51 protein-coding genes, 1 other RNA gene and 1 pseudogene (1 of these 53 cut by a window edge) are annotated in these 56,614 nt (G+C 67.4%); 24 read left to right on the top strand and 29 right to left on the bottom strand.

The features are described from left to right. On the top strand, positions 1-641 hold the 3' portion of the coding sequence (locus LGM56_RS09705; RefSeq protein ID WP_089494110.1) for a helix-turn-helix transcriptional regulator. Its footprint begins 46 nt before the window's first position; only the last 641 of its 687 coding nucleotides appear in the window; the start codon falls outside the window, past its left edge; it ends in the stop codon at positions 639-641. A gap of 78 nt (positions 642-719) precedes the next feature. On the opposite strand, the gene LGM56_RS09700 is transcribed toward LGM56_RS09705, so the two are convergent. Beyond that, positions 720-1,643 carry a carbon-nitrogen hydrolase family protein gene (locus LGM56_RS09700; protein WP_174946276.1) on the bottom strand — a complete coding sequence of 308 codons (924 nt, stop codon included), beginning with the start codon at positions 1,641-1,643 and terminating at the stop codon, positions 720-722. Between the two features lie 80 nt (positions 1,644-1,723). Between LGM56_RS09700 and LGM56_RS09695 the strand changes: the two genes are divergently transcribed. Continuing rightward, positions 1,724-2,644, top strand: coding sequence for a LysR family transcriptional regulator (locus tag LGM56_RS09695; protein WP_226204361.1), 921 nt, complete (start codon positions 1,724-1,726; stop codon positions 2,642-2,644). Here LGM56_RS09695 and LGM56_RS09690 read toward each other — a convergent pair. Further along, positions 2,635-2,790 (bottom strand): annotated as a pseudogene (locus LGM56_RS09690) (NAD(P)(+) transhydrogenase (Re/Si-specific) subunit beta); the annotation flags it as partial. The gene LGM56_RS09695 and the pseudogene LGM56_RS09690 sit on opposite strands and share 10 nt — an antisense overlap. Positions 2,791-2,896: 106 nt before the next feature. Here LGM56_RS09690 and LGM56_RS09685 point away from each other — a divergent pair. Next, positions 2,897-3,406: an NUDIX hydrolase gene (locus tag LGM56_RS09685; RefSeq protein ID WP_226204359.1), complete on the top strand. Its 510-nt coding sequence runs from the start codon at positions 2,897-2,899 to the stop codon at positions 3,404-3,406. Beyond that, positions 3,403-4,551, top strand: coding sequence for a tRNA 2-thiouridine(34) synthase MnmA (gene mnmA, locus LGM56_RS09680; protein WP_089494107.1), 1,149 nt, complete (start codon positions 3,403-3,405; stop codon positions 4,549-4,551). Before LGM56_RS09685 ends, mnmA begins: the two co-directional genes overlap by 4 nt. A 62-nt stretch (positions 4,552-4,613) precedes the next feature. On the opposite strand, the gene LGM56_RS09675 is transcribed toward mnmA, so the two are convergent. Next, entirely contained in the window at positions 4,614-4,988 is a 375-nt protein-coding gene (locus tag LGM56_RS09675) for a winged helix-turn-helix transcriptional regulator (protein WP_226204347.1), read from the bottom strand. Positions 4,989-5,062: 74 nt separating this feature from the next. Here LGM56_RS09675 and LGM56_RS09670 point away from each other — a divergent pair, with 74 nt between their 5' ends. Further along, positions 5,063-5,833 carry an NAD(P)H-dependent oxidoreductase gene (locus LGM56_RS09670; protein WP_089494106.1) on the top strand — a complete coding sequence of 257 codons (771 nt, stop codon included), beginning with the start codon at positions 5,063-5,065 and terminating at the stop codon, positions 5,831-5,833. A 190-nt stretch (positions 5,834-6,023) separates the two neighbouring features. Continuing rightward, positions 6,024-7,643: an FMN-binding glutamate synthase family protein gene (locus tag LGM56_RS09665; protein WP_089494105.1), complete on the top strand. Its 1,620-nt coding sequence runs from the start codon at positions 6,024-6,026 to the stop codon at positions 7,641-7,643. A 112-nt stretch (positions 7,644-7,755) separates the two neighbouring features. Here the strand turns inward: LGM56_RS09665 and LGM56_RS09660 are convergent, their stop codons facing one another. After that, a complete protein-coding gene (locus tag LGM56_RS09660) occupies positions 7,756-8,370 on the bottom strand; it encodes a glutathione S-transferase family protein (protein ID WP_089455593.1) in 615 nt (204 codons plus the stop codon). A gap of 184 nt (positions 8,371-8,554) precedes the next feature. On the opposite strand from LGM56_RS09660, the gene LGM56_RS09655 reads away from it, so the two are divergent. From LGM56_RS09655 to LGM56_RS09610, 10 genes are all read left to right on the top strand, one after another. After that, the gene (locus LGM56_RS09655) at positions 8,555-9,940 is read left to right on the top strand and encodes an aminopeptidase P N-terminal domain-containing protein (RefSeq protein ID WP_226204345.1); all 1,386 of its coding nucleotides are present in this window, start codon (positions 8,555-8,557) and stop codon (positions 9,938-9,940) included. A 40-nt stretch (positions 9,941-9,980) separates the two neighbouring features. Beyond that, the gene (locus tag LGM56_RS09650) at positions 9,981-11,168 is read left to right on the top strand and encodes a UbiH/UbiF/VisC/COQ6 family ubiquinone biosynthesis hydroxylase (RefSeq protein WP_226204343.1); all 1,188 of its coding nucleotides are present in this window, start codon (positions 9,981-9,983) and stop codon (positions 11,166-11,168) included. A gap of 124 nt (positions 11,169-11,292) precedes the next feature. Beyond that, a complete protein-coding gene (gene dusB, locus LGM56_RS09645; RefSeq protein ID WP_006497523.1) occupies positions 11,293-12,360 on the top strand; it encodes a tRNA dihydrouridine synthase DusB in 1,068 nt (355 codons plus the stop codon). Then, positions 12,357-12,590 carry a Fis family transcriptional regulator gene (locus LGM56_RS09640; RefSeq protein WP_006476892.1) on the top strand — a complete coding sequence of 78 codons (234 nt, stop codon included), beginning with the start codon at positions 12,357-12,359 and terminating at the stop codon, positions 12,588-12,590. Before dusB ends, LGM56_RS09640 begins: the two co-directional genes overlap by 4 nt. A 44-nt stretch (positions 12,591-12,634) precedes the next feature. Then, positions 12,635-14,200 (top strand): bifunctional phosphoribosylaminoimidazolecarboxamide formyltransferase/IMP cyclohydrolase, encoded by a 1,566-nt coding sequence (gene purH, locus LGM56_RS09635; protein ID WP_089460424.1) that lies wholly within the window; start codon positions 12,635-12,637, stop codon positions 14,198-14,200. 151 nt (positions 14,201-14,351) lie between these two features. After that, positions 14,352-14,894 carry a crossover junction endodeoxyribonuclease RuvC gene (ruvC, locus tag LGM56_RS09630; protein ID WP_039361444.1) on the top strand — a complete coding sequence of 181 codons (543 nt, stop codon included), beginning with the start codon at positions 14,352-14,354 and terminating at the stop codon, positions 14,892-14,894. 192 nt (positions 14,895-15,086) lie between these two features. After that, a complete protein-coding gene (ruvA, locus tag LGM56_RS09625; protein WP_014898064.1) occupies positions 15,087-15,668 on the top strand; it encodes a Holliday junction branch migration protein RuvA in 582 nt (193 codons plus the stop codon). Positions 15,669-15,787: 119 nt separating this feature from the next. Further along, positions 15,788-16,858: a Holliday junction branch migration DNA helicase RuvB gene (gene ruvB, locus LGM56_RS09620; protein ID WP_089494102.1), complete on the top strand. Its 1,071-nt coding sequence runs from the start codon at positions 15,788-15,790 to the stop codon at positions 16,856-16,858. Between the two features lie 23 nt (positions 16,859-16,881). Further along, complete coding sequence (locus tag LGM56_RS09615) at positions 16,882-17,835, top strand: oxygenase MpaB family protein (protein ID WP_089494101.1); 954 nt, start codon at positions 16,882-16,884, stop codon at positions 17,833-17,835. Positions 17,836-17,986: 151 nt separating this feature from the next. Then, positions 17,987-19,114 carry a ParB/Srx family N-terminal domain-containing protein gene (locus LGM56_RS09610; RefSeq protein WP_226204755.1) on the top strand — a complete coding sequence of 376 codons (1,128 nt, stop codon included), beginning with the start codon at positions 17,987-17,989 and terminating at the stop codon, positions 19,112-19,114. Between the two features lie 59 nt (positions 19,115-19,173). Here LGM56_RS09610 and LGM56_RS09605 read toward each other — a convergent pair whose 3' ends face one another. From LGM56_RS09605 to tyrS, 3 genes are read right to left on the bottom strand one after another with little or no spacing between them, the layout of a single operon-like run. After that, a complete protein-coding gene (locus LGM56_RS09605) occupies positions 19,174-19,836 on the bottom strand; it encodes a histidine phosphatase family protein (RefSeq protein WP_089494100.1) in 663 nt (220 codons plus the stop codon). 23 nt (positions 19,837-19,859) lie between these two features. Then, the gene (gene dtd / locus LGM56_RS09600; protein WP_089494099.1) at positions 19,860-20,318 is read right to left on the bottom strand and encodes a D-aminoacyl-tRNA deacylase; all 459 of its coding nucleotides are present in this window, start codon (positions 20,316-20,318) and stop codon (positions 19,860-19,862) included. Further along, a complete protein-coding gene (gene tyrS / locus LGM56_RS09595; RefSeq protein WP_089439239.1) occupies positions 20,315-21,556 on the bottom strand; it encodes a tyrosine--tRNA ligase in 1,242 nt (413 codons plus the stop codon). The genes dtd and tyrS overlap by 4 nt, the downstream gene beginning before the upstream one ends. Positions 21,557-21,698: 142 nt before the next feature. Here tyrS and LGM56_RS09590 point away from each other — a divergent pair, with 142 nt between their 5' ends. Beyond that, positions 21,699-22,847, top strand: a complete 1,149-nt coding sequence (locus tag LGM56_RS09590; protein ID WP_226204341.1) for an anhydro-N-acetylmuramic acid kinase — start codon at positions 21,699-21,701, stop codon at positions 22,845-22,847. 113 nt (positions 22,848-22,960) lie between these two features. Here LGM56_RS09590 and erpA read toward each other — a convergent pair whose 3' ends face one another. From erpA to rplM, 4 genes are read right to left on the bottom strand one after another with little or no spacing between them, the layout of a single operon-like run. Further along, positions 22,961-23,332, bottom strand: a complete 372-nt coding sequence (gene erpA / locus LGM56_RS09585; protein ID WP_011350956.1) for an iron-sulfur cluster insertion protein ErpA — start codon at positions 23,330-23,332, stop codon at positions 22,961-22,963. A 20-nt stretch (positions 23,333-23,352) separates the two neighbouring features. Further along, positions 23,353-23,541, bottom strand: coding sequence for a hypothetical protein (locus LGM56_RS09580; RefSeq protein WP_226204339.1), 189 nt, complete (start codon positions 23,539-23,541; stop codon positions 23,353-23,355). 9 nt (positions 23,542-23,550) lie between these two features. Continuing rightward, the gene (gene rpsI / locus LGM56_RS09575) at positions 23,551-23,943 is read right to left on the bottom strand and encodes a 30S ribosomal protein S9 (protein WP_011883283.1); all 393 of its coding nucleotides are present in this window, start codon (positions 23,941-23,943) and stop codon (positions 23,551-23,553) included. Positions 23,944-23,954: 11 nt separating this feature from the next. Further along, entirely contained in the window at positions 23,955-24,383 is a 429-nt protein-coding gene (gene rplM / locus LGM56_RS09570; protein WP_009687896.1) for a 50S ribosomal protein L13, read from the bottom strand. A 311-nt stretch (positions 24,384-24,694) separates the two neighbouring features. On the opposite strand from rplM, the gene LGM56_RS09565 reads away from it, so the two are divergent. Both LGM56_RS09565 and LGM56_RS09560 read left to right on the top strand, forming a co-directional pair. Continuing rightward, positions 24,695-25,003 (top strand): DUF1090 family protein, encoded by a 309-nt coding sequence (locus LGM56_RS09565; protein WP_089494097.1) that lies wholly within the window; start codon positions 24,695-24,697, stop codon positions 25,001-25,003. A gap of 419 nt (positions 25,004-25,422) precedes the next feature. Next, positions 25,423-25,887 (top strand): OsmC family protein, encoded by a 465-nt coding sequence (locus tag LGM56_RS09560; RefSeq protein WP_172625585.1) that lies wholly within the window; start codon positions 25,423-25,425, stop codon positions 25,885-25,887. 70 nt (positions 25,888-25,957) lie between these two features. On the opposite strand, the gene rnpB is transcribed toward LGM56_RS09560, so the two are convergent. Further along, positions 25,958-26,369: RNase P RNA component class A (rnpB, locus tag LGM56_RS09555), an RNA gene on the bottom strand. 68 nt (positions 26,370-26,437) lie between these two features. Next, on the bottom strand, positions 26,438-27,502 hold the full coding sequence (pyrC, locus tag LGM56_RS09550; RefSeq protein ID WP_011350953.1) for a dihydroorotase: 1,065 nt from the start codon (positions 27,500-27,502) through the stop codon (positions 26,438-26,440). 205 nt (positions 27,503-27,707) lie between these two features. On the opposite strand from pyrC, the gene LGM56_RS09545 reads away from it, so the two are divergent. Both LGM56_RS09545 and LGM56_RS09540 read left to right on the top strand, forming a co-directional pair. Beyond that, positions 27,708-28,619: a class II glutamine amidotransferase gene (locus LGM56_RS09545; protein ID WP_089494096.1), complete on the top strand. Its 912-nt coding sequence runs from the start codon at positions 27,708-27,710 to the stop codon at positions 28,617-28,619. 636 nt (positions 28,620-29,255) lie between these two features. After that, on the top strand, positions 29,256-34,514 hold the full coding sequence (locus tag LGM56_RS09540; RefSeq protein WP_226204337.1) for an autotransporter outer membrane beta-barrel domain-containing protein: 5,259 nt from the start codon (positions 29,256-29,258) through the stop codon (positions 34,512-34,514). Positions 34,515-34,614: 100 nt separating this feature from the next. Here LGM56_RS09540 and LGM56_RS09535 read toward each other — a convergent pair whose 3' ends face one another. The 6 genes from LGM56_RS09535 to LGM56_RS09510 all read right to left on the bottom strand — a co-directional run bounded on the left by LGM56_RS09535 (position 34,615) and on the right by LGM56_RS09510 (position 40,489). Continuing rightward, a complete protein-coding gene (locus LGM56_RS09535) occupies positions 34,615-35,340 on the bottom strand; it encodes an amino acid ABC transporter ATP-binding protein (RefSeq protein ID WP_011350949.1) in 726 nt (241 codons plus the stop codon). After that, on the bottom strand, positions 35,337-36,014 hold the full coding sequence (gene gltK / locus LGM56_RS09530; RefSeq protein WP_089439233.1) for a glutamate/aspartate ABC transporter permease GltK: 678 nt from the start codon (positions 36,012-36,014) through the stop codon (positions 35,337-35,339). The genes LGM56_RS09535 and gltK overlap by 4 nt, the downstream gene beginning before the upstream one ends. Next, positions 36,014-36,754 carry an amino acid ABC transporter permease gene (locus LGM56_RS09525; protein ID WP_089494094.1) on the bottom strand — a complete coding sequence of 247 codons (741 nt, stop codon included), beginning with the start codon at positions 36,752-36,754 and terminating at the stop codon, positions 36,014-36,016. Before LGM56_RS09525 ends, gltK begins: the two co-directional genes overlap by 1 nt. Positions 36,755-36,838: 84 nt before the next feature. After that, complete coding sequence (locus LGM56_RS09520; RefSeq protein ID WP_179243611.1) at positions 36,839-37,732, bottom strand: glutamate/aspartate ABC transporter substrate-binding protein; 894 nt, start codon at positions 37,730-37,732, stop codon at positions 36,839-36,841. 252 nt (positions 37,733-37,984) lie between these two features. Next, positions 37,985-39,271, bottom strand: coding sequence for a Glu/Leu/Phe/Val family dehydrogenase (locus LGM56_RS09515; RefSeq protein WP_011350945.1), 1,287 nt, complete (start codon positions 39,269-39,271; stop codon positions 37,985-37,987). A 264-nt stretch (positions 39,272-39,535) separates the two neighbouring features. After that, the gene (locus tag LGM56_RS09510; protein ID WP_226204335.1) at positions 39,536-40,489 is read right to left on the bottom strand and encodes a LysR substrate-binding domain-containing protein; all 954 of its coding nucleotides are present in this window, start codon (positions 40,487-40,489) and stop codon (positions 39,536-39,538) included. A 231-nt stretch (positions 40,490-40,720) separates the two neighbouring features. Between LGM56_RS09510 and purB the strand changes: the two genes are divergently transcribed. Then, complete coding sequence (purB, locus tag LGM56_RS09505) at positions 40,721-42,109, top strand: adenylosuccinate lyase (RefSeq protein ID WP_089439230.1); 1,389 nt, start codon at positions 40,721-40,723, stop codon at positions 42,107-42,109. Between the two features lie 76 nt (positions 42,110-42,185). On the opposite strand, the gene LGM56_RS09500 is transcribed toward purB, so the two are convergent. Next, positions 42,186-43,607: an NAD(P)/FAD-dependent oxidoreductase gene (locus LGM56_RS09500; protein ID WP_226204333.1), complete on the bottom strand. Its 1,422-nt coding sequence runs from the start codon at positions 43,605-43,607 to the stop codon at positions 42,186-42,188. Between the two features lie 284 nt (positions 43,608-43,891). On the opposite strand from LGM56_RS09500, the gene LGM56_RS09495 reads away from it, so the two are divergent. Further along, positions 43,892-44,539, top strand: a complete 648-nt coding sequence (locus tag LGM56_RS09495; RefSeq protein ID WP_089424490.1) for a TetR/AcrR family transcriptional regulator — start codon at positions 43,892-43,894, stop codon at positions 44,537-44,539. 77 nt (positions 44,540-44,616) lie between these two features. Here the strand turns inward: LGM56_RS09495 and LGM56_RS09490 are convergent, their stop codons facing one another. The 4 genes from LGM56_RS09490 to edd form a co-directional block, all read right to left on the bottom strand. Next, entirely contained in the window at positions 44,617-45,120 is a 504-nt protein-coding gene (locus tag LGM56_RS09490) for a gluconokinase (protein ID WP_047851621.1), read from the bottom strand. A 13-nt stretch (positions 45,121-45,133) separates the two neighbouring features. Next, positions 45,134-46,495 carry a GntP family permease gene (locus LGM56_RS09485; protein WP_089472146.1) on the bottom strand — a complete coding sequence of 454 codons (1,362 nt, stop codon included), beginning with the start codon at positions 46,493-46,495 and terminating at the stop codon, positions 45,134-45,136. A 219-nt stretch (positions 46,496-46,714) separates the two neighbouring features. Next, complete coding sequence (eda, locus tag LGM56_RS09480) at positions 46,715-47,341, bottom strand: bifunctional 4-hydroxy-2-oxoglutarate aldolase/2-dehydro-3-deoxy-phosphogluconate aldolase (RefSeq protein ID WP_226204331.1); 627 nt, start codon at positions 47,339-47,341, stop codon at positions 46,715-46,717. A 19-nt stretch (positions 47,342-47,360) separates the two neighbouring features. Then, complete coding sequence (edd, locus tag LGM56_RS09475; RefSeq protein ID WP_175238200.1) at positions 47,361-49,217, bottom strand: phosphogluconate dehydratase; 1,857 nt, start codon at positions 49,215-49,217, stop codon at positions 47,361-47,363. Between the two features lie 282 nt (positions 49,218-49,499). On the opposite strand from edd, the gene LGM56_RS09470 reads away from it, so the two are divergent. Further along, entirely contained in the window at positions 49,500-50,348 is an 849-nt protein-coding gene (locus LGM56_RS09470) for a MurR/RpiR family transcriptional regulator (RefSeq protein ID WP_039361495.1), read from the top strand. A 105-nt stretch (positions 50,349-50,453) separates the two neighbouring features. On the opposite strand, the gene LGM56_RS09465 is transcribed toward LGM56_RS09470, so the two are convergent. From LGM56_RS09465 to leuS, 5 genes are all read right to left on the bottom strand, one after another. Beyond that, complete coding sequence (locus tag LGM56_RS09465; protein ID WP_011350935.1) at positions 50,454-50,876, bottom strand: CopD family protein; 423 nt, start codon at positions 50,874-50,876, stop codon at positions 50,454-50,456. Between the two features lie 19 nt (positions 50,877-50,895). Continuing rightward, positions 50,896-52,167, bottom strand: a complete 1,272-nt coding sequence (locus LGM56_RS09460; RefSeq protein ID WP_089472143.1) for a glutamate-5-semialdehyde dehydrogenase — start codon at positions 52,165-52,167, stop codon at positions 50,896-50,898. A gap of 138 nt (positions 52,168-52,305) precedes the next feature. Further along, on the bottom strand, positions 52,306-53,400 hold the full coding sequence (gene holA / locus LGM56_RS09455) for a DNA polymerase III subunit delta (RefSeq protein ID WP_175238201.1): 1,095 nt from the start codon (positions 53,398-53,400) through the stop codon (positions 52,306-52,308). 18 nt (positions 53,401-53,418) lie between these two features. Then, the gene (lptE, locus tag LGM56_RS09450; RefSeq protein ID WP_089494091.1) at positions 53,419-53,973 is read right to left on the bottom strand and encodes an LPS assembly lipoprotein LptE; all 555 of its coding nucleotides are present in this window, start codon (positions 53,971-53,973) and stop codon (positions 53,419-53,421) included. A gap of 38 nt (positions 53,974-54,011) precedes the next feature. Next, positions 54,012-56,606 (bottom strand): leucine--tRNA ligase, encoded by a 2,595-nt coding sequence (gene leuS, locus LGM56_RS09445; RefSeq protein WP_089494090.1) that lies wholly within the window; start codon positions 56,604-56,606, stop codon positions 54,012-54,014. Positions 56,607-56,614: the final 8 nt, after the last annotated feature.

The raw sequence follows: 56,614 nt of genomic DNA, 5'->3' as shown, positions 1-56,614 counted from the left end.
GCGGCCGTCGTCTCACGACCGCGCAGCAACTGGCCGACTGGCTGTCGGTGTCGCCGCGCACCGTCTATCGCGACGTGCGCGACCTGCAACTGTCAGGGGTGCCGATCGAAGGCGAAGCCGGCATTGGCTACCGGCTGAACCGCAACGCCAGCCTGCCGCCGCTCACGTTCACGGCCGAGGAGCTGGCGGCGCTCGCCACCGGCGCACGCATGCTCGAAACCTGGGGCGGTGCGCGCTTCGCGAGCGGCGCGCGCTCGGCGCTCGCGAAGATCGCGTCGGCGATGCCGGCCGACAAGCGCACGGCGCTCGACCGCCTGCCGGTGTTCGCGCCGTCGTTCCACATCGACGAGACGTTTTGCGCGAAAGTCGACGCGATCCACCAGGCCATCGACACGCGCCACGTCGTCAGCTTCGACTACCGCGACCGGCTCGGCGCGCATTCGCAACGCCGCGTGTGGCCGCTCGGGCTCGTCTACTGGGGCGGGCGCTGGACGATCGGCGCGTGGTGCGAGCTGCGCGACGATTTCCGCACCTTCGACATCGCGCGGATGGGCGACATCACCGTGCACGAGCAGTTTCCGGACATGGAAGGGCGGCGGATCGCCGACTACATGCGGATCGCGGAAGCGCCGATGCGCTGACGCGGCACGACGGCGGGTGCGATGCGCGCCGCCGCCGTTCATCTTCCGGGCCACCGTGCAGCGCCCGGCCGCCCCGCCCTACCCGCCGAACACCACCGTCCGCTTCGGCCGCTCGTCGACGTGCAGCGAGAACACGTCGGGCCGCGCGTAATGCCCGACCACGTCGAAGTCGTAGCGCGCCCGCACGAGTTCGTCGGTATCGATGCGCGCGGTCACGAGCCCGGCTTCGCCGATCAGCGGCTCCGTCAGCAGGTCGCCGAGCGGCCCGACGATCACGCTGCCGCCGCGAATCAGCGGCCGCTCCGGATCCCAGCCCGGCACGTCGATGCCGAGCGCGCGCGGCGAAGGCTGCACCTGGCACGCGCTGACGACGAAACAGCGCCCTTCGTGCGCGATGTGCCGCATCGAGCTCTGCCAGACGTCGCGCTCGTCGACGGTCGGCGCGCACCAGATCTGCACGCCCTTCGCGTACATCGCGCAACGCAGCAGCGGCATGTGGTTCTCCCAGCAGATCGCGGCGCCCGCGCGGCCCGCGGCCGTGTCGACGACGGGCAGCGTCGAGCCGTCGCCCTGCCCCCAGATCAGCCGCTCGGTGCCGGTCGGCATCAGCTTGCGGTGCTTCGCGACGAGCCCGTCGCGCGGATCGAAGAACAGCACCGTGCAGTACAGCGTGCTGCCGCCGCGCTCGATCACGCCGACCACGAGGCTCGCGCCCGTGCGCTGCGACAGCGCGGCCAGCTCGTCGGTTTCCGGCCCCGGCACGTCGATCGCCTGCGCGGCGTAGCGCGCATACGCGTCGCGGCCTTCGGGCAGCCGGTAGCCGAGCCGCGTGCCGAAAATCTCGCCTTTCGGATAGCCGCCGAGCACGGCCTCGGGCAGCACGACGAGCGACGCGCCGCTGTCGCGGATCGCGGTTTCGTAGCCGAGGATCGTGTCGAGCGTGGCGCGCGTGCCGGCGGGCGATGCGCCGATCTGCAGCGCGGCGATGACTGACGTGGACATGAGGGCGTCTCCGGTGAATGAGGTAACGCCATCTTTATCGATATGATGTCATCGATCAAATCGATAGAACGATAAGTGTCATGAATGCAGATGATATCGCCAGCCTCGACCTGAACCTGCTGAAGGTGTTCGAGGCGCTGTACGAGGAAGGCGGCGCGAGCCGCGCGGCGTTGCGGCTCGGCCTCACGCAGTCGGCGGTGAGCGCGGCGCTCGCGCGGCTGCGCGGGATCTATGCCGATCCGCTGTTCGTGCGCACCGGCCGCGGACTCGCGCCGACGCCGCGCGCGGACGAACTGAAGCCGATCCTGTCCGACGCGCTCGACCGTTGCCGCGAAAGCCTCGCGATCGCGGCCGACGGCGGCGACCGCATCGGCCGCACGATCTCGATCGGGCTGTCGGACGACTTCGAGATCGCGCTCGGCCGCGCGCTGATCGACGCCGTCGCACGGGAAGCCGCCGGCATCCGGCTGATCTTCCGGCAGACGCACAGCGGCATCGCCGGCGACGCGCTGCTGCGACACGGCGTCGACCTTGCGATCACGTCGGGCGGCTTCTCGGCGAACGGGCTCAGCCGGCGCGCGATCGCGACGGGCGGCTATGCGTGCCTGATCGATCCGGCCGCCCGTGAGCGGCCACCGCGCACGCTGACGCTCGCCGATTTCCTGCGGCGCGACCACCTGCTCGTATCGTCGGGCGGCGTGATCGGGATCGTCGACGAGGCGCTGGCCACGCTCGGCCACAAGCGGCGCGTCGCGGCGTCGACCACGCATTTCGCCGCGTTGCCGTACCTGCTCGCCGGTTCCGACGCCGTCGCGACGATTCCCGCGCACGCGGCGCGCGCGATCGCGCAATCCACCCCGCTGCGCGCGCTCGCCTGCCCGGTCGACTTGCCGCACTACCCAGTCGAAATCGGCTGGCGCACGAGCACGCAGCGCGACCCGGCGATCGTGCGCGTACGCGACACGATCGCCGCGTGCGTCGCCCATCTCGTCGCGCCATGATCGCCGCCGAAGCCGCCGAGGATCACGTTGTAGAGCGAGCGGTGCATCGCGTGGCACACGATGGACGACAGGATCGCGCCCGACGAACCGACGACGGGGCCTGCGATGATCGGCGTCGCGTTGTTCAGCGAGAGGCCGATGCCGGCCCGTCCGGTGTCGTCGCGTATCGGCAACCCAGACGAATTGAAAGGGTCTGATTCGTTTAGCGCAGCGACCGGCAGCGTTCGGGCGCAACCGGTAAAATGCCGAACCATGAAACCCGAAATCTGGACCCCGCATGTGACGGTCGCCGCGCTCGTCGAGCACGCCGGCCGCTTTCTCATGATCGAGGAAGAAACCTCGTCGGGCCTGCGCATCAACCAGCCGGCAGGCCATCTCGAAGCCGGCGAAACGCTGGCCGACGCCGTGATCCGAGAAACGCTCGAGGAAACCGCGCACCCGTTCACGCCCGACGCGCTCGTCGGCGTCTACCTCGCGCACTACGACCGTCCCGGCACCGCCGGCGCAACCTACCTGCGCTTCACGTTCTGCGGCGCGGCCAGCGAGCCGATCGCGGGCCACGCGCTCGACGACGGCATCGTCCGCACGCTGTGGATGACCGCCGACGAACTGCGCGCGTGCGGCGAGCGCCATCGCTCGCCCGCGGTGATGCGCTGCGTCGACGATTACCTCGCCGGGCGGCGCATTCCGCTCGATTTCGTGCACACGCATTCGGTCGCGCCGCGCCCCGAAGCATTCGAACGTCAGGTGGTCAACAAATGAGCAAGCGCCGTGTAGTGGTGGGCATGTCGGGCGGCGTCGATTCGTCGGTGACCGCGTGGCTGCTGAAGGAACAGGGTTACGACGTGGTCGGCCTGTTCATGAAGAACTGGGAAGACGACGACGACGGCGAATACTGCTCGACGCGCCAGGACTGGATCGACGTCGTGTCGGTGGCCGACCTGATCGGCATCGACGTGGAAGCCGTCAACTTCGCGGCCGAATACAAGGATCGCGTGTTCGCCGAGTTCCTGCGCGAATACTCGGCCGGCCGCACGCCGAATCCCGACGTGCTGTGCAACGCCGAGATCAAGTTCAAGGCGTTCCTCGATCACGCGATGTCGCTCGACGCGGAAATGATCGCGACCGGCCACTATGCGCGCGTGCGCGAGCGTGACGGGCGTTTCGAACTGCTGAAGGCCTTCGATCATACGAAAGACCAGTCGTACTTCCTGCACCGGCTGAACCAGGCGCAGCTGTCGAAGACGATGTTCCCGCTCGGCGAGATCCCGAAGACGAAGGTGCGCGAGATCGCCGCGCAGATCGGGCTGCCGAACGCGAAGAAGAAGGATTCGACCGGCATCTGCTTCATCGGCGAACGGCCGTTCCGCGATTTCCTGAACCGCTATCTGCCGACCAAACCGGGCCCGATGAAGACGCCGGACGGCAAGGTCGTCGGCGAGCATATCGGCCTCGCGTTCTACACGTTCGGCCAGCGCAAGGGCATCGGCCTCGGCGGCAGCAAGACCGGCAACGGCGATCCGTGGTTCGTCGCCGCGAAGGACATCGCGTCGAACACGCTGTACGTCGTGCAGGGCCACGATCATCCGTGGCTGCTGGCGCGCGAGCTGGTCGCGGGCAACGTGAGCTGGGTCGCCGGCGAACCGCCGGCCGAAGGTTTCGCGTGCGGTGCGAAGACGCGCTACCGGCAGGCCGACGCGGCGTGCGCATTCGGTGCCGCCACGCCCGGCCCGGCTGGCGAGGCGCGCTTCTCGCTTGCGTTCGACGACGCGCAGTGGGCCGTCACGCCCGGCCAGTCGGCCGTGCTGTACGACGGCGAGATCTGCCTCGGCGGCGGGATCATCGAATCCGCGCTGTCCGGCAACACGCAGGCGAACGAAGCACCGGCCCTCGCACTCGCCCGCTGACGCGCTGCCGCGCTGCCGCCGGCGCCGCGCAAGCGGGGGCCGACCGGACGCGGCCGCGCCGTTCACCGCATGTTCCGCACCGACGCGTCGTAGCGCTCGCGCGCCGCGTCCAGCTCGGGAAAATGGCGCTCGGCCCAGCGGTCGAGCGCCACGAGCGTCTCCACGAGCGACCCCGCCACCGCCGTCAACCGGTACTCGACGTGTGCGCGCCGCGCGGCCACCGCGATGCGTTCGATCAGCCCGTTGCGCTCCAGCTCGCGCAGCGTCTGCGTCAACACCTTCTGGGAAATGCCGCCGATACGCCGCAGCAGTTCGCCGTTACGCAGCGGCCGCTCCGCCAGCGCGGGCAGGATCAGCAGCGACCACTTGCCGGCGACCAGCGCGAGCGCATCGCGCGCCGAGCAGTCCGCCGCGTAGACGTCGCCGGGAAATGCCATGGTTACCTCCGGGTGCGTGATTGCGCGGCCCCACCGCCGCCGGCCATCATCGTCGCACACTCCCGGAGCCCGCCATGCATGCGCTGATCGTCGTTGCCCATCCCGAACCGCAGTCGTTCAACGCCACCCTCGCCGGCGCGGCGGCCGACGCCTGGCGCGCCGGCGGCCACGCCGCGACGGTCGCGAACCTGTACGCAGACGCGTTCGACCCGTGCGAAGCGCCGCACCATTACGCAGACCGGCTCGACACCGCCCGCTTCGACACGCAGCGCGAGCAGCGCCATCACTGGGAACGCGGCACGCTCGCGCCCGAGATCGCGCATCACGTCGGCCTGCTGAAGCAAGCCGATGCGCTGATCCTGCAGTTCCCGCTGTGGTGGTTCGGCGCGCCCGCGATCCTGAAGGGCTGGATGGATCGCGTATTCGTCTACGGCGGCCTTTACAGCAGCCGGCAGCGCCACGATCGCGGCGTGCTGCAAGGGCGGCGCGCGTTGCTGAGCGTCACGACCGGCTCGTCGGCCACCGCCTGCGCGCCCGATGGCCGTGAAGGCGATACCCGCCTGCTGCTGTGGCCGATCATGTACGCGCTGCGCTACGTCGGCTTCGACGTGCTCGAACCGCACCTGATCCACGACGTCCGCGGCGGCCTGGCGGCCGATGCCGCGCAGCGGCAGGACGCGCGCCTCGCACGCTGCCTCGCCGACTACCGCGCGCGGCTGCGCGACTGGCCCGCGTGGCCGCGCGTGCCGTTCAACCGCGACGAGGACTTCGACGACGACGCCAGGCTAAAGCCCGGCACCCCGGCGTACAGCCCGTTCATCCGCCCGGCCGAGGCCGGCCGGTAGCCGCCGGCTCGGCAACGCGAGCTTCACGACACCCGTAGTAGACTCTCGACCATCGTGGGCACCGGCGGCGGCGGGTACGGCACGGGCAGCATGCCCGCCGGGCCTGCGCGATGCCTCGGGCGCCGACCTGCCGGCCGCCGCGCGATCCAGGCGACGTGACGGCCATCCAGACAATTACGATGGAGTCCCCATGTTTTCCCGACGCTATATCGCGATGTGGTGCGCGGTCCTGCTGTTCGTGGCCGTCGCGGCGCTCGCCGCCCGGCACACGATCGCGTGGCTGTGGCTCGTGATCCCGGCCGCGCTCGTCGCACTCGGCCTGTACGACCTGAAGCAGGACCGCCACGCGATCCTGCGCAACTACCCGCTCTGGGGCCACTTCCGCTTCCTGTTCGAATTCATCAGACCTGAAATCCGCCAGTATTTCGTCGAGGACGACACCGACGAGAAGCCGTTCTCGCGCGCGCAGCGCAGCCTCGTCTACCAGCGCGCGAAGAACGTCGCCGACAACCGCCCGTACGGCACCGAGCTCAACGTGAAGGCCGTCGCGCACGAATGGATCAGCCACTCGCTCGCGCCGACGAAGCTGCCGAACCACGATTTCCGCATCCGCGTCGGCGCGAACCGCGCGCAACCGTACGACATTTCGATCTTCAACATCTCGGCGATGAGCTTCGGCTCGCTGTCCGCGAACGCGATCCGCTCGCTGAACCTCGGCGCGAAGAAAGGCGGATTCGCGCACGACACCGGCGAAGGCTCGCTGTCGAAGTACCACCGCGAAAACGGCGGCGACATCATCTGGGAAATCGCGTCCGGCTACTTCGGCTGCCGTAACGACGACGGCACCTTCAACCCCGACAAGTTCGCGAAGCAGGCCGCCGATCCGCAGGTCAAGATGATCGAGGTGAAGCTGTCGCAGGGCGCGAAGCCCGGCCACGGCGGCGTGCTGCCGGCCGCGAAGATCACGCCGGAAATCGCCGAGACGCGCGGCGTGCCGATGGGCAAGGACTGCATCTCGCCCGCGACGCATTCGGAGTTCTCGACGCCGCGCGGGCTGCTCGAATTCGTCGAACGGCTGCGCACGCTGTCGGGCGGCAAGCCGACCGGCTTCAAGCTGTGCATCGGCCATCCGTGGGAATTCTTCGGGATCGCGAAGGCGATGCTTGAAACCGGCATCGTGCCGGACTTCATCGTCGTCGACGGCGCGGAAGGCGGCACGGGCGCGGCGCCGCTCGAATTCACCGACCACGTCGGCGTACCGCTGCAGGAAGGGCTGCTGCTCGTGCACAACACGCTCGTCGGGATCGGCGTGCGCGATCGCGTGAAGCTCGGCGCGAGCGGCAAGATCATCACCGCGTTCGACATCGCGCGTACGCTCGCGATCGGCGCGGACTGGGTGAACTCGGCGCGCGGCTTCATGTTCGCGGTCGGCTGTATCCAGGCGCAGCACTGCCACACCGATCGCTGCCCGACCGGCGTCGCGACCCAGGACCCGGTGCGCCAGCGCGCGCTCGTCGTGCCCGACAAGGCCGAGCGCGTGTACAACTTCCACCGCAACACGCTGCATGCGTTGCAGGAACTCGTGCAGGCGGCCGGCCTCGCGCACCCGTCCGAGCTGCGCGCGCATCACATCGTGCAGCGGGTCGCGCCGCATGAAGTGCGGCTGATGTCGCAGTTGCTGAAGTACCTGAAGCCCGGCGCGCTGCTCGACGGCAACACCTGCGGCTTTACGCTGTACGACAAGTGGTGGCCGATTGCGCGCAGCGATTCGTTCACGCTCGGCGAAGCCGTGTACGCGTCGATCGAATGACGCGGGCCACCGCCCCCGCCGCGGGGCGGCGCGGCAAAAAGAAAAGCGCCCCGCGGGGCGCTTTTCTTTTGTCTGCCGAATGCGTGAAACGCGTGAATGCGTCGCGTGCGGCTCAGTTCTGCGGCAGCGTGTCGGCGAACGACGGCCGCTGCAGCAGCTTCGCGAAGTGCTTGTCGAGGTTCGGGTGGCGATCGCGCCAGTTGAGCTCGGGCATCCGGAAGTCGAGATAGCCGAGCGCGCAGCCGAGTGCGATGTCGGCGAGCGTGTAATGATTACCGACGCACCACGTCTTGCCGCCGAGGCCCTGCGACATCGCGACGAGGCCGTCGTCGATCTTGCGTTGCTGGCGCGCGATCCAGCTCGCGCTGCGCTGCGCCTCGTCACGCATCGTATGTTCGACGCGAATCGTCACCGCCGCGTCGATCACGCCGTCGCCCAGCGCTTCCCAGCACCGCACCTCGAGGCGCTCGCGGCCCGACGGCGGAATCAGCTTGCCGACCGGCGAAAGCGTATCGACGTATTCGCAGATCACGCGGGAATCGAACACCGCGGCACCATCCTCCATCACGAGGCACGGGACCTTGCCGAGCGGATTCGAGGCATGAATATCCGTCTCCGGCGCCCACACGTTCTCGAGCTCCAGCTTGTAGTCGATCTTCTTTTCAGCCAGCACGATCCGCGCCTTGCGGACGTACGGGCTGCTGAGCGAACCGATTAATTTCATCATCTGCCTTTTTAAGGGAACCGCCGAGAGTATACGTTGTCGCCGATCATAACCGGCCAGCGTCGCGCGACAGAAAATCGCCCGGACGGCCTGTGGATGGTTTGCAACAACCGCCGCGCGGGCCTTCCAGGGCGGCTTCCCGCCCCCTCTCTCACGCACGGCGTCCCGCGGCGCTACAATCGCACGAATGAACGCGCCCCTCGATACCGCCATCGCCGTCGACGTCTACCGCCAGCGCCGTGAACGCGTGCTTGCCGCACTGCGTGCCGCCGGCGGCGGCGTCGCCATCGTCCCCACCGCGCCCGAAGTGCCGCGCAATCGCGATACGGACTATCCGTACCGGTTCGACAGCTACTTCCACTACCTGACGGGCTTCAGCGAGCCGGATGCCGTGCTCGTGCTGAACGCGGCCGCGCCGCACGGCGGGCCGGAGTCGATCCTGTTCTGCCGCGCCAAGAACGCCGACCGCGAGATCTGGGAAGGCTTCCATTACGGGCCCGAAGCCGCGCGCGATGCGTTCGGCTTCGACGCGGCGTTCGCGGTCGACGTGATCGATACCGAGATGCCGCGCCTGCTCGCCGACGCGGGCACCGTGCACTACCGGTTCGGCGCATCGGCCGACTTCGAGCGCCGGCTCGCGGGCTGGCTCGACGCGGTGCGCGCGCTGGCGCGCACGGGCGTCGCTGCACCGGACGCGCTGCTCGACCTCACGCCGCTGCTCGACGACATGCGGCTCGTGAAGGACGAGCACGAGCTCGCGATCATGATGCGCGCCGCGCACATCTCCGCCCTTGCGCACCGCCGCGCGATGCAGGCGTGCCGCCCCGGTATCCGCGAATACGAACTCGAAGCCGAATTGTTGTATGTGTTCCGCAAGCACGGCGCGCAGTCGCCCGCGTACGGCTCAATCGTCGCGGCCGGCGCGAACGCGTGCGTGCTGCACTACCCGGCCGGCAACGCGGCCGCGCAAGATGGCGACCTGATCCTGATCGACGCCGCGTGCGAACTCGACGGCTACGCGTCGGACATCACGCGCACGTTCCCGGCCAACGGGCGCTTCTCGCCCGCGCAGCGCACGCTGTACGACATCGTGCTCGCCGCGCAGCAGGCCGCGATCGACGCGACGCGCGCCGGCGTGCCGTTCGAGGCGCCGCACGACGCCGCCGTGCGCGTGCTCGCGCAGGGGCTGCTCGACACCGGTATCCTCCCGAAAACGCGCTTCTCGAACCTCGACGACGTGATCGCCGAGCGCGCCTACGCACGCTTCTACATGCATCGCACCGGCCACTGGATCGGCATGGACGTGCACGATTGCGGCGACTACCGCGAGCGGCTCGCCGAGCGTGACGGCAACGGCGCGCTGCCGTGGCGCACGCTGAAAGCCGGCATGACGCTGACGATCGAGCCCGGCCTGTACGTGCGCGCCGCCGACGACGTGCCGCCCGAGTACTGGAACATCGGCATCCGCATCGAGGACGACGCGATCGTGCGCGAGCACGGCTGCGAGCTGATCACGCGCGGCGTGCCCGTCGCGGCGGACGAGATCGAAGCGCTGATGCGCGCGGGCGCATGACCGGCTGCCGCCGACCGTTACCTCCGTTTCACGAATCAAGATGACGACCGCCTCCTCCCCGGCCACGCCGGACTACGATCTCGCCATCGTCGGCGCGGGCCCCGTCGGGCTCGCGCTCGCCGGCTGGCTCGCGCGCCGCAGCGCCACGCAGCACGCATCGATCGCACTGATCGATGCACGCGAACCGGCCGCCAGCGCGAACGATCCTCGCGCGATCGCCGTGTCGCACGGCAGCCGCGTGCTGCTCGATACGCTCGCGTGGCCCGCCGACGCGACGCCGATTGAACATATCCACGTGTCGCAGCGCGGCCATTTCGGCCGCACGCTGATCGACCGCGACGAGCACGACGTCGCCGCGCTCGGCTACGTCGTACGCTACGGCTCGCTCGTGCAGGCGCTCGCGGGCGCCGTGCGCGGCACGCGCGTCGACTGGCTCACGTCGACCACCGCGCGCGCGCCGCAGCAGGATGCCGACGGCGTCACGCTGACGCTCGACGGCCCGCAGGGCGAGCGCACGCTGCGCGCACGCGTCGTCATCAATGCCGAAGGCGGGCTGTTCCACGAACAGCAGGCCGACGCCGGCAAACATCGTCGCGACTACGGGCAGACCGCGATCGTCGGCACGGTCACGGTATCGGCGCCGCGCCCGAACGTCGCGTGGGAACGCTTCACGCACGAAGGCCCGCTCGCGCTGCTGCCGCTCGGCGGGCCGCGCCAGGCCGAGTACGCGCTCGTCTGGTGCTGCACGCCCGACGAAGCGGCGCGGCGCGCCGCGCTGCCCGACGATGCGTTCCTGCGCGAGCTCGGCAGCGCATTCGGCGAACGCATGGGCGACTTCGTCGCGATCGCGGGCCGCGCCTCGTTCCCGCTCGGCCTGACCGCCGCGCAAACGCTCGTCAACGGCCGCGTCGCGATCGTCGGCAATGCCGCGCAGACCCTGCACCCCGTCGCGGGCCAGGGGCTCAATCTCGGGCTGCGCGATGCGCATACGCTCGTCGATACGCTGTCCGCGCAAGGCTTCGAGGCCACCGCGCTCGCCACCTTCAACGCGCGCCGCGCACTCGACCGGCGCTTCACGATCGGCGCGACCGACACGCTGGCGCGCCTGTTCACGATCGACTCGGGCCCGCTCCCGCTGCTGCGCGGTGCGGCGCTCACCGCGCTCGAGTTCGTACCGCCGCTCAAGAAGGTGATCGCGCGACAGATGATGTTCGGCCAGCGCAACTGACCCGCGGCGCGCACAGTCGCGCCGCTCAAACCGGGTCAAATCGGCGGGGCATGGGAATACGGTAAAATGCGCGTTTCCGTCTGCCCTTTCCCTGCCCGCGCCCGCCGCGGGCGGTGCCATTGCGATGCCCGTTATCGGCCCTCACGTATTGCGTAACAACCTGTTCGTCGCCCCGATGGCCGGCGTGACGGATCGTCCGTTCCGCCAGCTCTGCAAGCGGCTGGGAGCCGGTTACGCCGTGTCCGAGATGGTCGCGTCCAACGCGCAGCTGTGGAAAAGCGCGAAGACGATGCGGCGCGCGAACCACGAAGGCGAGGTGGAACCGATTGCGGTCCAGATCGCCGGCGCCGATCCGGCGATGATGGCCGAAGCGGCCCGCTACAACGTCGACAACGGCGCGCAGATCATCGACATCAACATGGGCTGCCCGGCGAAGAAGGTCTGCAACGTCGCGGCCGGCTCCGCGCTGCTACAGAACGAGCCGCTCGTGCAGCGCATCGTCGAGGCCGTCGTCGCGGCGGTCGGCACGGGGCCCGATGCGGTGCCCGTCACGCTGAAGATCCGCACCGGCTGGGATCGCGAGCACAAGAACGCGATCACGGTTGCGCGCCTGGCCGAAGCGGCCGGCATCTCGATGCTCACCGTGCACGGCCGCACGCGCGCCGACCTGTACCGCGGCGACGCCGAATACGACACCATCGCCGCCGTAAAGGCGGCGGTGCGGATTCCGGTGGTCGCGAACGGCGACATCACGTCGCCCGCGAAGGCGAAGGCCGTGCTCGACGCCACCGGCGCCGACGCGCTGATGATCGGTCGTGCCGCGCAAGGTCGGCCGTGGCTGTTCCGCGAAATCGATCATTTCCTGCAAACCGGCGAGCTGCTGCCCCCGCCGCGGATCGACGAGATCCAGCACGTGATGAACGAACACCTGGAAGACCACTACGCTTTCTATGGTGAATTCACGGGAGTCCGTACTGCGCGCAAGCACATCGGCTGGTACACTCGCGGCCTTTCCGGTGCCAACGGGTTCCGGCACAGGATGAACACGCTCGATTCCACCCGCGAGCAGCTCGCCGCCGTCAATGCCTTCTTCGAGGCGCAAAAGGCGCTGTCGGACCACCTCGTCTACGTCGATGACGAAGAGGAAAACGGCCAGGGCGAGTCGGACGACCATAACCAGTTAGCAGCATGAGCAAGCACAACATCGAACAATGTGTCCGCGAGAGCCTGGACGTGTATTTCCGGGATCTAGACGGCTCCAATCCGCACGACGTCTATGAAATGGTGATGTCCTGCGTCGAAAAGCCGATGCTCGAGGTCGTGCTCGTACAGGCCGGCGGCAACCAGTCGCTCGCCGCGGAGTACCTCGGCATCAATCGCAATACGCTGCGCAAGAAGCTGCAGCAGCACGGCCTGCTGTAGGCAGCCGTCCCGTCCCCGTTTCCCTGGCTATTGGTGGTTCCATCATGATCAAGCAAGCGCTCATTTCCGTTTCCGACAAGACCGGCATCGTCGACTTCGCGAAGTCGCTGTCCGACCTCGGCGTCAAGCTGCTGTCGACGGGCGGCACCGCGAAACTCCTCGCCGACGCCGGCCTGCCCGTGACCGAAGTGGCCGATTACACGGGCTTCCCGGAAATGCTCGATGGGCGCGTGAAGACGCTCCACCCGAAGGTGCACGGCGGCATCCTCGCCCGCCGCGACCTGCCCGAGCACATGCAGGCGCTGGAACAGCACGGCATCCCGACGATCGACCTGCTCGTCGTGAACCTGTACCCGTTCGTCGCGACGATCGCGAAGGACGACTGCACGCTCGCCGACGCGATCGAGAACATCGACATCGGCGGCCCGACGATGCTGCGCTCGGCCGCGAAGAACCACCGCGACGTGACGGTCGTCGTCGATCCGGCCGACTACGCGGTCGTGCTCGATGAAATGAAGGCGAACGGCAATGCGGTCGGCTACGCGACCAACTTCCGCCTCGCGACGAAGGTGTTCGCGCACACCGCGCAATACGACGGCGCGATCACGAACTACCTGACGAGCCTGACCGACGAGCTGAAGCACGCGTCGCGCAACGCGTACCCGGCCACGCTGAACCTGGCGTTCGACAAGGTGCAGGACCTGCGCTACGGCGAGAACCCGCACCAGAGCGCCGCGTTCTACCGCGACCTCGCGACGCCGGCCGGCGCGCTGGCGAACTACCGCCAGCTGCAGGGCAAGGAACTGTCGTACAACAACATCGCCGATTCCGACGCAGCGTGGGAATGCGTGAAGACGTTCGACGCACCGGCCTGCGTGATCATCAAGCACGCGAACCCGTGCGGCGTCGCAGTCGGCAACGATTCGGCCGACGCATACGCGAAGGCATTCCAGACCGACCCGACGTCGGCATTCGGCGGCATCATCGCGTTCAACCGCGAAGTCGACGAAGCGGCTGCCCAGGCCGTCGCGAAGCAGTTCGTCGAAGTGCTGATCGCCCCGTCGTTCTCCGACGCCGCGAAGCAGGTGTTCGCCGCGAAGCAGAACGTGCGCCTGCTCGAGATCGCGCTCGGCGACGGCCATAACGCATTCGACCTGAAACGCGTGGGCGGCGGCCTGCTCGTGCAGTCGCTCGATTCGCGCAACGTGCAACCGAGCGAGCTGCGTGTCGTCACGAAGCGCCAGCCCACCGCTAAGGAAATGGACGACCTGCTGTTCGCATGGCGCGTCGCGAAGTACGTGAAGTCGAACGCGATCGTGTTCTGCGGCAACGGCATGACGCTCGGCGTCGGCGCAGGCCAGATGAGCCGTGTCGATTCCGCGCGCATCGCGAGCATCAAGGCGCAGAACGCCGGCCTGACGCTGGCCGGCTCGGCAGTCGCATCGGATGCGTTCTTCCCGTTCCGCGACGGCCTCGACGTCGTCGTGGCAGCCGGCGCGACCTGCGTGATCCAGCCGGGCGGCTCGATGCGCGACGACGAAGTGATCGCGGCGGCCGACGAGCACGGCATCGCGATGGTCCTGACGGGCGTGCGCCACTTCCGTCACTGATCGCATGCGGCCCGCGCGGCCGCAGCACGACGACCCGGCGGCATCGCACCCGCCGGGTTTTTTATTGCACGGCGCCCTCGCGCACGACCGGGCGACCGGCTTGCCGCACCAATCGTTGTAGTATCGCTGCATCACGCCACTCTCCTCACTCATGCGAATTCTCGGCATCGACCCCGGCCTGCGCGTCACCGGCTTCGGCGTCATCGACGTCAGCGGCCACCGGCTCGCCTATGTCACGAGCGGCGTGATCCGCACCCCGACGGCCGACCTGGCCACCCGGCTCGGCACGATCTTCCAGGGCGTCTCGACCATCGTGCGCGAGCACGCCCCCGACCAGGCCGCGATCGAGAAGGTGTTCGTCAACGTGAACCCGCAGTCGACGCTGCTGCTCGGCCAGGCGCGCGGCGCCGCGATCTGCGGCCTCGTCGCGGGCGGCCTGCCCGTCGCCGAATACACGGCGCTGCAGCTCAAGCAGGCCGTGGTCGGCTACGGCCGCGCGACCAAGACGCAGATGCAGGAAATGGTCACGCGGCTGCTCAACCTCTCCGGCCAACCGGGCTCCGACGCGGCCGACGCGCTCGGCATGGCGATCTGCCACGCGCACGGCGGCGATACGCTCAGCACGCTCGGCGGCCTCGCGCCGGCACTCGCGAAGAAAGGGCTGCGCGTGCGGCGCGGGCGGCTGGTCGGCTGACGGCGGCGCGCATCGCGGCCCGGCACGTCGGCTCGACTGCGTTGGCCACCTTGGCTGCGCTGACCACCTTGATCGCTTTACCCGCGCCCGACGCGCCCGCGACACGCGCCGCCCCGGCCTGATGGCCGATCCCGTCGGCATCGCGCCGCACGTGCGCTACACTCGCGCTTTCTTCCTCGCATCAAGCCATCCATGATCGGTCGCATCGCCGGCATCCTGCTCGAAAAGAACCCGCCCCACCTGCTCGTCGACTGCAACGGCGTCGGCTACGAGATCGACGTGCCGATGAGCACCTTCTACAACCTGCCGCAAACGGGCGAGCGCGTCGTGCTGCTCACGCAGCAGATCGTCCGCGAGGACGCGCACCTGCTGTACGGCTTCCTGACGCCGCAGGAGCGCACGACCTTCCGCGAGCTGCTGAAGATCACCGGCATCGGCGCGCGCATGGCGCTCGCCGTGCTGTCCGGCATGAGCGTGCAGGAGCTCGCGCAGGCCGTGACGATGCAGGACGCCGCGCGCCTCACGCGCCTGCCCGGCATCGGCAAGAAGACGGCCGAACGCCTGCTGCTCGAACTGAAGGGCAAGCTCGGCGCCGATCTCGGCGCGCTCGCCGGCGCCGCGTCGCCGTCCGACCACGCGACCGACATCCTCAACGCGCTGCTCGCGCTCGGCTATTCCGAAAAGGAAGGGCTTGCCGCGATCAAGAACGTGCCGGCCGGCACCGGCGTATCCGAAGGCATCAAGCTCGCGTTGAAGGCGCTGTCGAAGGTCTAACGCCCGCGTGACGCGCTGCCGAGCGGTGCGTTGAAGCCAGTGTCGCGCAGCCGCGCGACGCTCGCCAGTCGGCCGTTCGGCCAGGTGGGCGGGACTGCGGCGCGCGGTACAATGGCCGCATGATTGAAACCGACAAACTCGCCACCGAGCAGCGGATCATCGCCGCCACGCCCGCCTCGTCGCACGAGGAGGTGTTCGAACGTGCGCTGCGGCCGCGCCAGCTCGACGACTACGTCGGCCAGGAAAAGGTGCGCGGCCAGCTCGAGATCTTCATCGAAGCCGCCAAGCGCCGCTCCGAGCCGCTCGACCACGTGCTGCTGTTCGGGCCGCCGGGCCTCGGCAAGACGACGCTCGCGCACATCATCGCGCGGGAGATGGGCGTGAACCTGCGCCAGACGTCGGGCCCCGTGCTCGAGCGCGCGGGCGATCTCGCCGCGCTGCTGACGAACCTCGAAGCGAACGACGTGCTGTTCATCGACGAGATCCACCGGCTGTCGCCGGTCGTCGAGGAAATCCTGTATCCGGCACTCGAGGATTACCAGATCGACATCATGATCGGCGAAGGCCCGGCCGCGCGCAGCGTGAAGCTCGACCTGCAGCCGTTCACGCTGGTCGGCGCCACCACCCGCGCCGGGATGCTGACCAACCCGCTGCGCGATCGTTTCGGGATCGTCGCACGCCTCGAGTTCTACGATGCCGATCAACTGTCGCGCATCGTGCGGCGTTCGGCATCGCTGCTGAACGCGCAGATCGATCCGAACGGCGCGCTCGAAATCGCGAAGCGTTCGCGCGGCACGCCGCGGATCGCGAACCGGCTCCTGCGCCGCGTGCGTGACTTCGCGGAAGTGAAGGCCGACGGCCAGATCACCGCGGCCGTCGCCGATGCCGCGCTCGCGATGCTCGACGTCGATCCGGTCGGCTTCGACCTGATGGACCGCAAGCTGCTCGAGGCGATCCTGTACAAGTTCGACGGCGGCCCGGTCGGCATCGACAACCTCGCGGCGGCGATCGGCGAAGAGCGCGACACGATCGAGGACGTACTCGAGCCGTACCTGATCCAGCAGGGCTTCCTGCAGCGCACGCCGCGCGGGCGCGTCGCGACGCTGCTCACGTATCGCCACTTCGGGCTTTCCGTGCCCGACACCGGCCGCACCGAACGCGGCGAGTGGGATATCCCCGACGGGAAGTAACCCGTCGCCCGAGCCGCCCCACCATGACGACGCCACCCAGCTCCCGCCCCGCCGCACCCGCACCGGGCCCGCGCTGGGCCGAGCCGATCCGCAAGCGGCTCGTGGCCGGCGTCACGCACCTGACCGTGGGCGGCGGCGGCCCGTCACTCGACCTCTCTTCACCGCCGGGAGACCCGGGGCTGTTCGGTCCCGAGGCCGTCTGCTGGCGCGTGCATGCCGACTTCACGTCGATGATGACGGGCGGCATCGCGGCGCTGCTGCTGCAGGCGCTCCACCCGCTCGCGCTCGCAGGCGTCTGGGATCACTCGTCGTTCCGCACCGACATCCTCGGCCGCTTGCGACGCACCGCCACGTTCATCACCGGTACGACGTTCGGCAGTCGCGCGGACGCCCTCGCGCTGATCGAGCGCGTGAAATCGATCCACGCGCACATCTCGGGCACCGCGCCGGACGGCCGCCCATACCGCGCCGACGATCCGGCGTTGCTGACCTGGGTGCATGTCGCGGAAGTGTCGAGTTTCCTCGCCGCGCACCTGCGCTATGTGAATCCCGCGCTGCCGGGCGCGTTGCAGGACCGCTACTACGCCGAAACGGCCTTGGTCGCCGAGCTGCTCGGCGCACACGAGGTGCCCCGTTCGCGTGCCGAGGTGGCCGCCTATCTCGCGCGCATGCAGCCCGAGCTCGAGGCCGGGCCGCGCACGTTCGACGTGATGTCCATCCTGCTGAACGTGCCGGTCGCGAAGCCCGCGCTGCGGCCGGCCGCGTCGCTGGTGATGCATGCAGGCATCGACCTGCTGCCGCCGTGGGCGCAACGCATGCTCGGCGTGTCGGCGTTCGCGCCGCTGCGCCGTGCGCTGGTCCGGCCGGGTATCCGGGTCGTCGCGCCCGTGCTGCGCTGGGCGCTCGTGAACGGCGCATCAAAACGTGCGCGCCGCCGCGCCACAGCGACACCGCCCGACGGCACCCCGCCTGCCTGACGATTCGCTTCTTCTTATCATTTCAATTTACTGTCAAATATCTGTGACAAGCTGACGGGCTTGCACCCGCGCACGGTCGCACGTGCCGTACGTCCCGCTTGCCGTGACCCGCGCGGTGTCCCGCCCACCCGACCGACACCCGATGCCCGCGATGCCACGCCTGCCGATCCGATTCGCCCTTGCCGCCAGCCTGTCCACCGTCTTCGCCCTCACCGCCTGCGGAGGCGACGATGTCACCGCCGTCGCGCGTTCGGACGCGCAAACGCCGTCCGTCGGCACCCCGACCACGCCTGCCCCGACGCCGCCCGCCACCGTCACGCCGCAACCGGGCAAGTGGAAGGCCGCGCGCGCGAGCGACCTGATCGACGTGACGCTGGGCGACCTCCATCCGACGCAAGGTGCGATCGGCTACGACCAGATCTATTACAAGCTCGGCCGCTACGAACTGCAGCCCGACAAGAAATTCGACGACTTCTGCGCGGACGAAGGCCTCGGCGGCGTCGCGTCGAGCGGCTACACGGCCAAGTCGGTGCTGCGCGAACCCGCGAGCTACACATGCACGACGACCGACGCGAACGCCCGCGACCGCTCGGTGCTGAACCCGGTCGTGATCGGCCCGAACGGCGATGCGCTGTACCTGACCGACGGCCACCACGGCCTGTCGGCCTACTACGAGACGCCCGACGGTGGCCCGGCGCTGCACGTGCACGTCGTCGTCAAGGACAACCTCAGCGACTACTCGGGCGACGCGTTCTGGCAGCAGATGCAGAGCCGCGGCTATCTGCGCCTCAAGAACGGAGAAGGCAAGGCGATCACGACCGCGCAACTGCCGACCGGGCTCGGCCTGAAACTCGGGATGACGAACGACCGCTACCGCTCGCTCGTCTATTTCACGCGCGACATCGGCTACAGCAAGCCCGCACAAGCCACCGACTATCTCGAGTTCTACTGGGCCGACTGGCTGCGCGCGCAACCGGGCACGTTCGCGCTCGCCGGCTATGACCTGACGCGCGCCGGCACAACCGACCCGGATCCGGCAAAGGCCGACACCGGCTATCTGAACGCGGTCTGGAATGCGTCGACGCGCATGGTCGCGGCCACGGACCCGGTGATCGACGGCAAGACGGGCGCCGACCTCGGGCGCGCGGACACGATCAACGGCGGGAAGAAATACAACAAGGGGGAATTCGACAAGCTGCGCCAGCCGATCACGGCGGACAAGCCCGGCAAGATCGCGTACGCGCTCGACTACAAGACGCGCCACGCGCTGCCGCAGTAAGCAGCCGGCACCACGCAGGAAGGAAGTCCCGGCCGGCGATGCCGGGCGGGCCTGGTGGCTCAGAGCACCTTGCGGTACCCGTCGTCGTCGCTCGTGGCGTCCAGGTGCGACACGTCGGCCCACTGCACGACCTGCGCGCGGCCATCGACGTAATCGACGACGTTGATGCTCGTGTTGAGCAGCTGATAATTGCGCGGCGCCGACAGCTCGATGCCGTTCGCGAAACGATAGACGCAGTCGAGCACGCCGCCATGCGCGACGCACGCGATCCGGCCCCCCGGATGCTCGGCGACGATCGGTTCGAGCGCATGCAGCACGCGGTGGTAGAACTCGCGCTGCGACTCGCCGCCCTCCGGCGCGAAGCCGGGGTCGCGCGTCTGCCAGGCCGCGTACGCGTCGGGGAACAGCGTCTCGATCTCGGCGCTGTCGTGCCCCTGAAACTGGCCGTACGAGCGTTCGCGCAGCCCTTCCCGCAGCCGCGGCGCAAGCCCGAGCGCGTCGGCGAACGGCTGCGCGGTCTGCCGCGCACGCATCAGGTCGCTCGAATAGATCGCGTCGAGCCGTGCACCGTCACGCGCGTCGCGCGCGAGCCGTGCGGCCAGCTTTTGTGCCTGCTCGAGGCCCGTTTCGGCCAGCGGGATGTCGATATGACCCTGGATGCGCTTGATGCGATTCCAGGCCGTCTCGCCATGGCGGATGAAAAGAATCTGCGTGGTGGCCATCGCGGCGCGTCTCCGGGGAAGAATCAGGGCCGCACTTGCAGCCAGAAGGTCACGGGGCCGTCGTTGACGAGCGACACCTGCATGTCGGCGCCGAACTCGCCCGTCTCGACGACCGGATGGCGCACCCGCGCGGCCGCCACGAAATAGTTGAACAGCCGCGCGCCTTCGTCGGGCGGCGCGGCCGGCGTGAAGCTCGGACGCAGCCCGCTGTTGGTATCGGCCGCCAGCGTGAACTGCGACACGAGCAGCAGGCCGCCCGCACGGCCCTCACCGTCGATATTCGACACCGGCAGGTTCATCTTGCCGGCGGCGTCGCTGAACACGCGGTAGCCGAGCATCTTCGCGAGCAGCTTGTCGGCCGCTGCGTCGGTGTCGCCGCGCTCCGCGCAGACCAGCGCGAGCAGGCCCGCGCCGATTTCGCCCGTCGTGCGATCGCCGACGCGCACGTCGGCGCGCTTCACACGCTGGATCAGCGCGATCATGCGGTCAGCGTGACGCGTGCGAAGCGGCGCTTGCCGACCTGCACGACGAACTCGCCGGCTTCGACCTTCAGGCCCTTGTCCGACACGGTCGCGCCATCGATCTTCACGCCGCCCTGCTCGATGTTGCGCAGCGCCTCGCTCGTCGACGGCACGAGGCCGGCCTGCTTCAGCAGCTGGCCGATCGCGAGCGGCGCGCCCGCGAGCGTGACCGACGGAATGTCGTCCGGCACGCCGCCCTTCGCGCGGTGGTTGAAGTCCTCGAGCGCACGCTCGGCGTCGGCCTGCGAGTGGAAGCGCGCGACGATTTCCTGCGCGAGCAGCACCTTGAAGTCGCGCGGGTTGCGGCCGCCTTCGATCTCGCGCTTGAAGCCGTCGATCTCGTCCATCGGACGGAACGACAGCAGCTCGAAGTAACGCCACATCAGCGTGTCCGAGATGCTCATCAGCTTGCCGAACATGTCGTTCGGCTGCTCGCTGATGCCGACGTAGTTGCCCTTCGACTTCGACATCTTCTCGACGCCGTCGAGGCCTTCGAGCAGCGGCATCGTGAGAATGCACTGCTGTTCCTGGCCATACTGCTTCTGCAGTTCGCGGCCGACCAGCAGGTTGAATTTCTGGTCGGTGCCGCCGAGCTCGAGGTCGGCGTTCAGCGCGACCGAGTCGTAGCCCTGCATCAACGGGTACAGGAATTCGTGGATCGAGATCGGCACGCCGCCCTGGAAGCGCTTCGTGAAATCCTCGCGCTCGAGGATCCGCGCGACCGTGTAGCGCGACGCGAGCTTGATCATCCCGTCCGCGCCGAGCGGCATCGACCATTCGCTGTTGTAGCGGATTTCGGTCTTGTCGCGGTCGAGCACGAGCGCGGCCTGCTCGAAGTAGGTCTTCGCGTTCGACTCGATCTGTTCGCGCGTGAGCGGCGGGCGCGTCGCGTTGCGGCCCGACGGATCGCCGATCAGCGACGTGAAATCGCCGATCAGGAAGATGACCGTGTGGCCGAGGTCCTGCAGCTGGCGCATCTTGTTCAGCACGACCGTATGGCCGATGTGGATGTCGGGCGCGGTCGGGTCGAGGCCGAGCTTGATGCGAAGCGGCGTGCCCGTCGCCGCGCTGCGTGCGAGCTTCTGCGCGAACTCTTCCTCGACCAGCAGCTCGTCGACGCCGCGCTTCGTGACGGCGAGCGCATGCCGGACTTCGTCGGTGATCGGGAAAACAGGCTTGGAACTGGGTTCGGTGCTCATCGGTGCCAGGAAGAATGTCGCAAAAACAGGGATTTTCCCATAACTTGCGCGCCCATCGCTTAACGGCACGTCACGTTGCGCGGATAATCGGGCGCAAGGCGCGCGGCACCGGCCCGCGCCGCACGATCCAGGAGAACCCAACGTGCCGCAACGACAGCCGCAACATGCCCATCCGGCCGACGGCATCTACTTCGGGCTGATGTCGGGAACCAGCATGGACGGCGTCGATGGCGTCGCCGTGCGTTTCGAGGCCGGCCGTGCGCCGGTCGTGCTCGCGGAAGCGTTCGTCGGCTTCGCGCAATCGCTGCGCGACGCGCTGTTCGCGCTGCAGCAGCCCGGCCACGATGAAATCGACCGCGAATCGGTCGCCGCGAACGCGCTGGTCGCGCGCTATGCGGTGTGCTGCCACGAGTTGCAGCGCACGGCCGGGCTGTCGCGTGACGAGATCCGCGCGATCGGCGTGCACGGCCAGACCGTGCGCCATCGCCCCGAGCGCGGCTATACGCGGCAGATCAACAACCCGGCGCTGCTCGCCGAGCTGACCCAGCTCGACGTGATCGCCGATTTCCGCAGCCGCGACGTCGCCGCGGGCGGCCATGGCGCGCCGCTCGCGCCGGCCTTCCACGCGACGGTGTTCGGCGCGCCGGGTGAAACGCGCGTCGTCTGCAATCTCGGCGGGATCAGCAACATCACGATCCTGCCTGGCGAAGGCGGCGACGTGCGTGGCTTCGACTGCGGCCCCGCGAACGCGCTGCTCGACGAATGGGCAACCCGCCATCTCGGCAAGCCGTACGACGACGGCGGTAAGTTCGCCGCGCGCGGCACCGTCCACGCGCTGCTGCTCGATGCGCTGCTCGACGAGCCGTATTTCGCCGCACCGCCGCCGAAAAGCACCGGGCGCGACCTGTTCAATCCCGCATGGCTCGACGCGAAGCTCGCCGCGTTCGCGCAGGTCACGCCGGATGACGTGCAGGCGACCCTTACCGCGCTCACGGCCGTGTCGGTCGCGCGCGAGATCGCGCAGCACGCAGCGGGCTGCAAGGCCGTGTTCGTCTGCGGCGGCGGCGCACGCAATCCGGTGCTGCTCGACGCGCTCCGGAATGCACTCCGCGAGGCCGGCGTGCCGGCCACGGTCGATACGACGGCCGCGCTCGGCGTGCCGCCGCAGCAGGTCGAGGCGCTCGCCTTCGCGTGGCTCGCGTACCGCTTCACCGCGCGCCAGCCCGGCAATCTCGCGACGGTCACGGGCGCAGCCGGCAATCGCGTGCTGGGCGCGCTCTATCCGCGCTGACGCTGCGCCTGCCGCACGGCGGGCGCCGCATCGTCAAGGCGCACGGGCATTAAAAAACGGGGCATGAAGCCCCGTTTTTCATTCTGGCGAACCGGATCGGATCTGCCGTGTGCTCAGACCGAGAACGACGAGCCGCACCCGCAGGTGGTGCTCGCGTTCGGGTTCTTGATCACGAACTGGGCGCCGTTGAGGTCGTCCTTGTAGTCGATCTCGGCGCCGACCAGGTACTGGTAGCTCATCGAGTCGATCAGGAGCTGGACGCCGTTCTTGTTCATCACGGTGTCGTCCTCGTTGACTTCCTCGTCGAACGTGAAGCCATACTGGAAGCCGGAGCAGCCGCCGCCCTGCACGAACACGCGCAGCTTCAGGTCGGGATTGCCCTCTTCGTCGATCAGTTGCTTGACCTTGTCGGCTGCGGCGTCGGTGAAGACGAACGGAACCGGCATTTCGGCCGTCGTTGCTGCGGATTCGGTAACAGCGTTCATTGCGAACTCTCCAAAAAGCTTTAGCCGCTATTGTAGGGCCGATCAGAAGATCGTGCTGAAGTCCATGAAATCAATAGGTTCTTGTCGATTTCATCAAACTCGCCCGCGCGGGCCGCGGCAGCACGCGCCTGGAAGCGGACATAAAAAAACCGCCAGCGCAAACGCTGGCGGTTTTTCCGGCGGACGCCGCCCGGGAGCGGCGAGGCCATGAAGCGGAATTAACGCTTCGAGAACTGCTTTGCGCGACGTGCCTTGCGCAGACCAACCTTCTTACGCTCGACTTCACGTGCATCGCGCGTGACGAAGCCTGCGTTCGACAGCGACGGCTTCAGCGTCGCATCGTAGTCGATCAGTGCACGGGTGATGCCGTGGCGCACTGCACCTGCCTGACCCGTTTCGCCGCCGCCGTTGACGTTGACCTTGATGTCGAACGTCTGGCCGTGGTTCGTGAGTTCCAGCGGTTGACGCACGATCATCAGCGACGTTTCGCGCGAGAAGTAGTCAGCGATGGGCTTGCCGTTGACGATGATGTCGCCCTTGCCAGCCTTGATGAAGACACGTGCGACTGCGCTCTTGCGGCGGCCCGTACCGTAGTTCCAGTTACCGATCATGTGGGCTCCCCTTAGATCTCGAGCGCCTTCGGCTGTTGCGCCGAATGCGGATGCGTAGCTTCAGCGTAGACCTTCAGCTTCTTGATCATCGCGTAGCCGAGCGGGCCCTTCGGCAGCATGCCCTTGACCGCTTTCTCGAGCGCGCGGCCCGGGAAGCGTTCTTGCATCTTGCCGAACGTCGTTTCATAGATACCGCCCGGGTAGCCCGAGTGACGGTAGTACTTCTTGTCGAGAGTCTTGTTGCCCGTGACCTTCAACTTGCTTGCGTTGATGATGATGATGAAATCACCAGTGTCGACGTGCGGGGTGAACTCAGGCTTGTGCTTGCCGCGCAGACGGCGTGCCACTTCGCTGGCAACACGGCCGAGAACCTTATCCGTCGCGTCAATCACGTACCATTCGCGCGTCACCTCATGGGCTTTTGCGGAAAACGTCTTCATGATCGATCCAAAAAAATTGCTTAGCCCGATGTGTTCTTCCTGCTTGTCTGTGTGCGCTTCGAGGCGCGGTGCAGGCTCTCCCTGTTCTTTTTCCGTGGGCATGAATGCGGAAAAGCCCTGAATTATAAAGGAAATACGGCAACGCGGTCAAAGGGAATCCACTCCCCGTGTCCACGGCGGCCGAAATGGGCCAAAATCCGTTCGTGCCCCGACAAGCCAGGCGAACCGAGCGCCCGGGGAGGCACCCATCGACGCGCGGCACATGACCCTCCCGCGCCAGACCGGCCGAATCTGGAAAACAACAAACAAGCATGATGAATCAACGACTTACGCCCTTCCTTGCGGCCGCACTGCTGGCCGCCGCAGCGCCTGCCGTCGCCGCCCGCACCGACTGCGAAGCCAAGCTCGACGCACTCGATACCCGCATTACGGAAGCCCGCGCCGCCCATGCCGAGGATCGCGTCGCCCGCCTGCGCGCGGTGCGCGAACGCGTCCGCCACTTCTGCGCGCGCGGGCACGGCCACGCGTCGGCCGTCCACGTGCCGGCACCTGATGCACGCTCACCCGGCACGCCGTCCGGCGGCGCGACGTCACAGTCGGACGCAAAGCAGCCTGCGTAACGATGCCGGGATGCCGGGGCGCGCAAGCCGCGCGCCGATGTTTGCATGGGACGAAAAAAAGCCCGAACGGCTGGTTCGGGCTTAATCCACCATAGGAGGAGGGTGGAGGAGACATTCGGAGGTTGCCGCAGCGCGACAACCAATGAGGCTCATTATACGAACGCGTCGCCGACTTCACAAGAAAATTTGCATTACGAAATCAAACACCATAATGCGGAATATTTCATGTCGCGTTTGAAAATTCCATTTTCCCCTTTGAAATCAATCACCTGATCCCGTCTGGCAGGCTCGAAAACGCCCCGCTTCTAGAGCGAAACCCCTAAATCCGAGCGGGAAGTGGCCGTCGGGCGGGCCGCTCGCGTGGCGCCGGCATTGCGCGTCGTGCAGCGCATCAGCCGTCCGTTGCGCAGCGGGCTACAATGCCGGATCGAATCCGAATCAGGCAACGCTGGAGTGCAAGCATGGAATGCAAAGTAAGCTGGATGGGCCAGGACGGCATGGCGTTTTCCGCAGAGACCGGCAGCGGCCACCTCGTCACGATGGATGGCGCGCCCGAAGGCGGCGGCCACAACCTCGCGCCGCGCCCGATGGAAATGGTGCTGCTCGGCACCGGCGGCTGCACGGCCTATGACGTCGTGCTGATCTTGAAGAAGAGCCGCCAGGAAGTGAGCGGCTGCTCGGTCACGCTGAAGGCCGAGCGCGCGAGCGAAGATCCGAAGGTGTTCACGAAGGTGCACTTCCACTTCACCGTCACCGGGCGCAACCTGAACCCGTCCACGGTCGAACGCGCGATCAACCTGTCGCACGACAAGTATTGCTCCGCGTCGATCATGATCGCGAAGACGGCCGAACTCACGCATTCGTTCGACATCGTCGCCGGCTGAACGCACGGCGAGCGCGCATGAAAAAAGGGCCGGCGCTCCGCGGGGAGACGCCGGCCCTTTCGCATTCGAACCGCAAAGCAGGCCGATAAGCCGGATTCTGTGCACGCTGCGCGCCGAAGCACGCAACGCGTGGCAGCCATTCCTCTAGGCGCGCCATTGCTGACGCGCTCAAGCTTCCTACCCGCAGACGAGACGGGGGCCCCGTCCTGCATCCGAAAATGCGCGCCTGCCTACTTGGAATTGCTCCGGGTGGAGGTTACCGTGCCGGCGAACGTCGCCGTCGCCGCGGTGCGCTCTTACCGCACCGTTTCACCCTTACCTGATCCCGACTTGCGCCGGGCCATCGGCGGTTTGCTTTCTGTTGCCCTGTTCCGCGTGTCGCCACGGATGGCCGTTAGCCATCACCCTGCCCTGTGGAGTCCGGACTTTCCTCGCCCCCGCGCGCCCGAAGGCGGCGAGGCCGCGACTGCCTGGCCTGCTTTGCGACGCGCATTCTAGCACTGCGCGCCGCGGGGCGCATGGGGCCGGGTTCGCGCGACGGCGCGGTGGCTTACGCCAGCTTCCAGCCGATCGTCTCGCCGCCGCGCAGCGGCACGACGGGCGTATCGCCCGCGAAGATCTCGCGCGGCAGTTCCCATGCCTCGCGACGCAGCGTGACCGTCTCGGCGCTGCGCGGCAGCCCGTAGAAATCGGCGCCGAAGAAGCTCGCGAAGCCTTCCAGCTTGTCGAGCGCGCCGGCGGTGTCGAACGCTTCCGCATACAGTTCGAGCGCGTGCAGCGCCGTGTAGCAGCCCGCGCAGCCGCACGCGGTTTCCTTCGCGTCGCGCGCGTGCGGTGCGCTGTCGGTGCCCAGGAAGAAGCGCGGGTTGCCCGACGTCGCGGCCTCGACCAGCGCGACGCGATGCGTCTCGCGTTTCAGCACCGGCAGGCAGTAGTAGTGCGGGCGAATCCCGCCGACGAACAGCGCGTTGCGGTTGTACAGCAGGTGATGCGCGGTGATCGTCGCGCCGAGCAGGCCGGGCGCCGCGTCGGCGTCGCGCACGTAGTCGGCCGCGTCCTTCGTCGTGATGTGCTCGAACACGACCTTCAGGCCCGGGAAATCGCGGCGCAGCGGCGTCATCACGCGGTCGATGAAGACCTTCTCGCGGTCGAACAGGTCGATCGACGCATCGGTCACCTCGCCGTGCACGAGCAGCGGCATGCCGGTTTCCTGCATCGCCTCGAGCGTCTTCGCGCATTTCGCGAGATCGGTGACGCCGTGGTCGGAATTCGTCGTCGCGCCCGCCGGATACAGCTTCACGCCGTGCACGAAGCCGCTTTCGCGTGCGCGGCGGATCTCGTCGGGCGGCGTGTTGTCGGTCAGGTACAGCGTCATCAGCGGTTCGAACGTCATTCCGGCCGGCAGCGCGGCCAGGATGCGCTCGCGATAGGCCTGCGCCTGCGCGGTGGTCGTCACCGGCGGCTTCAGGTTCGGCATGACGATGGCGCGGCCGAACTGGCGCGCGGTGTGCGGCAGCACGGCGGCCAGCATGTCGCCGTCGCGCAGGTGAAGGTGCCAGTCGTCGGGACGGGCGAGCGAGAGCGTCGCCGGGGAGGAAGCGTTCGAGGCAGTCATAGGAGGCGTCGTGAGGAACGGGCTGGCCATCGGCGGGGCCGGAACGCGCGTGCGCGGGCCGACTGACGGCAAACCGCAACACGGGGCCTTCGGCCGGCGGAATCCGCTTTTTACCGCTCAGGGCTCGGTGATATGCTAGAAGCCGCATTGTACCGGGGTTCGCCCGGTTCGTTACCCCCCGCCTCAGCCTGCCGCCCCAAGTAAAATGTGCCAACTCTTAGGAATGAACTGCGCCGCGCCGACGGACGTCACATTCTCCTTCACAGGTTTCGCGGCCCGGGGCGGGCTCACCGATCACCATGCCGACGGCTGGGGCATCGCGTTCTTCGAAGACAAGGCCTGCCGCCTGTTCATCGATCACCAAGCCTCGGCCACGTCGCCGATCGCCGAAATGGTGAAGCGCTACCCGATCAAGTCCAAGAACACGATCGCGCACATCCGCAAGGCGACGCAAGGCCACATCCTGCTCGAGAACAGCCATCCGTTCATGCGCGAGCTGTGGGGCCGGCACTGGATCTTCGCGCACAACGGCGACCTGCAGGACTACGCACCGGACATGGACGGCAGCGTCTACCATCCGGTCGGCACGACCGACAGCGAACAGGCGTTCTGCGTGCTGATGCAGGGGCTGCGTGAAGCGTTCCCCGGCGCGCAGCCGCCGTTGCCCGAACTGTTCGAGCGCGTCGGCGAGCTGACGCGCGGCATCACCGATCACGGCGTGTTCAACTTCCTGATGTCGAACGGCCAGGCGCTGTTCGCGCATTGCTCGACGCGGCTGCACTACCTCGTGCGGCGCTGGCCGTTCTCGACCGCGCACCTCGTCGACGAAGATCTGTCGATCGACTTCGCGAAATACACGACGCCCGAGGATCGCGTCGCGGTGATCGCGACGCAGCCGCTCACCGACAACGAAGTCTGGACCGCGTTCGAGCCGGGCGAGCTGATCATGTTCCAGTGCGGCGACGTCGCCGCGCGGATGCGGATCCCGGTGCCGGAACGCGTGCTCGAGAAGTTGCGCAATCCGTCGCTCGACGCGTCGGCATCGGCGCCGCGCGACACGCGCGAGGTGCTCGCCGCCGCCGCCGAAGTCGATTCCGACGACGCGATCGACTTCTGAGCCCGGCGCCCGCGCCCTCTTCCCTTCACGTTTTCGCCGCTGTGCGGCAAGTCGGCGGCGCGCCGCGTCGGATCGCGGCGGTGACTTGGTACGCAGGCGATTCGGCGACGTTCGCTATCGGCGTAAATGGCCCTCCCCGCACCGATCTCCCTTCATCGGGACTAAAGTCCGGCATATCGAAACACTGCCATACCATATTCGTTTGATTTAATTTATTTTCAAACGAAAGAAATTAAAAGGCGAGAACTAATATACTTCGGGCAAGCATATAATCCGGGCGGAGGCATTTTAACGCACCGGTCTGGCGTAAAACGTGCGCCACCTTACCGAGCCGGCAATCGCTGACTCGCATCGCCAGAATCCACCCGCCCCTTACCCGATAAGGCTTTCAGTTCGATTCATCACACAATCCTGAAATACCGGATGAAATCGACATGATTGCCGCATTTGTTAGCTTCCCGACAATCCATCGCCCGCACGGCCAATAGACTCCGCCCCATCCTCGGTGTAACGAATTGCGATTCGCGGAGAAACGGCCACGGCCGCCGCCCCCATTACACGCCATTCTCCACCGCGGATTGCGATTTCACTGCGCCATGGTGAAAACCACATCAAAACAAGAGATAGGGGCTTGTCGTGAATCATTCATTTCGATCGATATGGAACGAGGCCACCGGCTGCTGGATTGCGGCCGCGGAAACCGCACGGGCGCGCGGCAAGCGTTCGGGCGGCGCATCCGGCACGAGCCGCCGCGCCGCGCCCGCGGCGACGCACCGGGCATCGCTTCGCATCGCGGCAGTCGGCGCCGCGCTGGCCGCGCTGTCGGCCGGCTCCGCGTATGCATCGACGTGCGGCAGCGGCACGGCCGTCGCGAGCGGCGGCACCTGCGCGCCCGGCAGTTTCAGCCCGACCGTCAACGACAACCTGGCAGGCTCCGCCACCGTCTCGGGCGGCGACACCGTCGGCGTGTCGGGCGCATGGACCGGCGCCGGCGGCGACCCGGGCTACACGCTTACGCCGATCGGCAGCACGACCATCGTGTCGGGCAACCCGAACCAGCCGCTGCTGTCGCTCGGCGGCAAGACGCGCAGCGTCAGCACACCCGACTCGATCACCGGCACCCACACGTCGGTCGCGACCTACGACTCGTCCGCGTTCGCCGCGTCGACGGCCGGCACGACCGCGGTACCCGTCTACCACGACGTGAACGGCGATCAGTACGTGAACACGCGCATCGGCACCGTCGCCGCCACCGGCGGCACGCTCAACGTGTCGATCGGCAATGCGGCGAACGCGCCCGATGCAGCCGGCAACGCGATCGAGATGGCCGCGAAGCAGACCGACCTGACCTTCGCGGACGGCACGGGCGCCGCGAAAAGCACCGTCACCTGGAACTCACGCAACCAGATCCGGTTCACCACCGGCGACTACCTGGCGGACGGCGGCGCCGTCGGCAGCCGTCAGCTCGACGTGCCGGCCTACGCGGGTACCTTCACCGCATTCGACGGCAGCACGTGGAAGGTCACCGACGCCGCATCGCTCGCCGCGTACAACGACTTTCTCGTGCGCTCGGTGCAAAGCGGCGCGCTCGGTTCGCAGGCCGCCTACGACAGTGCGTTCAGCCAGGCCGTCACGTTCTCGCAGCAATCCTTCCAGTATCAGAACAACGTGTCCCCGGGCGACAAGAACACGCTGCCGATCGGTTTCCTGTCGGCGATGCACGGTACGGGCGCGAACGCGACACTGCAGATCGGCAAGGACGGCCAGATCGACTTCCGCGGCGTCAACACGATCGACTCGAGCTCGGCCGTCCTCGCGGAAAACGGCGCGCACTTCATCAACGACGGGCGCCTGTCGGGCGACTTCACGCTGGTGCGCCTGCTGAGCGGCGCAAGCGGCGTCAACAACGGCGTGATCTCGTCCGGGTACGCGTCCGGCGACGACTTCGACACGAGCGGCAGCACGCCGCCGAACAACTTCAACTACCACGCGTACACCGAAGGCAACGGCGTATTTGCGAACGGCACGGGCACGTCGTTCGTCAACCACGGCGTGATGAACGTCGGCGCATGGACGCTCGACGGCAACCGGCCGGACCTGCAGAACTACGCGGTCGCCGTGACAGGCGGTGCGACGGCATCGAACGCCGGCACGATCAACGTCGGCGTCAATGCAACGACGCTCGACAGCCAGGTGATCGGCGGCCTCGTCGATGGCGGCAGCTTCACGAACGAAGCGGGCGGCACGATCACCCTCGGCCGCTCGGCGCAGTACACGCCCGGCGGAACGGCAAGCGACGTCGCACTCGCCGCGCACGCTTACGGCATCCTGCTCGGCAATTCCGGCACCGCGAGCAACCTCGGCACGATCGTGATCGGCTCGCAGACGCAGAACGGCGCCGCGCTGGCGAGCATCGGCTCGGCGTCCGGCACGCTGACCAACGCGGGCGCGATCATCGTCAACGGCGCGGCGTCCGGCACGCCGCTCGCCAACGTCGGCATGCTCGCGGCCGACACGGCGGCGACCGTGACCAACACCGGCACCATCACGCTGAACGGCGTCAACGGCATCGGCATCATGGTGGTCGGCACCGGTGCGCAGGCAACGTCCGCGCTGTCGAGCGGCACGATCGACGTCGCCGGCGGCCTCGATCCGGCCTCCGGCACGCGCAACTACGGCGTGTGGGCCGAAGGGCCGAGCGCCACGGCCACGCTCAACGGCGCGCTCAACCTGACGGGCACCGGCGCGATCGGCGTGCATGCACGCTCGGGCGCGACGATCAACGTCGGCGCAAACGCCGTGCCGGCCTTCATGTCGGGCACCAACCAGATCGGCTTCTACGCGTATGGCGCGGGCTCGAAGATCAACGTCGCCGCGCAGCACCTCAGCGTCGACACCGACGATTCGACGCTGTTCCGCGTCGCGGGCGGCGCAGCCTACACGGGCACGTCGACGGCCGGCGCGCTGACGACCGACGTCAACGGCCAGCGTGCGCACGGCGTGCTCGCGACCGACGCCGGCACCGTGCTGTCGACCGGCAACGCGATCTACAACGTCAACGGCGCGAACGGCATCGCGATCGCGGTCGAAGGCGGCGCGCAAGGCACGATCGACGCGGGCGCGACGATCAACCTGAACGCGGCCGGTGCGATCGCCGGCGTCGTCGACGGCCAGGCGCACGATCTCGCCGGCGCCAATGCCGGCGCACCGGTCGCGACGACGCTCACCAACCACGCCGCCGTCACGTCATCGACGGCCGGCGTGACCGGCTTCGTCGCGCAGAACCTCGGCACGCTCGAGAACCGCGACACGGTGCTGCTGACGGGCGCCGGCTCGACCGGCGTCGTGATCGGCGCGCTCGGCACGGTGAACAACGCGTCGACGATCCGCGTATCCAACGGCACCGGCGCGCTCGTGCAGGGTGCATCGGCGACGCTCGCCAACGCCGGTTCGATCGAAGCCGACGACGGCATCGCGGGCGTCCACCTGACGGGCACCGGCGCATCGGTCGCGCTGTCGGGCGCCGGCACCGTGATCTCGAACGGCAGCGCCGACGGCGTGCTGATCGACTCGACCGTCACGGGCGGCGGGCTCGCGGCCGGCGCGACATCGATCGCGGTCGGCGGCTCGGGCAAGGGGATCGACAACCAGGGGACGAACGCGACGGTCGCGCTGGCCGGCACGCAGATCGGCACGACCGGCAGTGGCGCCGACGGCCTGTCGTCGACGGGGGCCGGCGCGCACATCGCGACCGATGCGGCGACCGTCGTCCGGACCACCGGCGACAACGCGCGTGGCTTCTTCGTGTCGGGGGCGGATTCGACGCTGGCGGCCAACGGTACGACCGTCGCGACGACCGGCGCGGGTTCGGCCGCGATCGTGACGACCGGCGGCGCGACCGCGCTGCTGTCGGGCGCGAAGATCACCACGTCGGGCGCGACGTCCGACGGCCTCGTCGCGCAAAACGGCGGCCGCATCGGCGATACGGGCTCGACGATCGCCAGCGCCGCCGGCACCGGCGCCACCGCCGACAGCGGCGGCGTGCTCGCGTTGACCGGCACGACGCTCAAAGGCGCGACGGCCGGCGTGCTGACGTCCGATACGCTCGCAAACGGCGCGACGAGCTCGGTGCTCGTCGATGGCGGCAGCGTCACGTCCGCCACCGGGCCGGCCTTCGCCGTGCGCGGCGGCACGGCCGACATCGCCGTGCGCAACGGCACGGTCGTGACGGCCGGCAACGGCACGCTGCTCGACCTGTCGAACGGCAGCCACGCCACCTTCACCGCATCGGCCGTGAATCTGGCCGGCGACATCGTCTCCGACACGTCGAGCACCGGCAACGTGTTCCTCGCGAACGGCACGACGCTGACCGGCAAGATCGATCCGGTCGCACTGACCGTCGACAACACCAGCACGTGGCGCATGACGGGCAGCTCGGTGCTGAGCAGCCTGAACAACGCGGGCCTCGTCGCATTCTCCGCACCGACCGGTTCGCCGACGCTCGCGGGCAGCTACAAGACGCTGACGACCGGCAGCTACGTCGGCAACGGCGGCACGATCGCGCTCAATACGTTCCTCGGCGCCGACGCCTCGCCGACCGATCGGGTGATCGTGAACGGCGGCGCCGCGAGCGGCACGACGGGCCTGAAGATCGCCAACACGGCCGGCACCGGCGCGCAGACGAAGGGCGACGGGATTCCGGTGGTCGTCACGGCCAACGGCGGTACGACCACCGCGTCGGCGTTCCAGCTCGCGGGCCCCGTGCAGGCGGGCGCGTACGAATACCGGCTCTATCGCGGCGGCCAAGGTGACGCGAACGGCTGGTACCTGCGGTCGCAACTCGATCCGTCGGACCCCGGCGACCCGATCCACCCGTCCGGCGGCGGTGACGGCAGCAACAACGGGAATGGCAACGGTGGCACGCTCGCGTATCGCCCTGGCGTGTCGGGCTATGCCCTCACGCCGCTGCTCAACGCCGACTACGGCTTCTCCACGCTCGGCAAGCTGCACGAGCGCGTCGGCGACATCTACACCCTCGAAAAGCAGCAGCCGGGAAATCGCGACGGCGTGTGGGGGCGCATCGGCGGCCAGAGCCTCGACGCGAACGCGGGGCGCTTCGCGGCCGACGAGCGTACGTTCTTCGCGCAGTTCGGCAAGGACTGGACGCTCGACCAGGCGCCGAACGGCGGCAGCACGCATGCGGGCGTGACGGCCAGCATCGGCGTGTCGAACGCGAGCTTCAGCGACATGGCGCGCGCCGATACGGCCAACCTGTCGACGTCGACGGGCTCGGTCGAGATGCATGCGCAGAGCATCGGCGGCTACTGGACGAAGTACCTGTCCGACGGCACGTACTTCGACAGCGTCGGGCAGGTCACGCACTACGGCAACCGCTACCGCGACAGCTATGGCAACGAGGCGTCGCAGAACGGCTTCGGCATCGCGCTGTCGCAGGAAGTCGGCAAGCCGTTCGCGATCGGCGCGCTGCCGGTCGCGGTCGAGCCGCAGGCGCAGCTGATGTACCAGTACCTGAAGCTGAACGGGTTCAACGACAACGTCTCGGCGGTATCGGGTACGACGACGAACGCACTGCGCGGCCGCGTCGGCGTGCGCATCTTCCGGCCGAACCTCCAGTCGGATTCGGGCGGCGGCGCCGCCACGCCGTACTTCACGGCCGACGTGCTGCACGACTTCGTGTCGCCGGGCCAGACCGTCGTCGGCGGCACGCCGTTCGCGACGCATCTCGGCCGCACGTGGTACGAACTCGGCGTCGGCGTGACCGCGGGCTTCGGCAAGTCGGGCGAGCTGTACGCGAACGCGAAGATCGCGCGCAACATCGGCGGCGACTACCGGCGCGGCATCGTCGGGCAGGTCGGCTACCGCTACAGCTGGTAACGGCGCTCACCCGCGCAACGGCGGACGAAAAAAAACCGCCCGGCGCTCGGCCGGGCGGTTTTCGTATCGGCGCATCGGCAGCGCCGACGCGCGCGAACGCTCAGTGCAGGATCTTCGCGAGGAAGTCCTTCGCGCGCTCCGATTTCGGATTCGAGAAGAAATCGTCCTTGCGGTCGTCTTCCACGATTGCGCCCTTGTCCATGAAGATCACGCGATGCGCGACCTTCTTCGCGAAGCCCATCTCGTGCGTGACGACCATCATCGTCATCCCTTCCTGCGCGAGTTCGACCATCACGTCGAGCACTTCGTTGATCATCTCGGGATCGAGCGCGGACGTCGGCTCGTCGAACAGCATCGCGATCGGGTCCATCGACAGCGCGCGCGCAATCGCGACACGCTGCTGCTGGCCGCCCGACAGCTGGCCCGGGAACTTGTGCGCGTGCGCCTTCAGGCCGACGCGGTCGAGCAGCTTCATGCCCTTCTCGTTCGCCTCGTCCTTGCCGCGGCCGAGCACCTTGACCTGCGCGAGCGTCAGGTTCTCGGTGATCGACAGGTGCGGGAACAGCTCGAAATGCTGGAACACCATCCCGACCTTCGAGCGCAGCTTCGACAGGTTGGTTTTCTTGTCGCCGACCGACTGGCCGTTCACGAGGATCTCGCCCTGCTGGAACGGCTCGAGGCCGTTCACGGTCTTGATCAGCGTGGATTTACCCGAGCCCGACGGGCCGCACACGACAACCACTTCACCCTTCTTGACCTCGGTCGTGCAGTCGGTGAGGACCTGAAACTGGCCGTACCACTTCGAAACGTTCTTGATGGAAATCATCTTGTGACCTTTTTCTGGAGACCCTTGACGAGAGCAGACGCCAACGAGCAAATCACGAAATAGCATGCACCGGCGAACAGGACCATCTCGACGGTCGTGCCGTCGCGATCGCCGATGTTGGCCGCCGTGCGGAAGAAGTCCGCGAGACTGATCACGTACACGAGCGACGTATCCTGGAACAGGACGATCGCCTGCGTGAGCAGCAGCGGCACCATCGCGCGGAACGCCTGCGGCAGGATCACGAGGCGCATCGCCTGCGCGTAGTTCATGCCGAGCGCGAACGCGGCGTTCACCTGCCCGCGCGGCACCGCCTGGATGCCGGCGCGGATGATCTCGGAATAATACGCGGCTTCGAACAGCGAGAACGCGACCATCGCCGACGCGAGACGGATGTCGATCGTCGGCGACAACCCGAGCACGCCCTGCAGCAGCTGCGGCACGATCAGGAAGAACCACAGCAGCACCATCACGAGCGGGATCGAGCGGAACACCGTCACGTACGCTTTCGCGAACCACGCGAGCGGCGTCACGCCCGACAGCCGCATCAGCGCGAGCAGCGTGCCCCAGACGATCCCGACCACGATCGCGATCAGCGTGATCTGGAACGTGACGACCGCCCCCGTCCACAGCGTCGGCAGCGCGCCGGGAATACTACTCCAGTCGAACTGATGCATCACTTGCCTCCGATATAGCCGGGCAGCCGCGTACGGCCTTCGATCCAGCGCATGAACGCCATCACGACGAGGTTGATGATCACGTAGGCGAGCGTCACCGCGATGAACGACTCATACGTCTGCGCGGTGTAGTCGACGAGCTGGCGCGCCTGCGCGGACAGGTCGAGCAGGCCGATCGTCGACGCGACGGCGGAGTTCTTGAAGATGTTCAGGAATTCCGACGTGAGCGGCGGCACGATGATCCGGTACGCAACGGGCAGCAGCACGTAGCGGTACGTCTGCCATTGCGTGAAACCCATCGCAAGACCGGCGGCGCGCTGGCCCTTCGGCAGCGCGTTGATCCCCGAGCGCACCTGTTCGCACACGCGCGCACCCGTGAACAGGCCGAGACAGATGATCGACGCGGTAAAGAACTGCGTGGCGGGCGGCAACTGCTTGATCCAGGTGCCGATCGACGCGGGCAGCAGCTCCGGTATCACGAGATACCAGACGAAGAACTGTACGATCAGCGGAATGTTCCGGAAGATCGACACGTACAGGGTGCCGATCGCGGACAGCCATTTGTTCGGCACGGTGCGCAGCACGCCGAACAGCGAACCGACGATCAGCGCGATGACCCAGGCGACGAGCGACACTTCGATGGTCACCCAGAAGCCGGACATCAGCCATCCGAAATAAGTCGTCGGCTCGCCGGTCGATACGGGGCTCAGGAAGATGCCCCAGTTCCAGTGGTAAGACATGGGCAAGACTCCAGCAAAAAGAGACGGAAGAAGCGGGGCCTCTTCCGTCTCATTAGCGTCATTTCTGCATCAACGGCCGTGCGGTCAGTCGAGCGCCTTGTCGTTCGGGTTCGCGTACAGCTTCTTCATCGAATCGGACAGCGGGAAGTTCAGGTTCAGCCCCTTCGGCGGGATCGGGTTCTCGAACCACTTCGCGTAGATCTTCGCGGCTTCGCCCGACTTCTCGACTTGCGAGATCGCGTCGTCGACGACCTTCTTGAAGTCCGCATCGCCCTTGCGCATCATGCAGCCGTACGCCTCTTCCGATTGCGGAGTGCCGACGATCACCCACTCGCCCGGCTGCTTCGCCTTCGCGCGTTCGCCCGCGAGCAGCGCGTCATCCATCATGAACGCGACCGCGCGGCCCGATTCCAGCGTATTGAACGAATCGCCGTGATCCTTCGCGCTGATGATGTTCATGCCGAGCTGCTTGTCGTTGTTCATCTTGCGCAGCAGGCGCTCCGACGTCGTGCCGGCGGTGGTCACGACCGTCTTGCCCTTCAGGTCGGCGAAATCCTTGACGCCCGAATCCTTCTTCGTCATCAGGCGCGTGCCGATCACGAAGATCGTGTCGGAGAACGCAGCCTGTTGCTGGCGCTCGACGTTGTTGGTGGTCGAGCCGCACTCGATGTCGACCGTGCCGTTCTGCACGAGCGGGATGCGGTTCTGCGACGTGACCGGAATGTTCTTCACCTGCAGGTTCGGCAGGTTCAGCTTCTTCTTCACCGCATCGACCACCTTCAGCTGGAATTCGCGCGAATAGCCGACCACCTGCTGGTTCTGGTCGTAGTAGGAGAACGGAATCGACGATTCGCGGTGCCCCAGCGCGATCACGCCCGTGTCCTTGATCTTCTTCAGCGTGCCCGTCTCCTGAGCATGCGCGCCGCTTGCGAACGCGCAAAGCGCCGCGAACATCAGGACTGCCTTTTGGTATTTCATTTTGGTCATCTCCTTGGCTAAAACCCGCGCCAGTGTATCAAAGTAATATTTTTGAAAGTACTGGTTGTTTACCGCACTGCGCATCGCGCCGCGCGAAGCCTTCCTCCCGGCTTCGCGCGCCCCTTCCGGCGCCCGAATGCGCGCGCGGGCGATGCCGGATTCGGCACCGCCCGCGAGGGTTCATGCACGCAACCGGATGGATTGCGTCATGGATTGATCGTAGTCAACCGATCTGAAATCGGCAACCGCCGATCAGGGGTAGAGGCCGCGCATTTCGCGCGCCATCAGGATGCGCTTGCACGCAACGATGAACGCCGCGGTACGCACCGACACCTTGTGCTCTTCCGCGACCGCCCACACGCCGGAGAACGCTTCGCGCATCACGCGTTCGAGACGGTGGTTGATCTCGTCTTCCGTCCAGAAGAAGCTCGAGAAATCCTGCACCCATTCGAAGTACGACACGGTCACGCCACCCGCGTTCGCGATCACGTCCGGGATCACCAGCACGCCGTTCGCGGTCAGGATGTCGTCCGCCGCCGTCGTCGTCGGGCCGTTCGCGCCTTCGACGATGATCTTCGTGCGGATCTTCCCTGCGTTCTTCTCGGTGATCTGGTTTTCCAGTGCCGCCGGGATCAGGATGTCGGTTTCGACGGTCCAGAACTCGTCATTCGGCATCGGCTCGGCGCCTTCGAAGCCCGCGACGCCGCCCGTGCGTGCGACGTGGTCGAGCAGCTTGTTCGAATCGAGGCCGGCCGGCTGGTAGATCGTGCCCGTGTGATCCTGCACCGCGATCACCTTCGCACCGGCTTCCTGGAACAGCTTCGCCGCGATGCCGCCGACGTTGCCGAAGCCCTGCACCGCGATGCGTGCGCCTTCGATCTCGAGGCCCTTCTTCTTCGCCGCTTCGCTGCCGACGACGAACACGCCGCGGCCCGTTGCTTCCTTGCGGCCGAGCGAACCGCCGAGTGCGATCGGCTTGCCGGTCACGACGCCGGTCGACGTCTGGCCCTGGTTCATCGAGTACGTATCCATCATCCACGCCATCACCTGTTCGTTGGTGTTGACGTCCGGCGCCGGGATGTCGGTGTTCGGGCCGATGATGATGCCGATTTCGCTGGTGTAGCGGCGCGTCACGCGCTCGAGCTCACCACGCGACAGCTTGCGCGGGTCGACGCGGATACCGCCCTTCGCGCCGCCGTACGGCACGTTCACGGCCGCGTTCTTGACCGACATCCATGCGGACAGTGCCATCACTTCCGACAGCGTCACGTCCTGGTGGTAACGCACGCCGCCCTTGCCCGGGCCGCGCGACACGTTGTGCTGCACGCGATAGCCTTCGAAGTGCGCGACGGTACCGTTATCGAGCTCGATCGGGCAGTCGACGATCAGGATGCGCTTCGGGCGCTTCAGCGTTTCGAGCCAGCGCGACAGCGAGCCGAGGTACGGCGCGACGCGATCGACTTGCTGAAGATAGTTGCCCCACGGGCCGAGATCGTCGGCGTGCAGGTAGGACGGGATGGACTGCAATTGCGAAGACATGGATGCTCCAACGGTCAACAGGTGCGCACATTGTCGAAAAACCCGTTTTTTTTATCCAATGCCGTTTGCTTATTCGATTATGCGTTTCTTGCATGATCGCGATTTTTCGCAAATCTGCGGTCGATTTGCGCAAGAACGCACGCGATCGATCGTGCATCGCGTGCGTGAAAAATCGTGTTTCCTGGTGGCGGGACGGCCGCCGGACAGCCGTCCGACAGGCTTCGCAAGCTCGACGACAGCAGGCTGGCGGTTAACCGCCCACGGTTAACCCGCGGTTTCGCGCAATTCGTCGCGCACGACGTCCCACAGCGCACGCACGAGCTTCTGGCGGGGATCGTCGCCCTGCAGCGCGAGCTTGTCGCAGTACAGCCGGATCTCCATCGTCAGCGTGAACGGGTACGCGCCGCCGCGCACCGACCGGTCGAGCCGGATCAGGCGGCCGCCCGCGACCGCATCCTCGACCGCACTGTGCGGCAGGAACGCGACCCCGTGGCCCGCGAGCGCCATCGCCTTCAGCCCTTCGGCCATGTCGGTCTCGTAAACGCGATCGAGGAACAGCGGTGTCGTCGCATTCGCGACGATGACTTCCGTCATCCGGCCGAGATACGCGTTCGGCGTATAGGACAGGTACGGCACGCGCGCGTCTGCCGTGCCGGGCAACGTATAGCGCGGCCGCCCGGCGCGGCCCGGCGCCGAGAACGGGCTGATCGGCTCGCTGCCGAGGATCAGCATGTCGTAGCGCGCCGGATCGAGCGCGACCGGATGGCTCGGGTGGTGGTAGCCCATCACGAGATCGCAGCCGCCCTCGACGAGCGACAACACCGCGTCGTGCACGTTCAGCGCGCGCAGCCGCGTGTGGACCTGGCCCATCTTCGCCTCGATCCGCTGCAGCCAGCGCGGGAAATACGTGAGCGACAGCGTATGCGGCACCGCGAACTCGATCGTCGGCACCGGCGCGCCGACGTGGCCGCGCAGCAGCGTGCGCGCCTCGTGCGCCTGCGACAGCATCGTCAGCGCCTGCTCGTAGAAGATCTGCCCGGCCTGCGTGAGCCGCGTCGGATAGACCGAACGATCGATCAGTTCGGTCGCGAGCCATGCCTCGAGCGCCTGGATGCGCCGCGAAAACGCCGGCTGCGACACGTGCCGCAGCTCGGCGGACCGGCTAAAGCTGCGCGTTTCCGCGAGCGAGACGAAGTCTTCGAGCCATTTCAGTTCCATGCAGGCGGGCGCGGCGGGCGGCGGTCGGGAAGAAGCCTGCATTCTACCGGCGGGCGGCCCCGGCCGGCGGTGCGGCGAGCGGCCCGGCGCCCCGCCGCGCACGGGCGCCGGCGCGGTATCGGCACGCGGCTGCGCCCGCCGGCCGCGCGCGGCCGGGATCGTCCCGCGCCGATGGTAAAATGCCGGATTCTCCCTCCCCTCGCTCGACCCGGCCCCAAGGCCCGCCCGATCATGTCCGACACTCGTCCCGATACGCTTTTTGCCCTCACCGCGCTTTCGCCCATCGACGGCCGCTACGCCAGCAAGACCGAAGCGCTGCGCGACTGGCTCTCCGAAGCCGCCTTCATGCGCCACCGCGTCACCGTCGAGGTGCACTGGCTGATCGCGCTGTCGCGCGCCGGCTTCGCGGAAGTCCCGCGCTTCTCCGATGCGTCCGAACAGTTCCTGCTGCAGCTCGCCGAGCGCTTCACCGCGCACGACGCCGCCCGCATCAAGGACATCGAGCGCGTGACGAACCACGACGTGAAGGCCGTCGAATACTGGCTGAAGGAATCGGTGAAGGGCCAGGAAGAACTCGAAAAGGCCAGCGAATTCATCCACTTCGCGTGCACGTCGGAAGACATCAACAACACGTCGCACGGCATGATGCTCGCCGGCGCGCGCGAACACGTGATCCTGCCGGCGCTGCGCACGGTCTACCAGCGCCTCGTCGCACTCGCGCACGCGCACGCCGAGCAGCCGATGCTGTCGCGCACGCACGGCCAGCCGGCCAGCCCGACGACGCTCGGCAAGGAACTCGCGAACGTCGCGGCCCGCCTCGCCCGTGCGATCACGCGCATCGAGAAGGTCGAGATCCTCGGCAAGATGAACGGCGCGGTCGGCAACTTCAACGCGCACCTGTCGGCGTATCCGGAATTCGACTGGGAAGCGTTCTCGCGCGACGTGATCGAGAACCGCCTGAAGCTCACGTTCAACCCGTACACGATCCAGATCGAGCCGCACGACTACATGGCCGAGCTGTTCGACGCCGTGGCGCGCGCGAACACGATCCTGCTCGACCTCGACCGCGACGTGTGGGGCTATATCTCGGTCGGCTACTTCAAGCAGAAGACGAAGGCCGGTGAAATCGGCTCGTCGACGATGCCGCACAAGGTCAACCCGATCGACTTCGAGAACTCGGAAGGCAACCTCGGTCTCGCGAACGCGACGCTGCGCCACCTCGCCGACAAGCTGCCGGTGTCGCGCTGGCAGCGCGACCTGACCGACTCGACGGTGCTGCGCAACATGGGCGTCGCGCTCGGCTACTCGCTGCTCGCGTACGACTCTCTGATCCGCGGCCTCGACAAGCTCGAAGTGAACCCGCAGCGCCTGAACGAAGACCTCGACAACTGCTGGGAAGTGCTCGCCGAGCCGGTGCAGACGGTGATGCGCCGCTACGGCATCGAGAACCCGTACGAGCAGCTGAAGGAACTGACGCGCGGCAAGGGCATCACGCGCGAAGCGCTGCAGGAGTTCGTCGGCACGCTCGCGATCCCGCAAGAGGCGAAGGATCTCCTGCTCGCGATGACGCCGGCGTCGTATATCGGCAAGGCCGTCGAACTCGCGAAGCGGATCGCGTAAGCGCCGCCGTCTGCGCACGTCAAAAAGCCCGATGCGAGCAATCGCATCGGGCTTTTTCGTTGCCTGCGCGGCAGTATCAGAACGAGATCATTCGCCCCGGGTTGAGCGCGCTCATCACGCTCATCGCGGCCTTCGCGGCGGGAATCGCGATCGGCGACAACTGGCGGCCGAGCGGAATCGCGCGATGGTCGATGCCGGTCAGCATCGAGAAATCGTCGTTGCGTCCGACGAAATCGTCGCAGATCGCCTTGCCGATCCGCACCGTCTGCGCGACGCCGTGGCCACTCCAGCCCTGCACCATGTACATCGGCACACGGCCGTCGGTCTTGCGGCTGTCGGTCGCGCCGTTCAGCGTGAAGTCGCTGACACCGCTCCAGCAGTAGTCGAGCGCGAACCCGCCGTCATGCTGCGGGAACACCGTGTTCAACCGCGTCAGCAGGTACGCGTTCACGTCCGGCTGCGCCCAGCAACTGCCGGTGCCCTGCCCGCCGAACAGCAGGCGGTTGCCGCGGACCGGCCGGTAATAGTCGATCTGGAACTGCGTGTCGTACACGGGCATGCCGGCCGGCATCAGCGTCGCGACGTCGACCTCGAGCGGCGCCGTCACGCTCACGTACGTAAAGAACGGCACCGTGGTCGCCGCGCCGTCGTCGAGCAGCCGGAACGTCGTGTTGTGCAGCGCGAGCACGACGCCGCGGCGCGCGGTGATCGTGCCGCCCGGCGTCGTCGCGACGACGCCCTCCGGCGTCTCGTCGAACTCGAGCACCTCGGTGCCCTCGAACAGCGCGCCGCCGTTCAGCCGGAAGCCGTGCACGAGGCCGCGCACCAGCGCGAGCGGATGAATCTGCCCGCCTATCGCGTCGATCGCCGCGCCGTGATACAGCCCCGAGCGCACGTAGTCGTCATGCAACTGATGGCGGCCGACGAGCGTCACGCCCGCGTCGCCGAGGTGACGGCGCGCATCCGCGCCGTCCAGCAGCGCGCTCATGTGGCCCGGGTGGACCGCCGCGGTGATGTGGCCGCGCTTGCGGTCGAGCTCGAGCGCGTAACGTGCGCCGATCGCATCGATCAGGTCCATCGATTCGGCCGATGCGAAGCGCCACAGCCGCTTCGCGTCGTCGTGCGACAGGTAGTCGATCATGTCGGCGGCTTCCCAGCGCGCGAGGCCGGGCGTCAGTTGCCCGCCGTTGCGGCCCGACGCGGCCGAGCCGACGTGATGCTTGTCGACGAGGATCGTGTCGACGCCCGCTTCCGCGAGATGCAGCGCGGCCGATGCGCCGAGCAGGCCCGCGCCGATCACGAGCACGTCGCAGACGGCATCGTGCGCGAGCGGCGCGCTGTTCGCATGGCGCGACAGCGACGCTTCATACCAGTTCGCCGGGCGCTCGCCGTCGTAGCGGGCCGGGTCGCACCAGTTCCAGTTGTCTTTTTCGATGTTCAGTTGCGTTTGCTCGAAACGCGCTTCGCCCTGGATCAGGGGGGTGTTGCTGGAAGTCATGATTGCACTTGCATGGTCTTGGGCCGCCTGTCGAAGGGCCTCGTTGCTTCGAGGCTTCGCGGGTGGGGCAGCCGGTTCCACATGGGTGTCAACGAGATAAAGGGGCGTGATGGCCCGTGTTGACGGCAGCACGCTCGTGCCGCCTGGATCCCGGACTGTGCGAAAGCACGTATTGAAAGGTGCCGGGACACCCAATTTCTACACCGCAGAAATAATTCTACAGTGTAGAATAAGCTTTCGTCAAGTTTACAGCCGGTGCCGTACCGGCACGCCAGCCCGCATCGATGAAAGACAAACCCGCCCAGGGCCCGCGCGGCCTCGACAAGGATGCGATCGTCGCGGCCGCGCTCGCGCTGCTCGAAGACGTCGGCGAAGCCGCGTTCAGCGTGCGCAAGCTCGCGCAGTCGGTCGGCTGCGACCCGATGAGCGTGCTGTACCACTTCAAGTCGAAGGAAGGCCTGAGCCGCGCGATCGCGAACGCGCTGTCGCGCTCGCTCGTGCCGGTCGACGCCGCGCTGCCGTGGCGCGAACGGCTGCGCGACCTCGCACGCCAGTACCGCGCGCTCGCGCTGCGCTACCCGGCGGCGTTCGCGCTGCTGCAGCGGCACATGAGCACCGGGCCGGCCGATCTCGCGCACATCGAGGCCGTGCATCGCGCGCTGGCCGACGCCGGCATCCCGCGCGCGGCGCTGCCGTCGGTGTGCGTCGGCTGGTATGCGAGCGTGATCGGGCTGGCCGCGGCCGAAGCCGGCGGCCTCACGCGCGCCGCGAACGATGTCGAGCTCGCGGAAATGGCAGCGCTGTCCGACGCCGCGCATCCGCTCGTCAAGGCGGCCGCCCCGCTCTATGCGCAGCTCGATCCGGCAGCCGTGCACGACACGATGCTCGACGTGCTGCTCGACGGCATCGCGAAGCAGGCGCCCGCGGCCTGACCGGCCCGCGACGACGCGCCGCCAACGAAAAAGGCGCCCGAAGGCGCCTTTTTCATGACGATTGCCGCGAACCGCGCTCAGTGCTGCTGCGCGATACCGATCTTCAGCATGACCTGATCGACGATCTGCTCGGGCGTCAGCTCGATGCTGACCTCGATCGCTTCGTCCGGGCCCGGCTCCTCGAGCGTGTCGAGCTGGCTCTTCAGCAGCGACGGATCGAAGAAATGGCCGGTGCGGCTCTTCAGGCGCTCGTGCAACACCTCGAACGAACCCTTCAGATACACGAACCGCACGTCGGTGTCGGTGCCGCGCAGCACGTCGCGGTACGACCGCTTCAGCGACGAGCACGTGAACACGGCCGTCTCACCGGCACGCTGCTTTTCCTCGATGGCCGCGCGGATCGTGCGCAGCCACGGCCAGCGGTCGTCGTCGGTCAGCGGAATGCCGTTGTGCATCTTCTCCTTGTTCGCCGCGCTGTGAAACGCGTCGCCATCGGTATAGCTGCACGACAGGCGTTCCGCCAGCATTTCGCCGATCAGCGACTTGCCGGCGCCCGACACGCCCATTGCGATCAGAATCATTGACTACCCCTTGTTACAGAACCATGCTCAGCAGCAGTGTAAAGCCGAGGCCGAGCACCGAGATGATCGTTTCGAGCAACGACCAGGTCTTGAACGTCTGACCGACCGTCATCCCGAAGTATTCCTTGATCAGCCAGAAGCCGCCGTCGTTCACGTGCGAGAAGATCAGCGAGCCCGAGCCGGTGGCGAGCACCAGCAGTTCCGGGCTGACCGCCGCGCCGGATGCCGCCGCGATCGGCGCGACGATGCCGCAGGCCGTCGTCATCGCGACCGTCGCCGAACCCGTCGCGAGACGCATCAGCGCGGCGACGAACCAGCCGAGCAGCAGCGGCGACAGGTGCGCGTGCTTCGCGGTCTCGACGATCTGCTGCGAAATTCCGCTGTCGCGCAGGACGCCGCCGAAGCCGCCGCCCGCGCCGACGATCAGCGTGATGCCCGCGATCGGTGCCAGGCACTCGCCGCAGAACTTCTGGATCTGGTCGCGGTTGAAGCCCTGCAGCTTGCCGAACGTGAAGAAGCTCACGAGCACGGCGATCAGCAGCGCGACGTCCGAGTTGCCGGCAAAGCGCAGCAGGTTGTTCGGCAGCGACTTCGGCGTGAACACCAGGTCGGCCCAGCTGCCGACGAGCATCAGCACGACGGGCAGCAGGATCGTGAACAGCGTGATGCCGAAGCTCGGCAGTTCGCGCTTTTCACCGTTCGCGCGCGAGTCGACGAACTGCGCGGCGAGCGGGTTGTTCTCCGGCAGCTTCACGAACTTCGAGATCGTCAGCGCGAACAGCGGGCCCGCGATGATCGCGGTCGGCACGCCGACGATCAGGCCGAACGCGATCGTCTTGCCGATATCGGCGCCGTATTGCTGAACGGCCAGCAGTGCAGCCGGGTGCGGCGGAATCAGCCCGTGCACGACGGACAGGCCGGCCACCATCGGCAGGCCGACGACGAGCAGCGACTTGCCGGTGCGCTTCGCGACGTTGAACGCGATCGGGATCAGCAGCACGAAGCCGACTTCGAAGAACACCGGCAGGCCGACGATGATCGCGACGAACATCATCGCCCAGTGGATATTCTTTTCACCGAACCAGTCGATCAGCGTGGTCGCGATCCGTTCGGCGCCGCCCGATTCGGCCATCATCTTGCCGAGCATCGTGCCGAGGCCGACGACGATCGCGATGTGGCCGAGCGTACCGCCGGTGCCTGTCTCGAACGACTTGACGATCTTGTCCATCGGCATGCCGACGACCAGGCCGAGGCCGAGCGAAACGATGATCAGCACCAGGAACGGGTAGATCTTGTAGCGCGCGATCATCAGGATCAGCGCGGCAATCGCGATCAGCGTGAATACGAGCAGCATGCTGCCTTGGACAGCCCCCATGTGGCACTCCTCCTAGAATTGTTCGAACCGGGCGAGTTGTTGCGAGTATGCCCGGCTATGCAGGTCTCCGAAACACGGGGGGTACCCACCCCGTCAGGACGCTGAATTTTACTTATCTTTACGGTCCACGGATAGAACCGGTTCCATCAGCAAAAACCCTCGGTAAAACAAGCACTAAGGCTCGCTTTCCGAGGGCTGAACCGTCATCTCGTACAAGTCTTATCGGGGAAGCTGGCTCGCGGCTTGCGCGAGGCGCATGACTTCGGCCCAGTCCTGCGCGGCGAGCGCGGCTTTCGGCGTGAGCCACGAGCCGCCGACGCACACGACGTTCGGCAGTTTCAGGAAATTCGGCGCGGTTTCGACGGTGATGCCGCCGGTCGGGCAGAACTTCAGCGCCGGGAACGGGCCGTGGAACGCCTGCAGCATCGGCACGCCGCCCGCTTGCTGCGCGGGGAAGAACTTCACGATCTCGTAGCCGAATTCGAGCGCCTGGATGATGTCGCTCGGCGTCATCACGCCGGGCAGCAGCGGCAGGCCCGCGTCGAGCGACGCGAGGTGCAGCTCCTTCGTCAGGCCCGGCGACACGCCGAACTTCGCCCCCGCGCGCTTGGCCTGCTCGCAATGCTCGGGCTTCGTGATCGTGCCGACGCCGACGACGATGTCGTCCGCGAGCTGGCTGGCGCGCTGGATCGCCTCCAGGCCGGCCGGCGTGCGCAGTGTGATCTCGAGCACCTTCACGCCGCCTGCGTGCAGTGCACGCGACACGTGTTCGCCCTGCTCGACCGAGTCGAATGCGAGCACCGGGATGACCGGGCCCAGCTTCACGATTTCAGCAATCGTCTTCATTGAATTGGCTCCTTGAAATTCATGCGGCGACGTGGGCGGCCGTTTCGCCGACCAGCGCGCCGAAAACCGATGCGCCCTGCTCGGCCGGCGCGGCGGCCGCACGGAACACGCCGAACAGTTCACGCCCGAAACCGACCTCGTTCTCGGCCTGGTGCAGCGGCTGCGCGACCGGGCGCGCCTGCCACTCGGCGGCGTCGACCTCGATGTCGAGCACACCGGCTTCCGCGTCGATCACGAGCGTATCGCCCGTCTTCACCTTGCCGAGCGGGCCGGCGAGCAGCGCTTCCGGCGACACGTGGATCACGGCCGGCACCTTGCCCGACGCGCCCGACATGCGGCCGTCGGTGACCAGCGCGACGTGGAAGCCCTGATCCTGCAGCACGCCGAGCAGCGGCGTCAAACGGTGCAGCTCGGGCATCCCGTTCGCGCGCGCGCCCTGGAAGCGCACCACCGCGACGAAATCGCGCTTCAGCTCGCCGCGATCGAATGCTTCCTGCACGGCTTCCTGCGAATCGAACACGATCGCGGGCGCGGTCACCTTGCGGTGCTCGGGCGCGACCGCCGAAATCTTGATCACGCCGCGGCCAAGGCGGCCCTGCATCAGGCGCAGGCCACCGTCCGGCTGGAACGGGTCGCGGATGCCGCGCAGCACCTTCGTGTCGTGGCTCTCGGCCGCGCCGTCGACCCACGTCAGCTTGCCGTCGATCAGCTTCGGCTCCTTCGTGTAGTGCGACAGACCCTTGCCGGCGACCGTCGTCACGTCCTCGTGCAGCAGCCCGCCTTCGAGCAGGTTGCGTACCAGGAAGGCCACCCCGCCCGCCGCGTGGAAATGGTTCACGTCGGCCTTGCCGTTCGGGTAGATCTTCGCGAGCAGCGGCACGACCGCCGACAGTTCGTCGAAATCGTTCCAGTCGATCAGGATGCCGGCCGCGCGCGCGATCGCGACGAGGTGCAGCGTGTGGTTGGTCGAGCCGCCCGTCGCGAGCAGCGCGACGATCCCGTTGACGATCGCCTTCTCGTCGATCACGTGGCCGATCGGCGTGTAGTGGCCCCGCTCGACGGTCAGGTCGAGCACGCGGCGCGCAGCCTCGGCGGTGAGCGCGGTGCGCAGCGGCGTGTGCGGGTGGACGAATGCCGAGCCCGGCAGGTGCAGCCCCATCAGCTCCATCAGCATCTGGTTGCTGTTCGCGGTGCCGTAGAACGTGCAGGTGCCGTGGCCGTGATAGGCGGCGGATTCGGCTTCGAGCAGCGCGTCGCGGCCGACCTGGCCGGTCGCGAACTGCTGGCGGATCTTCGCCTTGTCGTCGTTCGACAGGCCGCTCGTCATCGGGCCGGCCGGCACGAAGATCGTCGGCAGGTGGCCGAACTGCAGCGCGCCGATCAGCAGGCCCGGCACGATCTTGTCGCAGATGCCGAGGCAGAGCGCCGCGTCGAACATGTTGTGCGTGAGCGCGATCGCCGTGCCCATCGCGATCGCCTCGCGCGAGAACAGCGACAGCTCCATCCCCGGGTTGCCCTGCGTGACGCCGTCGCACATCGCCGGCACGCCGCCCGCGAACTGCGCGACCCCGCCGTTCTCGCGCGCGGCCGCCTTGATGATCTCGGGGAAATCCTTGTACGGCGCATGCGCGGACAGCATCTCGTTGTACGAGGACACGATGCCGATGTTCGGCTCGCGGATCGCCTTGATCGAGAACTTGTCGTTACCCTCGAGGCCGGCGAAGCCGTGCGCGAGGTTCGCGCACGACAGCGCGCCGCGCGCCGGGAACTTGCCCTGCGCGCCGTCGATGCGCTGCAGATAGGCGGAACGGGTCGATTGGCTGCGGGCGATCACGCGTTCGGTGACCTTCGCCAGAGTGGGGTGCAGCGACGTCATGCTGGGCGCTCCTGTATGCCGGCCGACACCGGCGGTTGGAATCGTGGGGACGGTCGAATGCATCGACAGAACGAAGCCAGTCTAGTAGAAAAACTACAAGCATGCAATGCGGATTCATCGCCCCGCAACCCTCATTCCCGCCACCAGCAAGGCGATACCTAGTGAAAACCCTAATCCTCCGCAATGAAAGCACTACGCCCGCGCTAGTATTTTCCTGTAGATTTTCTACAATTCGATTGCGATACACTCGCTCATCCGAACCCGATTTCCGCCTGCCGTCCCATGCTGCCCCGCATTGAAGCGATCCGCACCGAGTTGCGCCCGTCCGAGCGCAAGCTCGCCGACTACATCCTCGCCGCGCCGCGCGAGGTGCTCGACCTCGCGATGACCGAGCTGTCGACGCGCGCGGGCGTCAGCCAGCCGACGATCGCGCGCTTCTGCCAGGCGCTCGGCTGCAGCGGCTTTCGCGAATTCAAGATCCGGCTCGCGCAGAGCGTCGCGCCGGGCGTGTCGTCGGTCTATCGCGACGTCGAGCCCGACGAGCCGGCGCCCGGCATCATCGGCAAGGTGTTCGACCGCACGATCGGCGCACTGATCGAAGTGCGCAACAGCCTGTCCGCCGGCAGCGTCGCCGAGGCGATCGGGCTGTTGTCGAACGCGTCGCGGATCGAGTTCTACGGCGCCGGCGGCTCCGGTATCGCCGCGCAGGACATCCAGCACAAGTTCTTCCGGCTCGGCGTGCCGAGCGTCGCGTATTCGGATCCGCACACGTTCTCGATGTCGTCGGCGCTGCTGGGCCCGCACGACGTCGTCGTCGCGATCTCGAACACCGGCCGCACGCGCGACATCGTCGACGCCGCACGCTCCGCGCTCGCGTGCGGCGCGAAGGTCGTCGCGATCACGCAGAGCCATTCGCCGCTCGCGAAGCTCGCGACGGTGAGTCTCGCGTCGAACGTCGCGGAGGAAACCGACGTGTTCTCGCCGATGACGTCGCGGATGTCGCATCTCGCGATCGGCGACATCCTCGCGGTCGGCGTCGCGCTGTCACGCGGCCCCGCACTGATGGAACGGGTCGGCCGTGCGAAGGAGGCGATCACGCGCCGCCGGATCGACGACGGCACGAAGGATTGAGCAGACGCCGCGCCGACCGCGCGCATGAACCGTAAACGACAAACGGCGCCCCGCGGGGCGCCGTTGCGTGTCAGGCAGCGCCGGCAACCTCGCCGGCCATGCCGCTCAGAACGGCTTGATCACGACCAGCGCGACCGCCGCGAGCATGCCGAGCACCGGCAGCTCGTTGAACACGCGATACCACTTGTCGGTGCGGCGGTTCTCGCCGCGCTCGAACACTCGCAGTAGATGCCCGCAATACGCGTGATAGACGATCAGCAGCAGCACGACCGTCACCTTCGCGTGAATCCAGCCCTGCCCCTGCCCGATGCCGATCGACAGCCAGAGCCACAGCCCGCAGGCCAGCGCCGGCACCGCGATCATCGTCATGAAGCGGAACAGCTTGCGCGCCATCAGCAGCAGGCGACGCACGGCGGCCGGATCGGTTTCCATGGCCAGGTTTACGTAGATGCGCGGCAGGTAGAACAACCCTGCAAACCACGCGGCGATCAGAACGATATGGAACGTCTTGACCCAGAGCATCGCCATCGATTGTGCGCCTCGCTGTTTATTGGCGGCCTTCGCCGTGTCCGAGCACGACGTACTTCAGCGACGTCAAGCCTTCCAGGCCGACGGGGCCGCGTGCGTGCAGCTTGTCGTTCGAGATGCCGATTTCCGCGCCGAGGCCGAATTCGAAGCCGTCCGCGAAGCGCGTCGATGCGTTGACCATCACGCTCGCCGAATCGACCTCGCGCAGGAACCGCATCGCGCGGTCGTGATCCTCGGTGACGATCGCGTCCGTGTGGTGCGAGCCGTAGTGATTGATGTGCTCGATCGCGGCGTCGAGGCCGTCGACGACCTTGATCGCGAGCACCGGCGCGAGATACTCGGTGTGCCAGTCTTCCTCGGTGGCGTCGACGAGCGGACCGACGCCCGCATCGGCGAGCACCGCGCGCGCGGCCGCATCGACGCGCAGCTCGACCTGCTTGTCGCGATACAGCTTGCCGAGCGGCGGCAGCAGCGTTGCCGCGACACCGCTCGCGACGAGCAGCGTCTCCATCGTGTTGCAGGTGCCGTAGCGGTGCGTCTTCGCGTTGTCGCAGACGGTCAGCGCCTTGGCGAGATCGGCGCGATCGTCGACGTACACGTGGCAGATGCCGTCGAGGTGCTTGATCATCGGCACGCGCGCCTCGTTGATCAGGCGCTCGATCAGGCTCTTGCCGCCGCGCGGCACGATCACGTCGACGTATTCGGTCATCGTGATCAGCTTGCCGACCGCCGCGCGATCGGCCGTCGCGACGACCTGTACCGCGTCCTGCGGCAGGCCGGCTGCCTCGAGCCCTTCGCCGATCAGCTTCGCGAGCGCCGCGTTCGATTCGAGCGCTTCGGAGCCGCCGCGCAGGATCGTCGCGTTGCCCGACTTCAGGCACAGCGCGGCCGCGTCGATCGTCACGTTCGGGCGCGATTCGTAGATGATGCCGATCACGCCGAGCGGCACCCGCATCTGGCCGACCTGGATGCCGCTCGGGCGGTACTTGAGGTTGCTGATCTCGCCGATCGGATCGGCCAGCGACGCCACCTGGCGCAAGCCTTCGACCATCGTCTTCAGCGCCTTGTCCGACAGCGTCAGGCGATCGACGAACGCCGCATCGAGCCCCTTTTCACGGGCACGGGCGACATCGCGGGCATTCGCGTCCTTCAGCACCTGTGCGTCGCGTTCGATCGCGCGCGCCACGGCGTCGAGCGCCGCGTTCTTCGCGGCCGTGCTGGCGCGCGCCATCGCGCGGGAAGCGTGCCGGGCGCGACGGCCCAGGTCGGTCATGTACTGATCGATATCCATCGTGTGACTCGAGAAGCGCGCCGCGCGGGGCGGCATGAATTCGTGGGGAAGCGTGAGCGGCGGCGGCCGGAGGGCCGCGCCAGCTATCGAAACATTGTAAGCGGGTTGCGCAGCGCGCGCTGAAGGCCCGAACGGGACTTAGCGTCGCACGCGCCCCGCGGTCGGCGGTCGCTCGCCGCGGGCACCGGCCACCGTCATCGCGAGCTGGAACAGCCCGTCCCACGGATCGGGAGGCGGTTCGTCCTGCGTACGACGGCCCGGCGCGACGGCCGTGAGCCCCTTGACCTGACGGTCGAGCTTCGCGGCAAACGCGAGCGCCTTCTCGAGCACGGCTTCGGACACGCGATTCAGCGCGGGACCGATCAGCCGCTCGCGTGGCCCCCACACGCGGTTCTCGCGCAGCAGCGTTGCCAGCGGCTTGCCGGCCGTCGTGCCGCGCTTGATCCGCAACAGCGTGCGCAATTCCTCGACGACGGCCCACATCACGAGCACGATCGCCTCTCCCTCGCCCTTCAACCCGTCGATCATCCGCGCGAGCCGCGCGGCGTCGCCGGCGAGCATGGCTTCGTTCAGCTTGAAGACGTCGTAACGCGCAACGTTCAGCACCGCGTCGTGCACCTGCTCGAACGACAGCGCACCCTGCGGATACAACAGCCCGAGCTTCTGGATTTCCTGGTGCGCGGCGAGCAGGTTGCCTTCGACGCGCTCGGCGATGAACTGCAGCGCGCGCCGCCCGTCCTCGCCGGGCGCGGCGCGTTGACCCTGCAGCGCGAGGCGCTGGCCGATCCAGTTCGGCAGCTGCGCGCGGTCGACCGGATCGATCTTCAGCGCGACGCCGCCGTTCTGCAGCGCGGTGAACCACGCGGATTTCTGCGTGGCCGCGTCGAGACGCGGCAGCGTGACGAGCATCAGCGCGTCGGGGTTCGGCGTGGCAGCGAGCGTCTTCAGCGCATCGGCGCCTTCCTTGCCGGGCTTGCCCGACGGAATGCGCAGCTCGATCAGCTGGCGCTCGCCGAACAGCGACATCGCCTGGGTCGCGCCGAGCAGCACGCTCCAGTCGAAGCCGCGCTCGACCGTATGCACCGAGCGCTCGGTGAAGCCGGCCGCGCGCGCGGCCGCACGAATGCGGTCGCACGCTTCCTGCGCGAGCAGCGGCTCGTCGCCGTAGACGGTATAGAGCCCGGCCAACCCCTTCGCGAGGTGCGGCTCCAGCGCATCAAGTCGCAGTTGCATCGATACGTGCGCCGTCGATCAGAGCGGCGGCGGCGGCAGCGGCGCGCGCGGTGCGACGCCCGGTACCACGTCTTCCGGTGCCGGCGTCAGCGAATGGACGATCGCGAGACGGCGCATCAGTTGGTCGACCGCGTCGCTCTGCATGTCGGCGTACAGGAGGTCCGCTTCCTGCGCCTTCGCGTTCGTGTACTGATCGCTGTACGTCATCGCACGGTTCAGCGCGATCACGCTCGGCGGGATCAGCACGGTGCCGTCCTTGCTCGTCAACTGATAACGCAACGTATAGAAGAGCGCGTATTCCTGCGCCGAACCGTACTTGTTGAGCGTCAGCGTGTTCTGGCCACGCGATTCCCACATGGTCAGCACGGCGTCGGCGTCGTCCGCCGACTTGACGATCTTCGTGTCGCTGCCGGCCTCGACGAGGCGCACGAGGCGCGCCTCGACCGGCGCCGGCGCGCCGGCGATCAGCAGGTGCTTGAACGCGTAGTCCTGCTGGCCGCGCAACTGGAAGCCGCATGCCGACAGCGCAACCGCGCTGCCGACAGCGAGCATCAAAAACGATCTGCGGATCACCTTCGCTCCTTCTGGGTACGTCCGATGGCCGGCGGCCGTCAAACGACGATGTTCACGAGGCGGCCCGGCACGACGACGATCTTCTTCGCCGGCTTGCCGTCGCTGAACTTCGCGAACGCGTCGTCGGCCACTGCCGCGGCTTCGATCGCCTCGCGGCTCGCGTCCTTCGCCACCTTCAGCGCGCCGCGCACCTTGCCGTTTACCTGCAGCACGAGTTCGATCTCGGCCTGCTCGAGCGCGGCCTCGTCGACCTTCGGCCACGGTGCGTCGAGCAGCGGGCCGAATTCGTCCGCGTAGCCGAGCGCCTTCCACAGCTCGAACGTGACGTGCGGCACGACCGGGTACAGCACGCGCAGCAGCACGCCGTACGTTTCACGCAGCACGCCGGGCGTCGCGCCCTTCGCACCGTCGATCGCGTTCAGCATCTTCATCGCGGCCGACACGACCGTGTTGTACTGCAGGCGCTGGTAGTCGAAATCGGCCTGCTTCAGCACGCTGTAGATCTCGCGGCGCAGCGCCTTGTCGGCTTCGCCGAGCGCGGCCGCATCGAAGCCCGCGCGCGCGGCGAGCGCTTCGCGGTTCGTCGCACCGAAGCTCCACACGCGGCGCAGGAAGCGGCTCGCGCCTTCGACGCCCGCACCCGACCACTCGAGCTGCTGCTCGGGCGGCGCGGCGAACATCGTGAACAGGCGCGCGGTATCCGCGCCGTACTGGTCGATCAACAGCTGCGGATCGACACCGTTGTTCTTCGACTTCGACATCTTCTCGATGCCGCCGAGCACGACCGGCTGGCCGTCCGCGTTCAGCGTCGCGCCGACCGGGCGGCCCTTGTCGTCGTGCGTGACCGTCACGTCGAGCGGGTTGTACCAGGTCTTCTTGCCCGATGCGTCCTCGCGGTAGTACGTCTCGTTCAGCACCATGCCCTGCGTGAGCAGGTTCTTCGCCGGCTCGCCGAACTTCACGAGGCCGAGGTCGCGCATCACCTTGGTCCAGAAGCGCGAGTACAGCAGGTGCAGGATCGCGTGCTCGATGCCGCCGATGTACTGGTCCATCGGCATCCAGTAGTCGGTGCGCGCGTCGACCATCGTCTCGGCGTCCGGCGCCGTGTAGCGCGAGAAGTACCACGACGAATCGACGAAGGTGTCCATCGTGTCGGTTTCGCGCTTGGCCGCCGCGCCGCACTTCGGGCACGTGCAGTTCAGGAACGCTTCCGACTTCGCGAGCGGGTTGCCCGAGCCGTCCGGCACGAGGTCTTCCGGCAGCACGACGGGGAGATCCTGCTCGGGCACCGGCACGTCGCCGCACGACGGGCAGTGGATGATCGGGATCGGCGTGCCCCAGTAGCGCTGGCGCGACACGCCCCAGTCGCGCAGGCGCCACGTGACCTGCTTGTCGCCGAAGCCGCCGGCGTTCAGGTCGGCCGCGACCGCGTCGACCGCTTCCGCGTAGCGCAGGCCGTCGTACTTGCCGCTGTTCACGCAGACCGCGATTTCCTTGTCGCCGTACCACTCCTGCCAGGCGTCGAGCGAGTATTGCTGGCCTTCGGCCGAGATCACCTGCTTGATCGGCAGGTCGTATTTCTTCGCGAACGCAAAATCGCGCTCGTCGTGGCCCGGCACGCCCATCACCGCGCCTTCGCCATAGCTCATCAGCACATAGTTGCCGATCCACACCTCGACCGGCTCGCCGGTGAGCGGGTGCGTGACCGAGAAGCCCGTCGCGACGCCCTTCTTCTCCATCGTCGCGACGTCGGCCTCGGCGACGCCGCCGCGCTTGCATTCGTCGATGAACGCGAGCAGTTCGGGCTTGTCCTGCGCGAGGCGCGTGGCGAGCGGATGCTCGGCCGCGATCGCGCAGAAGGTGACGCCCATGATCGTGTCGGCGCGCGTCGTGAACACGCGCAGCAGCTTCTTCTCGCCGTCGAGTTCGTACGGGAAGCCGAAGTTCACGCCGAAGCTCTTGCCGATCCAGTTCTGCTGCATGATCTTCACGCGCTCGGGCCAGCCGAGGCCGTCGAGGTCGTTCAGCAGCTCATCCGCGTACTGCGTGATGCGCAGGTAGTACATCGGGATCTCGCGCTTCTCGACGAGCGCGCCCGAGCGCCAGCCGCGGCCGTCGATCACCTGCTCGTTCGCGAGCACGGTCTGGTCGACCGGGTCCCAGTTCACGGTGCCCGTCTTCTTGTACGCGATGCCCTTTTCGAGCATCTTCAGGAACAGCCACTGGTTCCACTTGTAGTAGTCGGGCTTGCACGTCGCGATTTCGCGCGACCAGTCGATCGCGAGGCCCATCGACTGCATCTGGCGCTTCATGTAGTCGATGTTGTCGTAGGTCCACTTCGCGGGCGGCACGCCGTTCGCCATCGCGGCGTTCTCGGCCGGCATCCCGAACGCGTCCCAGCCCATCGGCATCAGCGTGTTGTAGCCGTTCATCCGCAGATAGCGGTACATCACGTCGTTGATCGTGTAGTTGCGCACGTGACCCATGTGCAGCTTGCCGGACGGGTACGGCAGCATCGACACGCAGTAGAACTTCGGCTTCTGCGAATCTTCCTTCGTCTTGTAGGCATCGGCTGCGCGCCAGTCGCCCTGGGCGGCGGCTTCGACGTCGGCGGGTACGTATCTCTCGTGCATGGTGTGGT

It is taken from the genome of Burkholderia sp. AU38729 (assembly GCF_020419725.1).
Classification (GTDB): domain Bacteria; phylum Pseudomonadota; class Gammaproteobacteria; order Burkholderiales; family Burkholderiaceae; genus Burkholderia.
This window is presented reverse-complemented; position numbering and strand designations above follow the sequence as displayed.

Bases quoted from the DNA above. Each gene is read 5' to 3' on its own strand.
- erpA (WP_011350956.1), bottom strand. From the start codon at position 23,332: ATGAACGCTGTTACCGAATCCGCAGCAACGACGGCCGAAATGCCGGTT.
- LGM56_RS09515 (WP_011350945.1), bottom strand. From the start codon at position 39,271: ATGTCTTCGCAATTGCAGTCCATCCCGTCCTACCTGCACGCCGACGAT.
- LGM56_RS09655 (WP_226204345.1), top strand. From the start codon at position 8,555: ATGAACGCGCCCCTCGATACCGCCATCGCCGTCGACGTCTACCGCCAG.
- dusB (WP_006497523.1), top strand. From the start codon at position 11,293: ATGCCCGTTATCGGCCCTCACGTATTGCGTAACAACCTGTTCGTCGCC.
- LGM56_RS09665 (WP_089494105.1), top strand. From the start codon at position 6,024: ATGTTTTCCCGACGCTATATCGCGATGTGGTGCGCGGTCCTGCTGTTC.
- ruvA (WP_014898064.1), top strand. From the start codon at position 15,087: ATGATCGGTCGCATCGCCGGCATCCTGCTCGAAAAGAACCCGCCCCAC.
- LGM56_RS09615 (WP_089494101.1), top strand. From the start codon at position 16,882: ATGACGACGCCACCCAGCTCCCGCCCCGCCGCACCCGCACCGGGCCCG.
- ruvB (WP_089494102.1), top strand. From the start codon at position 15,788: ATGATTGAAACCGACAAACTCGCCACCGAGCAGCGGATCATCGCCGCC.
- purB (WP_089439230.1), top strand. From the start codon at position 40,721: ATGTCCGACACTCGTCCCGATACGCTTTTTGCCCTCACCGCGCTTTCG.
- leuS (WP_089494090.1), bottom strand. From the start codon at position 56,606: ATGCACGAGAGATACGTACCCGCCGACGTCGAAGCCGCCGCCCAGGGC.
- LGM56_RS09535 (WP_011350949.1), bottom strand. From the start codon at position 35,340: ATGATTTCCATCAAGAACGTTTCGAAGTGGTACGGCCAGTTTCAGGTC.
- LGM56_RS09685 (WP_226204359.1), top strand. From the start codon at position 2,897: ATGAAACCCGAAATCTGGACCCCGCATGTGACGGTCGCCGCGCTCGTC.
- rplM (WP_009687896.1), bottom strand. From the start codon at position 24,383: ATGAAGACGTTTTCCGCAAAAGCCCATGAGGTGACGCGCGAATGGTAC.
- LGM56_RS09670 (WP_089494106.1), top strand. From the start codon at position 5,063: ATGCATGCGCTGATCGTCGTTGCCCATCCCGAACCGCAGTCGTTCAAC.
- dtd (WP_089494099.1), bottom strand. From the start codon at position 20,318: ATGATCGCGCTGATCCAGCGTGTGAAGCGCGCCGACGTGCGCGTCGGC.
- LGM56_RS09465 (WP_011350935.1), bottom strand. From the start codon at position 50,876: ATGGCGATGCTCTGGGTCAAGACGTTCCATATCGTTCTGATCGCCGCG.
- LGM56_RS09650 (WP_226204343.1), top strand. From the start codon at position 9,981: ATGACGACCGCCTCCTCCCCGGCCACGCCGGACTACGATCTCGCCATC.
- LGM56_RS09610 (WP_226204755.1), top strand. From the start codon at position 17,987: ATGCCACGCCTGCCGATCCGATTCGCCCTTGCCGCCAGCCTGTCCACC.
- LGM56_RS09470 (WP_039361495.1), top strand. From the start codon at position 49,500: ATGCTGCCCCGCATTGAAGCGATCCGCACCGAGTTGCGCCCGTCCGAG.
- LGM56_RS09660 (WP_089455593.1), bottom strand. From the start codon at position 8,370: ATGATGAAATTAATCGGTTCGCTCAGCAGCCCGTACGTCCGCAAGGCG.
- ruvC (WP_039361444.1), top strand. From the start codon at position 14,352: ATGCGAATTCTCGGCATCGACCCCGGCCTGCGCGTCACCGGCTTCGGC.
- gltK (WP_089439233.1), bottom strand. From the start codon at position 36,014: ATGCATCAGTTCGACTGGAGTAGTATTCCCGGCGCGCTGCCGACGCTG.
- LGM56_RS09700 (WP_174946276.1), bottom strand. From the start codon at position 1,643: ATGTCCACGTCAGTCATCGCCGCGCTGCAGATCGGCGCATCGCCCGCC.
- LGM56_RS09565 (WP_089494097.1), top strand. From the start codon at position 24,695: ATGATGAATCAACGACTTACGCCCTTCCTTGCGGCCGCACTGCTGGCC.
- pyrC (WP_011350953.1), bottom strand. From the start codon at position 27,502: ATGACTGCCTCGAACGCTTCCTCCCCGGCGACGCTCTCGCTCGCCCGT.
- LGM56_RS09460 (WP_089472143.1), bottom strand. From the start codon at position 52,167: ATGGATATCGATCAGTACATGACCGACCTGGGCCGTCGCGCCCGGCAC.
- LGM56_RS09695 (WP_226204361.1), top strand. From the start codon at position 1,724: ATGAATGCAGATGATATCGCCAGCCTCGACCTGAACCTGCTGAAGGTG.
- LGM56_RS09605 (WP_089494100.1), bottom strand. From the start codon at position 19,836: ATGGCCACCACGCAGATTCTTTTCATCCGCCATGGCGAGACGGCCTGG.
- LGM56_RS09525 (WP_089494094.1), bottom strand. From the start codon at position 36,754: ATGTCTTACCACTGGAACTGGGGCATCTTCCTGAGCCCCGTATCGACC.
- purH (WP_089460424.1), top strand. From the start codon at position 12,635: ATGATCAAGCAAGCGCTCATTTCCGTTTCCGACAAGACCGGCATCGTC.
- LGM56_RS09495 (WP_089424490.1), top strand. From the start codon at position 43,892: ATGAAAGACAAACCCGCCCAGGGCCCGCGCGGCCTCGACAAGGATGCG.
- tyrS (WP_089439239.1), bottom strand. From the start codon at position 21,556: ATGAGCACCGAACCCAGTTCCAAGCCTGTTTTCCCGATCACCGACGAA.
- eda (WP_226204331.1), bottom strand. From the start codon at position 47,341: ATGAAGACGATTGCTGAAATCGTGAAGCTGGGCCCGGTCATCCCGGTG.
- LGM56_RS09580 (WP_226204339.1), bottom strand. From the start codon at position 23,541: ATGGCCTCGCCGCTCCCGGGCGGCGTCCGCCGGAAAAACCGCCAGCGT.
- rpsI (WP_011883283.1), bottom strand. From the start codon at position 23,943: ATGATCGGTAACTGGAACTACGGTACGGGCCGCCGCAAGAGCGCAGTC.
- LGM56_RS09510 (WP_226204335.1), bottom strand. From the start codon at position 40,489: ATGGAACTGAAATGGCTCGAAGACTTCGTCTCGCTCGCGGAAACGCGC.
- LGM56_RS09485 (WP_089472146.1), bottom strand. From the start codon at position 46,495: ATGGGGGCTGTCCAAGGCAGCATGCTGCTCGTATTCACGCTGATCGCG.
- LGM56_RS09520 (WP_179243611.1), bottom strand. From the start codon at position 37,732: ATGAAATACCAAAAGGCAGTCCTGATGTTCGCGGCGCTTTGCGCGTTC.
- edd (WP_175238200.1), bottom strand. From the start codon at position 49,217: ATGACGTCGCTGCACCCCACTCTGGCGAAGGTCACCGAACGCGTGATC.
- LGM56_RS09490 (WP_047851621.1), bottom strand. From the start codon at position 45,120: ATGATTCTGATCGCAATGGGCGTGTCGGGCGCCGGCAAGTCGCTGATC.
- holA (WP_175238201.1), bottom strand. From the start codon at position 53,400: ATGCAACTGCGACTTGATGCGCTGGAGCCGCACCTCGCGAAGGGGTTG.
- mnmA (WP_089494107.1), top strand. From the start codon at position 3,403: ATGAGCAAGCGCCGTGTAGTGGTGGGCATGTCGGGCGGCGTCGATTCG.
- LGM56_RS09500 (WP_226204333.1), bottom strand. From the start codon at position 43,607: ATGACTTCCAGCAACACCCCCCTGATCCAGGGCGAAGCGCGTTTCGAG.
- LGM56_RS09545 (WP_089494096.1), top strand. From the start codon at position 27,708: ATGTGCCAACTCTTAGGAATGAACTGCGCCGCGCCGACGGACGTCACA.
- LGM56_RS09560 (WP_172625585.1), top strand. From the start codon at position 25,423: ATGCCGGATCGAATCCGAATCAGGCAACGCTGGAGTGCAAGCATGGAA.
- LGM56_RS09640 (WP_006476892.1), top strand. From the start codon at position 12,357: ATGAGCAAGCACAACATCGAACAATGTGTCCGCGAGAGCCTGGACGTG.
- LGM56_RS09675 (WP_226204347.1), bottom strand. From the start codon at position 4,988: ATGGCATTTCCCGGCGACGTCTACGCGGCGGACTGCTCGGCGCGCGAT.